A 54,216-nucleotide genomic window follows, 5' to 3' on the forward strand; every position below is an offset into this window, starting at 1 on the left:
GGCGTTGCTGCGTCAGGGTTTCCCCCATTGCGCAAAATTCCCCACTGCTGCCTCCCGTAGGAGTCTGGACCGTGTTTCAGTTCCAGTGTGTCCGTGCGCCCTCTCAGGCCGGATACAGATCATCGTCTTGGTGGGCCATTACCCCGCCAACTAACTAATCTGCCGCGAACTCCTCTTCAAGCGCATTGCTGCTTTGACCCGTAGGTGTTATGCGGTATTAGCTGAGATTTCTCCCAGTTATTCCCCACTCGAAGGTAGATGATTCACGTGTTACTCACCCGTGCGCCACTGTACTCACAGACCGAAGTCCGCTTTCTCGTGCGACTTGCATGTGTTAGGCACGCCGCCAGCGTTGATTCTGAGCCAGGATCAAACTCTCGTTTAATCTTGGTGTGTCCGCTCCCAGGACGGAGGTCCGGGAGTCAGACGCCTCCAACCGCTCGAAAGGGTTGGAGGATATAACTAGTGAGAATGACTAAACCAAATTCCAAATCATCTCACGACTGGCACGTTCAACTATGTTGTCAAAGATCCTGACTGCATCCACACTAGGCGGGCAGCTTTGGATCAAGGAACTATCCGGCTCGAAAGCCTGGATCGTGTCCTCGAACTTGATGCGCTGTTTTCGTCTTTGTTTTCGCTGCTTTAGGGCGATCATTCAGCCCTTTCCATTTACCGCTCAGCAGCGTTCGACGTTTTAGCGAACTTTTTGAGATTATCGAAGTTTCGATCTCGTGTCAACTCGTTTTTGAAGTTTTTCGAGATTTTCTTTTCTCGAAGATCTTCGTTGCAGTTGACTCTGTTCACTACGCGCAAACTATCAAAATACCGTAACGGCGCAATATGGGCCGCGAAGCCTGGGCTTCTTCTAACTAATTGCAGTGGCTTGGGTTTGGAATCGGCTGGCCCTTGGCTCATGCCGCGATCAAACGCTTGGACTGCGCTCCGACTTACCTTGACCTTAGAGTTCAGGTGCGAAGCTCTTTGCTACTCACTGAGAATATCGTGCTTTCCACTTCCGTGCAAGCCGACAACTCAATGCGACTTCCTGAGAGTAACAGCGATACCGCATGGCTGCAACCGCCGCTGCCTGTTAAAAACTGCTTTTATCTGTCGAAAAGCAGGTTCTGTCCAGTAAAGACGCTGACTTTATCCGTCCTACCAGAGTCGATTTTTAATGCGCGGCCGAGGGCAAGACGGTTCGAGCTTCGCTCGAATGCCCACATCTGGCGCGATAGAGCTGCGCCGAAGATGGGGCACCCGGTTATTACCGTCAAGATCGGTGCCTCGCAAGCAAAAGCGTACCCCAGCGGCTGAAGCCGCTCTTCGCCAGCGGATCGTTGCGGCACGGCTCAAGCCGTGCCCTTAAGCAAAAGCGGTTCGAGCTTCGCTCGAATGCCCACATCTGGCGATGAAACCGCCAGATGTGGGCACCCGTTCTCACAAGCGATCGTGGCCGGCCCGGCTACCGCACGCGGAAGCTCTGAAGCATTGAGTTGTAGAGCGGTTTCAGCGTCTGGTAGTCGGGTTCGGGGGAGACGAAGACGATGTAGCTGACCGCTCCGTCTGGCCTTGCGATGGTCACCAGCAGGTCGCGCTCGGCGACTGCGTTGTTGCCATCGGTGATGGGCGATTTGCCGCGCAGCTCGACGGCGTTGGCAGGTTGTCCGCCGACGGTAAGCGTGGTCAGCTCTCCGGCCTGCTGCATGCCTCCGTTCTGCTGGCTGAGCTGGCGCGCGATGGCGGAGGTTGCCTGGGTGAGCGCGTTCTGGTCGCGGACGGGGCTCTGGAACTTCGCTCCGTCGACGATGGCCCCGTAGGCGATGCCCGACTGCCCTGCCCCGTTTGGCGGAACGAAGGCGACGTTGCCGTTCTGGCCCTCGCCCTTCTGCCAGCTTGAGGGATAGTTCATGGAGAAGGTCGCCCCCCGATAAGCCGTCATGCGGTCGTTGAGGCCGAGCGAGGCGCGGGAGAGCCTTCCGACAGAGCCGCCCTGATCTCCGGAGGAACCGTTGCTCGGAGCTGCGGCGGGAATGATGGTGGCGGGGCCGCCGGGGAGGAGAGCGTATTTGCCGCTGCTGCGCCAGGCCCCGGCTTCGACCTCCTCGGAGTTGTAGGTCTTCTCCTTGACGGAGAGAGCTTTGGCGCGGGTGAAGGCGGCGGAGGTCACGGTGGGGTTCGAGCGCTGCGGAAGGCTGGCGATCTCGGCAGTGACGTACTGGGTACGGTTGCCGGGGTTGGGGTGGTCGGAGAAGATCTGCGCTCCGCCCTCGCCGTACTTGGCCTGGATGATCTCGAAGAACTGGACGAGGCCGCGTGGGTCGTAGCCTGCGTCGTAGAGGATGTCGGTGCCGAGGAGGTCGGCCTGCTTCTCGTCGTCGCGCGACATGCGGAGGAAGCCGAGTCCGGCGACGGCTCCGATGCCTTGCGAGGCCATGGAGCCGAGCGCACCGTTACCGAGGAGGACTCCCGCCGCGAGCTGGCCGAGTCCGGCCCACATCCTGGGCGCCTGCTGCTTGGTCAGGTTGCAGGTGGAGTGGCGGAGGACGACGTGGGAGAGCTCGTGGGCCATGACTCCGGCGAGCTGGGCCTCGGTCTCGGCGGCGTTGATGGCTCCGAGGTTGACGAACATGGCCCCGCCGGGAAGGGCGAAGGCGTTGATCTCGTCACTGGCGACGACGTGGAAGTTGAAGGGCCAGCGGTAGCCGGGGGTGACGTTGACGAGCTTTGCGCCGAGGTTGCGGACGTACTGCGAGACGGGGGAGTTGTCGGGGAGAACGGGCATCTGCTTGAAGACCTCGGCGGCAACCTTGGCGCCTTCGGTCTGCTCCTGCTCGACGGTGTAGGAGTTCTTGCAGGGCGGCGGGACCTGGAAGCGCGCCCATGCCGGGGTTGCAGCTCCGGCGATAAGCAGTGCGAGTGCAACAACCAAATGTGTAAACCGCTGCCGGTAAATCATGATCGACCGCCTTCTCGTTAGTGGTTCAAAGCCTGCACCCCTGTGTGATGCTTCGGGCTTGATCTTTTATAGCTCCATCGGAGGGGTTTTTGCATGTGGCGGGTACTTACGGAAAGGCGGTTCGCGCTTTGCGCGAATGCCCACCTTAGCCCGCCTGCGGCGGTCGAAGATGGGGCACCCGCTGGCGGTGTCAATCCACATCTCAGAACGAGATGTGGGGCACCCGTCACTCGGGGTTATACATCCCACCCTTCGCGATGAAGCTGCGAAGGATGAGGCACCCGGGATGTCGTGTATGGCGAATCTCAGGAGGGCTTTGCGATGATGCCGAGGTCGGCTATGCCGTTGACGAAGTACTGCACCGCGAGAGCCACCAGCAGCAGGCCCATGATGCGGACGAGGATGCGAATGCCGGTGTCGCCGAGCATCGTAGCTACCTTGTCGGAGTTGCCGAGCACGAAGTAGCAGATGACGGCGGTGATGAAGATGGCGCCGAGGATGGCGGCCATCTGCCACATGGTCTGCGCCTGGCCGACGAGGACCATGACGGAGGCGATGGCTCCGGGGCCTGCGAGCATGGGGATGCCGAGGGGCACGATGCCGGCGTCCTCGGCGTCTTTTTTGCTGGCGGCGGCCTCGGTGTCGCCGGTGGCCTCCTGCGTGGGGGATCGTTTGGCTTCGAGCATGTCGAGGCCGATGAGCAGAAGGATGACTCCTCCGGCGATCTCGAAGGCAGGCAGGGTGATGCCGAACATCTTGAAGATGTACTGACCGGCAACGGCGAAGGCACTCAGGAAGATCAGTGCCGTCAGCGAGGCCTTGCGGGCGATGCGTTTGCGGCGCTGTGCGTCGGAGCCGGAGGTGATGGCGAGAAAGGTGGGCAGCGCGGCGAAGGGGTCGACCAGGAAGAAGATGGAGCTGAGCGCAAGGACGGAGAAGCGCACGTAGATGGAGTGTTGCAGGCCGGAGAGCGCCGTGAGGTGGGGGTCGAAGGCCACGGCTTATTGTGACACGAGGGGAAAGTTTGCCTGGGTATGGCATGCGGTGGCCGTCAAGCCACATCTCAGAATCGAGATGTGAGCACCTGGCACCCGGACAGTCTTTACCCCAGGGGCTAAAGCCCTGTTCTATGGGAGCTTGAGAGGCGGTTCGCGCTTTGCGCGAGCACCCGGCTTGTGGGTTGAGCGTCTCTACTCTGCGTCGAGTTGGGCGTTTGCGGATGGGCGGTTGCGCAGGATCTGGGTGCTCCAGAGGGCGAAGGCCTTGGAGGCGTCGCGCAGGCGGCGGGTGAGGCGGAGCTTCCATAACATGAAGCCCCAGAAGGGTTGAATCCAGCGCTCGGGGATGCGCCTGCGTTGCCTGATGCGTTCGCAGAGATCGACGATGTGGTTGAAGGCCATGGGCGAGGAGAACCAATTCTCGTAGGCCTCGCGGGCGAGACGGCCACGTTGTTCGCTTTCGTGGGCGTGGCGGTCGAGAATGCGGGCGAGGCTTGCGAGCCTGCGCTCGGGGACGCGGAGGGCGAAGCTGTCCCAGTCGGGGCCATGGGGCAGGATGTAGCGGTCGGAGAGGATGACGGGAGCGACGCCCATCTCCATCACCTCGAAGAGGCGGTAGGAGCCTGCGCTGGCTCCCTTGGGGCAGAGGGCGAAACGACTGGCGGCGATGGTGGCGGCGTACTTCTTCTGGTGCTCGTCGCGGCCGGGCTGTATCTCCCAGTGGTCGTAGTGGGAGGTGTCGCGGATGAAGACGTCGGGGCGGCGGAAATCGATGCGGAAGAGGCGCTTGCGCAGAAGCGAGCTGGAGCGTCCGGCGAAGGAGAGCAGGTACTTCTTCCCGGCCTCGAGGGGCTGTACGTTGGGGTTGGGCCAGTCGATGAACTTCTGGCTCTCGCAGCGGTTGAGGCGGAAGAGGCGCGGCCGGGTGGCGCTGGCGTAGACGCCGGGAAGCAGCGGCGCGAGAATGTCGTCGTCGTTGTAGACGAAGGTCTTTTCGGGATAGAGGCGGGGCAGGGGGTTGTCGACGACGCCGTCGCCGTAGAAGGACCAGCGGCCTACGAAGAGAATGAGGCCGGCCTCGGCGGGGTCGTCGACGAGGACATGCCTTTGCGGCGATGCCTGGCGATGAAGCTCCAGCATGGCTTCGTAGGTGCTTGGAAGAAGACAGACAAGGTGTATTTTCATCCGTCAGTTGTCCTGCGCCGGAGTTCCCCGATGGCCGCGGGCGGGAAGTTTGATGAAGATAGCATGGGACGGGTCGCGGAGTGGATGGCTGGAAAGTGGGATGGGGCCGGGGGTGGTGGGCGGCAGGGTCCGCGCTTCGCGCGAATGGGCTCCCGGGGCGTTCCTCCATCCCGCCATCTCAGAATCGAGATGCGGTGCACCCCGCACCCGGATTGGTCGCGCTTCGGGAAGCCGCTATAATCGAGGTTTAGGCACAGGAGCGAACATGCCCGTACAAGCGACAGCGAACATCTGGCACAACGGAAACCTCATTCCCTGGGACAAGGCTCAGATCCACGTGATGAGCCACGTCGTCCACTACGGCTCCTCGGTCTTCGAGGGGATCCGCTGTTACAAGCAGCCTTCGGGCGCTGGCGTCTTTCGCCTGACCGAGCATATGCAGCGGCTGGCCGACTCGGCGAAGATCTACCGCATGCCGCTTCCCTACACAGTCGATCAGCTTTCGGCCGCCGTGGTTGACGTGATCGAGGCCAACGGGGTCGCTCCGTGCTATATCCGGCCGATCGCGTTTCGCGGCTACGGCGAGGTGGGCGTAAACCCGATCAAGTCGCCGGTCGAGGTGTATATCGCGAACTTCCCGTGGGGCAAGTACGTCCCGGGCAACGACGGCGCGGATGTGTGCGTGTCGAGCTGGTCACGGCTGGCGCCGAACACGATGCCGTCGCTGGCGAAGGCGGGCGCGAACTACATGAACTCGCAACTGATCCGCATGGAGGCCGAGGTCAACGGCTACTCCGAGGGGATTGCGCTGGACGTAAACGGCTACCTGAGCGAAGGCTCGGGCGAGAACCTGTTCCTCGTTCGCAACGGCGTTCTGTATACGACACCGCTGGCGAACTCGGTGCTGAGCGGCATTACGCGCGCCTCGGTGATTACGCTGGCCAAGCAGCTTGGTATCGAAGTGGTCGAGCAGGCGCTGCCGCGCGAGCTGCTCTACATCTGCGACGAGGCCTTCTTCACGGGCACCGCCGCCGAGGTGACGCATCTGCGCTCCGTCGATCGCATTCTGGTGGGCGATGGCTCGATGGGGCCGGTCACATCGGCGCTGCACGAGGAGTTCTTCGCGATCGTCAACGGCCTGAAGGCTGACCGTTATAACTGGCTGACACCGGTCAATGTGAAGGTCGCGGAGCCAGTCGGCGCGTAAGCGAATCGACTTGAAGCATGATGTGAAGGGAGCCGGTTGAGCCGGCTCCCTTTTCAGTCTTATCTCGGCTTTCCTATGGGGTAGCACCGAAACCGGTGCTTCGGAAGGACAGCAACCTCTTTGAAATTTCACATCTAAAGCGATTGAGCGCGCCTTCGGCCCTGTCCTCTACACCTGTGAAAGCCGCTACAGGCTATTTGATGGCGCGTTTGACGCGGCGAGCCATGCCGAGCAGCTCTCGCACAACGGGAATGCTTTCATAGCGCGACGCCGAGATATCGCTGCGCGAGCTGCGCTGCCATCCGAGAGAAGGCGAGGCGAGTAACGTCGCGATGTCTGGATTCTGTGCGCGAAACATGGAGTAGGCTCCGTCTACGTGCTGCGGGCCGCCGAGAGGGTGGCCGTCGGGACGCGACAGGACCTGCTCAAGGAAGTGGACCAGGCGCTCGAGGGTGCCGCGATCGATAGCGAGGAAGTGCGCGGTCATCAGAGGACCAGTCCAGGGAACGAGAGCGAAAGAGCTATCGGGCGTCGAAAGCTGCTGGATGTGTCCGAGGTAGAGGAAGCCCCAGGCGTCGCGCTCGAGGAGACGGAGCAGTTCCGGCGTCAGGAACGGAAGATTCGGGGAGAAGTCGAGGTCGTCTTCAAAGATGAGAACGTTGCGTGCTCCAGCGTCGAGCGCCTGCTTGAGGACGTTGTAGTGGCTGAGGAAGCATCCTCTTGCTCCGAGGCTGGGCCACTCGCCCTGCTCAGTCACTTTGACGGCCGGAAAGAACTCGGCGGAGAGGTTGAACTTCTCCAACTGCGTTTCCATCTCGCGGCGACGGTCGCGACGCTCGGGAAGATTGATAACAACAATGCGCTCAAAATAATCGTTGAGGGTAGCCATGCGAATCGGAGAAGAACCAACCTTTTATGTATGAGATATCGAACTACGGATGTGGCTGAGGAGAGGGCTTCATTCTCACATGCGACAGATAAAACAGCAAATATATTCGCGACGTTACAACAGATGAGGAGCGTTTTCTACGTCGATGAGACATCGTTCTACGGTGCAACGACATAACTCTTTTTACGTAGATGGAGGGGACACAACCGTTACGGGCCTTGAGCTACTCTTAAGCTGAAGCGCATCAACGCCTGGGAGATGGAATGGCAACGATACTGATCACGGGAATCGCAGGATTCATCGGGTCGAGCATAGCGCGTGCTCTTGTCGCGGAAGGCGCGCATGTGCGTGGGCTCGACAACCTTTCGAGCGGATCGCCGGCGAACCTTGAAGAGATTCGCAAGCAGATCGACTTTCGCCACGCCGACGTGCTGGACAATGACGAAGTACGCGCGGCGATGAAGGGCGTGGACTACGTCTTTCATGAGGCGGCGATTCCCTCGGTCCCGAAGTCGGTGAACGACCCGGTGGGCACGAACGGGCCGAACCTTACGGGGACGCTGAATGTGCTGGAGGCGGCGCGGCAGGCGGGCGTGAAGCGGCTGCTGTATGCGGCCTCCAGCGCAGCTTACGGCGACAACCCCACGCTTCCGAAGACGGAGATGATGCTGCCGGAGCCGATCTCGCCGTATGCGGTGCAGAAGGTGGCGAGCGAACATTATCTGGCGAGCTACTACAAGGTGTATGGGCTGGAGACGGTGGCGCTGCGCTACTTCAACGTCTTTGGGCCGAGGCAGGACCCTTCGTCGCAGTATTCGGGCGTGCTGGCGCGGTTCATCTCGCTGATGCTTGCGGGTGAGGCGCCGACGATCTACGGCGATGGCCTGACGAGCCGCGACTTTGTCTACATCGACAATGTGGTGAGCGCGAACCTGCTGGCGGCGAAGGCCCCGCGAGAGAAGGTTGCCGGGAAGATCTTCAACGTGGCCACGGGAAAGCGCACGACGCTGCTAGAGGCGTTTGCCGAGGTCAAGCGCATTACGGGCTTTATGGGTGAGGTGAAACATGAGGCCGAGCGCAACGGCGACATCAAGCACTCGGGCGCTTCGATCGCCGCGGCTGAAGAGGCCTTTGAGTATAAGGTGATCGCCGGGCTGGGGTATGGGCTGGAGAAGACGATCGCGTGGGCACGGGAGTCGGTGCCGGTGGCGTAGGGTACTCAGCATGTGTCCAGCCGGCCGCCTGTTACTTCTTGTCATCCTGAGCGGAGTGGTTCGCGTTGTTGCGAATCCGGAGTCGAAGGATGACAAAGCTAAGGTGGCAGTCATGGGGCTCGCTGCGGGATGACAAGAGTGCGAGAAAGCGGCTGTTCCTTGAGAGATGAGAGGAGAACGTACAACTCGCCCTACTTCCTACTCCCTACAAAACTACAGCTTATGCAGGTTTCGGGGTGGGTTGCGCATGCCTAGTACGTGGAAGTCTTTCAGGCCGCGTTTGTTGACGTAGACGAGGCGGTTGTTGCCGTTGGGGTCGGTGGGGATGAGGAAGAAGCCTTCTTCGAGGACGTAGTCGCTGGTGTTGGAGATGATGCCCTCGATCATTTCGCCGTCGGTAAAGCAGACGCGCACCCAGAGCCCGGGGACGACAGGGACATTGAGGTGGAAGTGGAGTGCCTTGTGGCGCTCATCGCCGTCGAAGGTCTTGACGAAGAAGACGGCCTTGGCGTCGTGGGTGGTGACCTCTTCGACCTCGCCGGTGTCGATCAGCTTGAGACGGATGGTGTCGAGGGGCGCGTGGGGGTCGTTCTGGAGGAGCTGCTCGATGGAGCCGAGGTCTTCGAGGCGGACGGTGCCGCGGACGATGCGATCTTCAAAGCGGACGACGACGCGGTAGACTCCCTCGGACGTAGCTGCGGCGACCGCGGCGATCTTGGCCGCTACGCGCGATCTTGCGGAGACAGATCGTATTGCTTGATCTTGTAGAGCAGAGCCTTGTAGCTGATCTGCAGATCGTTTGCCGCCGCCTTGCGGTTCCATCCAGTCCCCTCCAACACCTGTGCAATCGCAGCCGCTTCGGCTCCGCCCTTTAGATTTTTTACCAGCGCCTTGAGTCCTGCGCCATTGGCGGCTTCGATAGGAACACCCGCAGATACCTGTGCACTGGGTGCGGGAGCGAGCTCGTCGATGATGGAGCGCTCGTCGGCGAGGACGAGATAACGGTTGACGACGTTCTCCAGCTCGCGCAGATTGCCGGGCCAGTTGTGGGACTCGAGTGCGGCGATCAGCCGCTCGGAGAACGGCAGCGGCTCGCGGCCGTAGCGGCGCGCGCCCTTGCGCATGAAGTACTCGGCCAGCACGGGAATCTCTTCCTTACGGTCGCGCAGGGCGGGAATGTTCAGGGTAAAGCCGTTGAGGCGGTAGTAGAGGTCTTCGCGGAAGGTCTTGTTCGCCATCGCCTCTTTCATATTGATGTTGGTGGCGGCGATGACGCGGACGTCGACCTTCATGGTGTTGCGGCTGCCGAGGCGCGAGAAGGTCCCGTCCTGGAGGACCTGGAGAAGTTTGGCCTGGAGGAGCGCGGGCATCTCGCCGATCTCGTCGAGGAAGATGGTGCCGCCGGAGCAGACCTCGAACTTGCCGGGCTTGGTCTTGACGGCCCCGGTGAAGGCTCCCTGCTCGTAGCCGAAGAGCTCGCTTTCGAGCAGGTCGGCGGGGACGGCGGCGCAGTTGACCTTGAGGAAGGTGTTCTGGCTGCGCGAGGACATCTTGTGGGTGTAGAGCGCGAGGATCTCCTTGCCGGTTCCGCTCTCGCCGAGGATGAGCAGAGGGATGTCGGCGCGGGCGACGAGGGCGGCCTGCGACTCGAGGTCGCGCATACGCTTGCTGGAGCGGACGAAGGAGTGCGTCTCGTTGAGCGGGATCTCGCGCAGGGAGTCGGATTCGGGCATCTTGCCGTCGGCGGGAACGAGGTGCTCCTCGATGGTCTCTTCGATGTCTGCGCCGACGAACGGCTTCATGACGATGGCGCGCACGCCGAGACGGATGGTCATCTCGAGGTCGCGCAACTCAGCCGAGCAGGAGAGGACGATGACCGGAAGCTGGGGCCTGGCGCAACGGATGTCCGTCAGCAGGGGCATGGAGTCCGTGCCGGGGTGCAGGGCAATCAGCAGGATGTCGGCCCTGTCGTTCTGATTGAGTCGGTCCAGAAGCGACTGCTCCTCGGAGAAGAGGTTGAGGGCATATCGATCGCCGAGGGTGAGCCTCAGGTATTCGAGCACCGCGACATCCGGCTCCAGGATCAGAACCTGAGGACGTGACTTGGCACTGGAATTCGCAAAGTTAGACATCGGGTAAGACAACGAAGCAGACATGGGCACCCCTGTATAACCAGACAACACTGGAACCAAGCGATCGTTTTGCTCTTAAATGAACGATCTTTTACTGATTGAAACTATGCAGTTTCGAAGTGGGGAGTGCTTCGCAACTTTGTTCTGTAACGAATTCTAGTTCGGAATATGCAAAGTGTGACACAAAAATGTTAATAATTTTGCCGACAAAAGGGAAAAATATTTACCACTCACCAACCATGGTTTCCCGTTTGCTATCGATATCGGACGAAGGCTGAAAGTGGAAAACTGCCGAGGCGGCCCTCGCGGCTATTTTTTTTGAGCGAGCCACTAACTGGGGCATAGGCAAAGGATAAGAGGGATTTACCAGTCAGATTCCTGGCGCTTCACCTGTTTTTCCACTCTAAACGGCAGGGTCTTCCTCATTTTCAGCGAGAGTGGTGCCTTACGTGCTGGAGAACTAGCATTGCACCATTTTGCATCTATGCGCTGAGACAGGAAGACACCTTGGTTCAATATGCTGAGTCCGCTGTTGCGAACAACCTTCCGCCGATGGAAATTCTCTTTGGCAAGACTGCTGCCATGCAGGCCGTTCGGAACAAGATCGAACGGGTTGCTGAAACAGATGTGCCTGTCCTGATCCAGGGAGAGAGTGGAACGGGTAAGGAGCTCTGTGTCCAGTTGCTTCATGCGCTGTCCCTGCGGACGCGCGGCGCACTGGTTAAGGTGAGCTGCCCGGCGATACCGCACACATTGCTGGAGACGGAGCTTTTCGGCTATGAGAAGGGCGCGTTTACCGGCGCCATGAACACGAAGCTGGGCCGGGTGGAACAGGCCCACAACGGAACGCTGTTTCTGGATGAGGTGGGCAGCCTGGACCTGAACGTCCAGTCGAAGCTGCTGCAGGTGTTGCAGGATGGCACGTTCACGCGGGTGGGCGGGCACGATTCGCGTTCGATCACGACGCGCCTGGTGACGGCAGCCAACGGCGACCTGAGAACACAGGTGGAAGCCGGGACATTCCGGCTGGACTTTCTCTTCCGCATCAACGCGGTGACGATCAATCTTCCGCCGCTACGGGAGAGGATCGCCGACCTGCCGGTGTTGATCGACTACTTCATCGACCACTACTCCAAAACGTTCGACCACACGCCGGAGCTGCTTTCAAAGAGCGCGATCCGGCTGATGCAGAACTACCACTGGCCGGGAAACATCCGCCAGTTGGAGAACCTGGTGAGGAGCTATGTGCTGATCGGCAGCGAAGAGGCGCTGGTCTCGGAGCTGATGCCGGAGCAGAAGAACGGCGGCATCACGACGGAGATCGACCTGAGCGCGCCGGTCTCGCTCAAGAACATTACGCGGCAGGCGACGCACGACCTTGAACGCCAGATCATCCTGAAGGTGCTGCAGGCCAATAGCTGGAACCGGCAGAAGACGGCAAAGTGGCTGCAAATCAGCTATCGCTCGCTGCTGTACAAGCTGAGCGAGGCGGGGATGCCTGAGGTTCCGCCGCGGCCGATTCGCGTGAACAGCATGAGAAAGCCGGGCGAGAGCGTGAGAACCTCGATGTCGACACCGGCACCGCGAACGCGGCTTTACTAGCAGCCGGTGCGGCTCAAGCCGTATCCACCTTCACGAAGCAACCGCAGGTCGTTCGACTCCGCAAACCGCAAAAGACGCGACTTGCTGCGCTCAGGATGACACTGCTTTCCTTTTACAGAGTGATGGAGTGGGAATGTTCTGCATCCCACCCTTCGCGATAGGCCGCGAAGGATGGGGCACCCGAACGTTTTTACATCGCCCCTCCGAAAGAAGTCCCGGGTTCACTTTGGCATGGGGATGGAGAATGTTCTTCGGGCCCCGCGGTCGGCGATCCAGATCGCGTCTTCGGCGGGCTCGACTGCGGTTGGCGTCTTCAGACCTTCTTTGAGAGTGGCGACGCTTCCCTTCTCTCCTTCAATGCTAATGGCAGAGATTCTCCCGCTGCCGCTTTCAGCTACAAAGAGCCTTCCATTCGCCGCACGCATACCATCCGGTCCCTTGATTGGATGATCGAGCGCGATATCGACTGGCTGCCCTGCATGGCCGTCTGCATCGATAGCGATACGGAAGAGGTGGTCCGTGAAGACGTTGTCGACGTAGAACGTGCCATCGAGAAAGGTAATGCCGTCGACACCGATGAGGTCCCGGCGCTCCAGAAGCAGTTCGGCAGCGGAAGCAGACGGCTGCAATCTGAAGATTCTGCCGTTGACGGTGTCGGTGATGTAGAGCGACTTGCCGGGGCCGATCGCAAGATCGTTGCACATGCTGCTGTCGCCCGGCAGGTTCCAGCGGAACTTCGGCGCACCGGTGGAGAGATCGAAGCCACGAAGAGCGGAGTGCAGCCGGGCTGGAGTCGTGTCCGGTACCGGAGTGAGCTGGCAGGTCCACAAGGTCATGGTTGGGGCATCCGCCAGGACGCCGAAGAAGAACGTTCCCCTTCCCTCTGTGCGGGCATCGATGAACGTTTCGGGGGTGGATGCAGACGGGTTCATCCTGTAGACAAATGGCGAGCTTGCGCTGCCAACGAGCAGCATGCCGCCGGGAGCCATGGTCAGGCTTTCGGGCTGCGACCGTTTATGAGAGATGACGGTCTTGATAGCGAAGGCGGCCAGCGCCAGCGCAATGAGTCCAGCGATAGAGATGGGGAGACGTCGCGTATGGGGTTGTATCGGCATCGCCCAAAGGATAAGTGATTGTTTTGAGGCAGCGTGCACAATTTGTCATCCTGAGCGGAGGGTTCGCGCTTTTAGCAAACCCGGAGTTGAAGGGCCTGCATTTTCCAGTGCCCGGTAGATTCTCGTCAGGAAAAAATGCAGGTCCTTCCCATTCGGCTTCGCTCAGGGCAGGCGCTCCGCTCAGGATGACAAGGTTTGGGAAGGCAGGATGACAGGGTATTGGCACGCCCGTTTCGATCAGCGTGACATAGGCGCAGATTTTTAGACACTGCGACGTGCGATCTTACGCAGGATTGCTTCGACGTCTGCGCTGACATCGGCCCATCCTCTGTTGTGTTTTTGCGAGATCGCGTCGGCGTTCCAGCTCTGGCCCAGCACGTGGTCGAGCGCGGCTTCGAGCGCGGCGGCGTCGCGGGCGGGGACGAGCTGGCCGTCGCGTTCGTCCATCAGCTCGGGGATGCCGCCGACGTTGGTGGCGACGACGGGGCGGCCTGAGGCGAGGGCCTCGATGATGACGTTGGGGCAGCCTTCGCGATAGCTGGGCAGTGTGACGAGGTCGGCGGCGGCCATCCAGTTGGCGACGCCATCGGTGGCGCAGGAGGGCATGATCGTGATGTGCTCCGATGCGCCCTGGGCGGCGATGGCATCGGCGAGTTGCTGGCGGGCGGGGCCGTCACCCACAATGTAGCAGTGGGCGCGAGGACGCTTTGTGTGCAGAGCCGCGGCGGCGGCGACGAGTTCGCCGAGGCCTTTGGCCATGTCGAGACGGCCGACGTAGACGATGGCCTCTTCATCAGCGGCGACGTTCAACGCGATGCGGGCAGCGGCGCGGTCGCGGGGGTGAAAGATGGTGGTGTCGCAGCCGTTGAGGATGGCGCGGCTGCGTTCTTCGGGTGCGCCGAGGCGGCGGGCGGTCTTGAGAAGGTCGCCGCTGACGGTGACGGTGAAGTCGGCGTTGCGCAGGACGCGGCGCGTGAGGCCTTCGCAGAGCGGAGGGATGACGTTGAGATCGGTGCCGATGGCGGTGACGACGAACGGCACCCTGAGCGCGCGAGCGACGCGGAGCGCGGCGTCGCCATCGGGGTAGACGATGTAGTTGAGGATGATGTCGGGGGCGTAGGCGCGGACGCTGGGGAGGATGCTGCGCGCGGCGGACCATCCGTTAAGCGGACGTGAGATGGCGGGGAGCGCGGGGTAGCGGATGTATCGGACCTCGACGCCTGCGGGGCGGTAGCTGTAGTCGATGCTGCGGCCGGCGCGGCTTTTGGGCTTGAGCAGCGGAGGGTACTCGCTCTCGGGGTAGAAGACTTTGACGTCGCAGCGTGCAGCGAGGAACTTCAGCGTCTGGTAGGCGGAGTGGCCGGCCCACGGCTCGGGCGAGGTGGGAAAGTAGCGCGTGATGACGGCGACTCTCATGGCTTGCCTGCCGGTGTGCCGTTGCGGGCGGGTGCGTGGGAGAAGCGGTTCGCGCCTTCGCGCGAATGCCCATTCATGCCGCGATAAAGCCGCGTCATGAATGGGGCACCCGGCCTGGTGGCGTTGCGGAGATGTTGGTGGGGCCGGATGGACATAGGTGCAATTGTGACGGGGTTGAGGTTGTGCCGGAAAAATACAGGTCCTTCGACTTCGGCTGCGCCTTCGCTCAGGATGACAAATCTTTTTTACATTGCGATCGAGTGGTTCAATACGAACTCGATACTCACTACTATATGTTTACATTCGTCATAGCGGTGTTCGCAAAGCTATAGCGCGGGCCTTCAGCCCTCGTACCGTGGTGTTGGACTCAAACCTGGGGCTTTGCCCCAGGCTGGTATAGTGTGGGCCTTCGGCCCTTGACCGTGCTGTACTATCTCGTCGTTAAAACAGCTATCAGTCTCGTCATTAAAGCAGCTAATCAGCCTGGTCGTTAAAACGGCTATCAGTCTCGTCGTGGAAGCAGTTATAAAGTGCGAAGGAGTTGGGCGTATCGGGCCGCGAGCGGACGGCGATGGTAGGCGGCGATGCGCTCGTAGTCGGGCTCGGGCGCTTTGGATGCGGGGTCGAGGGCTTCGCGGAGCATCTGGCGGATGGCCTCGGGATCGGATGAGTCGGCCCAGCGTCCGGCGTGCGTCTCCTCGAGCAGGCGGCGGACATCGCCGTCTGAATGTACGGCTCCGAGGATGGGCTTGCCTCCGCCGAGGTAGTCGTAGAACTTTGCGGCTACGTTGATGCGGTCGTGGGTGATGAGCAGGAGGTAATCGGTGTCGCGGATGGCGGCGAGGGCCTCGGCCTGGGGAACGAATCCTTTTAGCTCGACGGTGTCGCCGAGAGAGAGAAGCTGCTCGCGGTAGGCGGGGGTTTCGATGTGGCCGATGAAGCGGACGCGGAGGCGCGCGCGGAGGTCGGGGGAAAGGCCTTTGACCGCTTCGACGAATGTGCCGGGAGCGGTGGAGCCGTAGACGGTTCCTATATAGGTGAGGACAAGTTTTTGCTGAGGCGTGCGGGTTGCGGAGGTTGCGGACTCAGCCGATGGCGGAGGTGTGTCGTAGCCGTTGGGTATGCAGAGAAATTTTTCTTTGGGCACGCCGGGGTAGCGCGACTGCAGCTCTCGGCGAGCGGCCTCGGTGACGAGGACGATGGCGGAGGCGTCGCGGACGGCTTCGGCTTCGGCTTTGTGCGCGACCATGCGCGCGCGGCTGTTGCTGTTGAAGCTGACGAGGTCGAGCGTGGTGGTGAGCCACTCGTCGCGGAAGTCGACGACAATGGGCAGCGCGGGAAATATCTTGCGGAGCCGCGTGGCGAGCCGGACGCTGGAGAACGGCGGAACCGTGATGACGACGGCGTCGATGGCGCGTTTGCGAATGATGCGCTCGGCGGCAGGGAGCGCGAAGGGGAGCCAGCCGATCTGCGGGTCGGGGAGGAGGAGGTTGGCGATCGCCTGCTTGATGGGATTGCCGGAGGGCTTTGTGGCGGGGACGCGAAATGCGGGGGTTCCTCGGCTCCCTTCGGTCGCTCGGAATGACACTTCATTGGATGGCGATGGTTTGGCCTTGCCTCCGGTGACAGCCTTCTTGACGGACTTGCGCAGCCAGAAGGGGAGGTCGAGGGTCCAGGTGCGGTGCACGGCGACCTGGCCGGGGACCTGCCGCAGCAGCGAGAGGTCTTTGCCGACGGCGGGGGCGTTGCGCGCGGTGAGCACATCGACGCGGACGCCGTCTTCGGGCAGATACTTTGCCAGCGAGAGGGCGCGGAGGACGCCGACTCCTCCGGCGGGCGGGAACGAGAAGGTGATGAGCAGCAGGTTCAAGAGCGTCCGGCTCCGATGGCCTGGGATGCGGCGTCTGGGTTGGGCGCGTTCGTCAACAGTGGCCCGGGCTGGAGAGGGCCGGTTTGGGCCTCGACGGCGCGAAACATGTCGTAGGCGCTGGCCCAGTGCAGCTCAATGTCTTCCTGCTGGGCGAGTTCGTGGAGCCAGCGGAACATCTGCTCGAGACCGCCGGCGCGGGTGGGGGTTCCGAGCAGGGCGTCGGCGTTGTCCTCGCGCGCGCCGTGGGTGTAGAGCTTGATGAAGGCATCGTCGCCGACCCGCGGGGCGCGGTCGAGCCAGAGCTTTGCGCGCTGGGCGGTGGGCACATCGTTGGCGGCGATCTCGCCCATCTCGACGCGGGGAAGGAGGCGGCCGCCGAAGCGCAGGCCAACGGGGCCGGTGATCATGAGCAGGTCACCCTGTGTGCCGCCGCCGGGGGTGGCTTCGACGCCGTAGTCGTAGGACTTGGGGCGGGGGGTCTGCGTAGCCCAGTAGATGCGGTTGATGGTGTGTCCCTGGGTGGGCGAGGGCAGCGAGGGCATGGTGAAGTCGGCGTAGCAGCCGAGGTCGCGCAGGAGGGCGAGCTCGCCGGGGACGCCGCAGTGGATGCCGTCGGGGCGCGAGTTGTCGAGCGCCCAGTTGCCGTGGATGAAGCCGAAGACCAGGCGTCCGTTGTGGGTGTGCAGAAGGCCGTGGTCGTTGCGCAGGCAGCGGCAGAAGTCGCCCATCTTCTGGACGAAGCCCTCGCGGGTCTCCTGATGATGATGGATGTGGACTTCGACGTCGCCGATTCCCTGCCGGGTCATCTCGGCCAGCGGGGCGAGCAGCTCGGCGCGATACTCCTCCTGCGGATAGAAGAAGCTGTAACAGGGGGACTTACCGGCAGCGTCGCGGGGTGCGGCATCGGCGATGCGCGGCCAGGCCTCCTGCCAGCGGGCAACGCGGTTGAGGGCCTGCTCCATGGAGACGCGGCCGCCCAGCGGCTCGTAGTGATCTGTAATGGCAACCCATAGACGCTTTGGCCGGGGCCGGCGCAGTTGACGGGCGCGCTCTTTGAGGTAGGCCGGGAGCCAGATTTCAGCGTGACGGGGAAGCTTCATAACAAGTTAAAGACACAGCCCACTTTACCGGAAGAGCCGGGGGAGACGTCTGCCACCTATGCGCCATCTTCTGTAACCCGAGGATGCACTAGTATTTGAAGAGACGCATCAACAGTATTGTATGGGACTGTTCCTCACATTGCTCTTCATTTTGACGGCGTATCTCGGACCGGAGACGCTGTGGGGACCCATCTACGAGTTTCACATCGAGATCATCCTGGCGTTTCTGGCGACGGTGGCCTCGCTGGGCGGTTTGCAGCGCTCGCAGATCTTCAGCATCCCGCAGACGTATGCCCTGGTGGGGATGTGCTCGGCGGTCTTTATCTCGATGCTGATGGCCGGCTGGCTGGGAGGAATTCCGGCGGCGATCTTCAACTTCGTTCCCAATGCGTTCACCTTTGTGCTGGTGGCGATCAACTGCAGGACGCGGAAACATCTGCAGATGGTTGCCATCGTTCTGGCGATTGCGAGCGTCTTTACGATCGCGCGCGGATATATGGCGCTGCACGCGGGCAACTACCTGAGTCCCTACCTGATCGGCCAGGGCAACGACGAAGGCCAGGCCATCTACCGTCTGCGCGGGCTGGCGTTTATCAACGATCCGAACGACTTCGCGCAGTTGATGGTGAGCCTGATACCGTGCATGTTCTTTCTGTGGCGCAAGGGCAGCACGGGGCGCAACCTGTTCGCCGTGCTCGTGCCGGTGGGGATCCTTATCTTCGGCATGTACCTGACGCACTCGCGCGGCGGGATGCTGGCGCTGCTGGCGGTGGTGCTGTTCGCGTTCCGCAAGAAGATTGGCACGATACCGGCGACGATCATCGCCGTGGGGCTGTTTGCGCTGACGAGCGTGCTGGGGTGGTCGGGCGGCCGCGACGTGTCGGTGGAGGCGGGCTCGGGACGCATGGAGGCGTGGGCCGAAGGAATCGACCTCCTCAAGGGCCATCCGCTGTTTGGAGTGGGCTTCCAACGCTTCAGCGAGTACTTCCCCATCACGGCGCACAATACGGTGGTGGTGTGCGCGGCGGAGCTTGGGATGTTCGGGCTGTTCTGGTGGGTGATGTTTATTCTGCCGACGCTTCGCGACGCCGCTGTATGCACAAAAGGCAAAGGCGAGAGGCCTGTTGAAGAGATCGAGGAGTTGCCCTACGGGGCGTATGGTCTCCAGCGGGAGCCTGTAACCGGGCTGCGCTGGCAGCCAGCGGGCTATGTGGGCGAACCGAACGCCGACGCAATGATGGCTACCGCCACGGCTGCGCGGGAAGAGATGCAGGAGCAGACGGATGTGCCGCTCTACCTGCAGACGGATCAGGAAGACGAGAAACTGCCGCCGGAGGAGGTCAAGAGGATCGCCACGCTGATGCTGGTGAGCCTGGTGGGCTACTTCGTTGCGGGGTGGTTCCTTTCGCGCGCATACGTGATGACGCTGTTCATCTACGGCGGTATGGTGCAGGCGATCTACCGCATGGCGCTGGACCAGGGCCTTGCGCCGGAGCGCATGAAGGTACCGAAGATTGTGCAGTACTCGGCGATGTGGTCGGTCGGGCTGATCGTGATCGTGTACCTGATGCTGCGCGTGCAGCATTTGCTGGGCATTCAATAAATTTTCTGAAGAGAAATGGATCGGGCCTTCAGCCCTTTCGTGTCGGCCCGCATCTTACCTGGGCCTTCGGCCCAGGCTGGTATATTTCGCGCCTTCAGCGCGCAAGGCGGCAGTTGCTCGTGCTTGCAACCGACATTGTGTTGATACCGTGTTTCCCAGCAGCAAAGAATCCTGCAGCCACGAACGAAACTACGGGGATTCTTCGCCTGCGGCTCAGAATGACGGCCTTTGGGGTCTTGAGGCGTTTTGGATCTTGAGGCGTTTTGGGGTCATCCTTGTGAAGAAAACTCCCGCTTACATTGGGCGGAATGCGCCGAAGATGATTCCGAGGCCGTGCATGGAGTTGGCGACGAGGATCAGGCCGAGCGCGAAGTAAGCCACCGTGACGGCGTTGGCGATGTGGTAGATCACGCGGTTCTCGCGGTACTTCTGAAAGCCTGCTTTGCCGAGGCGCTTTTTGAGGAAGAGCGTGTAGTAATGCACGCAGACGACTCCTACAGCGTGCCAGACGCCGTAGAGCACGAAGTTCCATCCTGCGCCGTGCCAGATTCCCATGAGGACGAAGACGATGGCGATGGCCAGCGCGATGCAGTGCGGCGCCGATGCCGGACCGAAACGGCGCACCAGCGATTTCGACAGAGGCACGAAGACCATGTCGCGCATGTAGTTGGTGAGCGTGATGTGCCAGTGCACCCAGAACTCCTGCAGGTTGCGCCTGCGGAAGGGGCGGTCGAAGTTCTCCTGCACGTGGATGCCGAGCAGGCCGGAGACGCCGATGGCGATGTCGCAGAAGCCGGAGAAGTTGAGATAGAGGTAGGCCGTGAATCCTGCAACGGCAATGGGAAAGTCGATCCACGGGTGCGGGAGGCCGTCGGCGAGCAGGCCGTCGTAGGAGAGCTGGTTGGCGAGGTTGCCGAGGAAGACGTACTTGGTGAGTCCGATGAGGATGCGTCCCCAACTGCGGCCGATGGGGGTGACGGTACGGTCGGGGTTGTGCAGCGAGTTATGGAAGGCGCTGTAGGGATTGATGGGGCCGATGGAGAGCGTGGGCACGAAGAAGGCGAACGAGAGGTACTCGCTGAACGACGGCATGGGAGCGACGCCGTTGCGGATCTCGTAGACCATGTGCGTGAGGCGGAAGGCCATGTAGGAGAGGCCGAGGAAGAAGTCGGCGAAGTACTTGTTCGAGAACTCGTGGGGCAACAGCGTGCGCGTCCATGCGCCGGGAAGATATTTGACGACGATGAGGATGACGATGGGAAACACCAGCGGAAGCCAAGTGCCCAGCTTTTTATCGAGCAGCAGATACTGCAACGCGACGATGACGATGTACACCAGGAACATGAACGCCGAGAAGAGAAAGTACTGCTTGATGTAATGCAGGCGGACGCCGTAGGTTCCGCGCGAGAGACAGACGGCGAGAGCGAAGCCGAGGTTGACCGCGGCGAAGGCCGGCATCCTGAGCTTCGCTGGCGACCAGCGCAGAACGATGTATCCGGCGATGGGATAGAAGAGGAACGGCACTGCGAGGGTGAGCAGCAGCAGGGCGTTCCACGACTGATGGTTGAGGCCGATCAAAGGCATCGTTAGAGCGTTTCCTCCGGGTTAGAACGCCTGATAGACGAGATTGACCGACAGCGAGTCGGGCGTGATGAACAGCGTGAGGACGATGGCGGCGATCGACAGCGAGACGACGATCCCCATCAGCAGAGGGTTGACCTTAACGGGCGGAGCTGGCATAGACCTCCAGGATGGCGGGAGTAATGGCGCGGGTGAACATCTCTTTGCCGTTGTCGTTGAAGTGCTGATCGTAAAAGTAGTTGTCGTACTCGGCTGCGGGGACGTTGCGAAAGAGCGTGGCCGCGGGGATGCCGATGACGGGTGCGGATGGAATGCCGACGACCTGGGGCCAGTCCATGCGCTCGGGGACGACCTTCATTCCCTGCTCGGAGTCTTCGGGGATGTGGATGATGGCGAAGGGCACGTTCTTTTCGCGTGCGAGAGCGCCGATACGGCGTGCCCACTCGGTGTGATACGGGCCGAGGGCTTCGCGGTCGAAAGTGAAGTTCGGGTCGGCGCTGCCGTGGGCAATCATGCTGTCGACGGGAATCGCAGGCGGGGTTCGCGGCTCGGGGACGAACTTGTCGCCGTAGTAGCCGACGGCGCCGTACTCGTACTGCGAGCCGAGCCTGTCGACGAGCCGCTGGTCCTGAATGCGCTTGTTGGGGCGGATGTAGTTGACGATCTGCCGCGGCGCGCCAAGCACCTCCGCGCCATAGATGGCGACGCGGCTGCTGAAGGACAGTCCCGCGGTGGAGGCGGGGAACTCTCCCCAGCGCATCCAGCGATAGGCCTGAATGTGGGGCGAGTCGCCGTTGAGCGCGAGGCTGGGCATGTTCATGACGATCAGGCGAGCCTGGCGGTGCGCGAGGAAGTCGTTCATGAGCATGTACTGCATGTCGAGCCCCTGCCACTTGAGCGCGAGGTAGCGCACGGTGGCGGGGCGGCCGAGCTGTTTGCTGAGCTGCTGCTGGACGTAGTCCATGTCGACGCCGCGCACCAGCAGCGAGCTGCCGATGAAGAGGATGTCGACGGGGCCCTTCTCCTGAAAGATGGTGCGCTCGTCGAGCGGGCCGGTGCCGGTCTCAACGCGGATGCCAGTGTAGACGCGGTCGCGCGGCGGCAGGCCAACGACGTGCATCAGCACAGGCAGCGAAAGCAGCGTGGCGATGACGAGGATCATCGCAACGGCGTAGCGGTTGGACCAGATGGCCGGAAACATCAGACCTTCGCGCCTTCAGCGATGCGGCGCTGGATGAGGTTGGCGAACTCGCCGAGATTTTTGGTTGCCTCGACTTCGCCGACGCGGAAGCGCACGCCGAAAGCCTTCTCGACGCCGAGCACGAGCGAGATCTGGAGCAGCGAGTCCCACTCTTCGACGTCGTTGGCGCTGAGCTCGGGTGTTACTTTGACGTCGTCGAGAAAGACATCGTCGAAGACAGTCTGCATCTTTGCAAGGATTTCAGTTTGGGTCATCAGTTCTCCGGGCTGTTGGTTGGATAGGCCCTGCGGTCTATCTGAATGTGTGTGGGATGCGGCGTGAAGGCGTTGACGTCGAGCTGCCAGGTTGTGCGTTCGGGCGTGTCTTCGACGAGCGTGAAGCCCATGCGCGGGAAGAGGTCGCGGACCATGCCGTTCTTCTCCGTCGGCAGGTAGTGGCCGATGAGAGAAGAGCAACCGCGCAGCTTTGCCAGACGCACCATCTCGTTGACGACCTCATCCTCCATCTGCCGCTTGAGCACGCGGCAGCTCATCAGCCAGGTGTCGACGGTCGCGGTCTCTTCTTCGACGGCGACGATGACGACCGAGATGAGTCCATTGTCGCCGAACTTGTCGGCGAGGCGGACGCTGAAGGCGTAACGACTCCGATCGGTCAACAGCGCTTCGACCTCGGCCTCGGTGCGGCGGCGCGTGGTGACGTTGAACTGGTTGCTCTTGTTGATGAGCTGCGAGATGCGCGGGACATCGACGGGCGTGAACTCGCTGATGGTGGAGTGCATGTCGAGCGAGTCGAGGTAGGACTCCATGTCGGTGCCGGAGGAGCCCATGGCCTGCGCGCGCGCGGCCTGCTGCTGGTACTGCTCGCCGCGCTGGAGGTCGTCGGCGGTGATGGAGCGCGGCTCGAAGAAGCGGCTGTTGAGCAGCTGCGAGGCGTACTCCGCGGGATCGGGGCCGAGGTGAATGGTCTCGATCTCCGGCACGAACTGGTTGACGATCTCGATCTCGGCGGGGTTGTCGTCGACGAAGACGATGGAGTCGAGGCCGAGGTTCAGCTCCTCGGCGATGCGGCGCAGGTTTTCGGACTTCGGCTCCCAGTTGGCCTTGAAGCAGGCGATGTCGGAGAGCTTGAGCACCATCTCCGGATGCTTCTCGAACGGCTCGGCGGCGTTCTTGTAGTCGTTCTTGCTGCAGACGGCGAGCACGACGCCGCGCTTTGCCAGTGAGGCGATGGCTAGCTGAAACTGCCTGAACGCCTCGCCGCGCGCGTGGGTCCCGCCTATCTCGATGCCGGCCATGCCGTCGTCGCCGATGACGCCACCCCACAGCGTGTTGTCGAGGTCGAGTGCGAGCACCTTCTTCGACGGCTTATGCAGCGAGCGGACGATGGAGGCGACCTCGCGCGCGATGTCCACGGCGAAGTCGGAGGCGTAGAGCTGCTTGGTCTCGAACCATGCGCGCGCGTCGTAGCAGTTCATCGCTCCACGGCGAGTGGCGAGGAACTCCGCATCGCAGATGTGCACGTAGGAAGGAGCGTTGAGGCCAAGCTCAAGATTGACGGACCTGCGGAAGTTCCAGTCGGAGCCCAGCGTGCGGACGCGGTAGGGGCCGGGATCGAAGTCGGGCGCGGGCATGAAGTTCGCGATGACGATCTCGGCCCCGCTGCGCTCATGCGCTGTACGGCAGAGCGCAAGCAGGTCTTCCGCCGCGGCAACGGCGGCGGCGTGCTGCTGCTCGCGGGAGTCGGTCAACGCTCCCTGATAGACACAACGCTGGCTGGACGGAATGAGGAAGATGGCCTCGGGCTTGAAGGCGTAGAGCTCGCTTTCGGGGTCGAGTATCTCGGAGATGTAGTTGTCGTAGTCGCCCTTCCACAGCTCGGTATGCCACCAGCCTGTGGACGAGGCCGCGCCGATCATCTGCTCCAGCAGCTCGTTCAACGGATAGAGACTTGACCCGCCGGCGACCGCGAGGCGAATCGTCTTGTCGATGGTAACGGGAATGCCAGCGCGCAGGGCCTTCTTGCGCATGGTGGCCAGCGAGAGCGTCTCGGAGAAGTCTTGAGCAGCGCGAGTGGCCTCGCGAAGAGCCGGCCAGAAGTTCGTATCGCGGCCGGCGAGCAGATCGCGAACGCTATCGGCTCCGAGCCTCGTTGCAGTTACAGTTTCACCAGGCAAGCCTGCCTCTCTTTCCTGTTTGGATGATCGTTGTTCGCAACTGATGTCATCAGAATATCGTCTACTACTCTGGATGAGTTTGCGGCTTGAGCGGTTTGATGTACATTCGACACGAGCCGCCTCTCCACTTCGCAGATCCTGCCGGAAAGCGTTGCCTGCATCGACCGCACATGAAGATCGTTCACGTTGTCTACAGTCTTGAGATGGGTGGGGCGGAGATCCTGGTTGCGCAGCTCTGCCGTCTGCAACGCGCGCATGGTCACGATGTCTCGGTGGTCGCCTACAGCAACCTGGGTACGCTGGGCGAGTCGCTGGTGAGCGAGGGCTTCAGAATTTCCGTGCTGGGCGAGGCCCCGCTGGCGAAGACCTTTGTGCGCTTTATCGGTGCGCTGCGGCGCCTGAGGCCCGATGTGGTTCATTGCCACAATCCTGCGCCTACCTTGCAGGCTGCGATTCCGGCGCGGCTTGCCGGGGCAAAGAGCGTTATCGCCACGCGGCACAGCCTGGTGGCGCCGCCTTACGACATGAAGGAAGAGAAGGCGTTCAACTTCGCGGCGCGCTTCTGCGACTGGGTGGTCGGCATCTGCGATGCGACGTGCGACAATCTGCGCGGCGTTCCGGGAGCGCGCAGGGAGAAGATCGTCCGCGTATACAACGGGGTCGATCCGGTCGAAGATGCGGAGGCCCATGCGAAGGACGGCTTCACGCTGCTCTTTGTGGGACGGCTGGCCCCGGTGAAGAACCTCTCCACGCTGATTCGCGCGACGGCGCTCGCGCTGCCCCGCGTTCCAGGGCTCAAGCTGTGGGTGGTCGGACATGGACATGAGCGCGAATCGCTGGAGGCGTTGGTGCACGAGCTTGGGGTCGCCGGGAGCGTGACGTTCTGGGGCGAGCGGCTCGATGTGGCAGGGTTCTTTGCCGCGGCGGATGTCTACTGCATGTCGTCGGTCTCGGAAGGCCTGCCGATGTCGCTGTTGCAGGCCATGTCGATGGGAATGCCCTCCATCGTGACCGATGTCGGCGGTATGGCCGAAGTGGTGAAGAATGCGAAGGCGGGGCTGGCGACTCCAGTTGGCGATGCCAACGCCATGGCGGATGCGATCGTGCAGATGGCCGCCGGCCCATCGCTGAGAGGTTCTTTCGCAGACAATGCGCGCGCGGCGTACCGCGAGGACTTCACGCTCGACCGCATGGACCAGGCGTATATGGATCTTTACTGTCGTCCTCGTCAGTAACATAAGCATTTTTTATCCAGGCTGCGTAGAGGGGGCATAGCTTTAGAGGGTTTTCCGTTGAGGTGTCGTTCATCTCCGAGAACGTATTGTGTCGCGCCTTCAGCGCTCTGGTTGATCGTCGACCTGTAAGCCTGGGCCTTCGGCCCAGGCTGGTATGTTGGCGGGCCTTCGGCCCTGAAGCAAGAACTACACCTATAAGGGAAATGCTCTAATGCTTCGCCCCACAGACAAAATGCAGGTCCCTTCGACAAGCTCAGGGCAGGCTCTTCGACTGCGCTCCCTTCGGTTGCTTCGCTCAGGATGACATATCTTCGAGAGCGAGATAACGGCGAACTGTACCTGACGCTGGTCGTCTCATGCGCGTCCGCGTCCCGCTTCAAGCGGGCGGATCGATTCTCCCGGACGCGGAGTTGGCGACCATATCTTCCATAGCGGGCCCGGCGTAAATAGAAACTTGTAGAGTCCCGCGACGGCGGCGGCGTTCAGCACTAACAGCGCGCCCGCGGCCGCGGCAAACCTGTGCACGACGGGAATGTGTACGCGCAGCGAGGCCAGCGAGACCAGCCACAAGGCCCATTGCGCGATGGCGACTGCCCGCCATGCGGGCGACTGGATGCCGAGCCAGGTTGCGCTGATCAGCATCAGCAGAAAGAAGTAGGGCACCGCGAGCCGCAGCAATTTATGCGAGACGAGCTGGAAGAGGACGCGATTGCGCGGGCCGAGAATCCACGGGGCCTTCGCGACGAGCTGGAAGTTGCCCGCGAGCGTGCGCACCTTGCGCTGAAACTCACCGGCGGCCTTCGCGGGCCAGGTGTCGTTGACGATGGCATCGCGGTCGAGCACGCTGCGGTATCCCTGGCGGATGATGGAGAGCGGCTGGTACATGTCGTCGAGGATGATGCCCGCGGGAAAGGGCTGCACGAGGCTACGCCGCGCGGCGTAGAAGCCGCCGTAGACGCCGACGGGAGAGTCCACGGCGGCCTCGCAGTTGCGAATCCACTGCTCGTAGCGCCAGTAGACGCCGCTGACGGCGGAGGCGGCGGCATCGTGGCCTTCGCTGTTGAGGATGAGCTCACCCGCGACGCAGCCGACGGCGGGGTCGGCGAAATTCGTGAGCAGCTGCTGCAATGCGCCGGACGCGACCTTTGGCCTGATGTCGATGAAGAGAAGAATCTCACTGGTGGCGGCGGCGATGCCGTGGTTCAAGGCGGCTGCCTTGCCCACCTGTTCTGCGAGAAGGATGGTCTTGACGCGGCCTGTGTGGGGAAGATTGCCGAGTATCTCGGCGGTACCGTCGTTCGAGCCGTCGGAGACGACGATGATCTCGCGCACACGGGCGAGGTCGAGAGAGGCGAGGTGGTCGATCTGCTCGCGGACCTTCTGCGCGCCGTTGTGGACCGCCATCACGATGCTGACCGGCGCATCGAAGGGGCCCTTCTTCCACGGCCCTGGGCGAAGACGCGCAGCGAGAGCCATGATGAGGGGATATCCGGCGTAGACGTAGGCGATGAGCGCGAACGACAGCCAGAAGGCGGCGCTCATTGCGCACCCCGGCGCCTGATGATCGTCTTGATGGTCTCGAACATGATGAGCAGGTCGAGGCCGAGGGTCATGTGCTTGATGTAGTAGAGGTCGTATTCGAGCTTTTCGCGCGCCTGCTCGATGGTGGAGCCGTAGCCGTAGCGGACCTGCGCCCAGCCGGTAAGGCCGGGGCGGATCATGTGGCGCAGCTCGAAGTACGGGATCTTGGAAGCGAGTTCCGGCACGAACTCCGGCCGCTCCGGACGCGGGCCGACGAAGCCCATGTCGCCGCGCAGCACATTCCAAAGCTGCGGCACTTCGTCGAGGCGCACCTTGCGCATGAAGCTGCCGATCTTTGTGGCGCGTGGGTCGTCCTTCATCGCCCACTTCGCGCCGGAGGCCTCGGCGTCGGTACGCATGGTGCGGAATTTATAGACGGTGAAGTTGTTGCCTCCCATGCCGACACGTGTCTGCTTGAAGAAGATCGGCCCCGGCGACGACAGCCGGACCAGCAGGACCACGAACGGGAGGAACGGAAGAAAGAGAAGCAGGCCGGCGGCAGCGGTGAGCGTGGAGACGAAGCGCCGGGCGATCTGCTGCGAGGGGCGCACGCGAAAGCCTTCGCTATAGATAAAGCTGGAGGGGCGCAGGCCGTCGAGATAGAGCTTGCCGGTGAGGCGTTCGAGCAGAGCGCCGGACTCCTCGATGAGCACTCCGTCGAAACGCATCTTGAGCAGCTCGCGCAGCGGCAGCTCTCCGCGGCGGTCTTCCATGGCGACGATGATGCGGTTGATCTTCGGCGACTTGCGACGCAGCGACTCCAACGCCTGTTCGTAGGTCTCGCGGCGCTCGTCCTTGTCTTCGGGCAGTTCGTCGAAGCCGACGACCTCCATGCCTGCGTCTTTGCGGCCGTTGAGCATCGAGACGACCATGTGGGCGCGATCTCCTCCTCCAAGCACGTAGACGCGCTCACGAAACGCCTTCTGGCCGATGATCCACTCATAGGCGCTGCGCCATACCAGCAGGCCCAGGGTGAGAAACATCAAGCCCGACAGAAGAACGTAACGGGCCATGTCGACTTCGGGGAAGAAGTAGACGATGGCGGAGAGGAAAAACGAGAGAAAGCCCAGGACCAGCAGGAGCCGGAAGTAGATCTCCCAGCGCTCGGAGATGCGCTGCGGCTCGTAGAGGTCGAAGTAGTAGGAGAACAGCAGCGTCAGGGCGGTGAGGGCGGCGATCTTCAGGCCGCCGTACTCGTAGTTGAGGCAGATGGAGGTATTGAGCGGGCCGAGAATCAGCAGCATCGCCAGCAGAAACGATCCGCTGACGATCACCGCCTCGCACAGGAGCAGAACAATAGTGCGAGTCGGATAGTAGACGTTGAATAACCGAATCATTTGCCTTTGGGGCCCTTCCTACTCCCTGCCGGCGTTGTATCCGTAATAGTTGCCGACCTGGGGCGCCTCGTGAACGGCGTTCAACACAAACCCAAGGACGTTGGCGCCGCGCAGCTCTCCGGCTGCGCGCTGAGCAACCGGGTATTTGGTCACATTGCCGCGGGCCACAAGCAGCACGCCATCGCAGGACCGCGCCAGGTTCACCGCATCCGACACAGGCAGTACTGGCGACGAGTCGATAATGATCCAATCGAAGATGGGGGCGAGGGAGCGAAGCAGCTCGGTGAAGCGCGGGCTGCCGGAGAGATCGGCCGCCCTGTCTCCTCCGTTGCCTCCCGGGATGAAGGCCAGGCCTGCAAGCGGCGAGCGGTTCAGCCCCTGCTCCGCAGGCTCATCGCTTCGCTGGAGTATGTCCTCGATGCCTGCCTTGCCCGAAAGATAGTCCGCCAGGCCCGGGCTGGGCGAGGTACCGAGCATCTCGTGGATGGTGTAGCGGCGCATGTCGCCGTCGATCAGCAGCACCTTGTTGCCTTTGTGCCGCGCGAGGCTGACGGCAAGGTTGGACGCAACGAAGCTCTTGCCCTCCTGCGGCATGCCGCTGGATACGAGCACGGACTTGATGGGGCGGATGTCGCGCGACTCGTTGAGCCGCGAGCGCAGGCTGCGGAACTGCTCGACCGAGGGGCCGCGATCCATCATCGCGGGCAATTTGTCGATCGAAGGGTTCCAGGAGTGCTTTGCGATGCTTTCAAAGCTGAGTCCTCCGGCGGTTGTGCCGGGCCGGTCGTCGGCAGGCACGGAGAACTGGGGATGCACATACTGCGCTTCGGGCTCGAACTCCGCCACGACGGCATGCGCCGGCTGTTGCTCCACGGCCTCGAAGGCGGGCGCGGGGTCTTGTTTCCGCTCTGATTCTGCCTTTTGCAGTGCTTCGTAAATGCGGCTCATCGATCCTGCCTTCCCTTGGAATCTGCCTCAAATGCCGTGATGAAGCCGTGCGAATCCGCGCCCGGCCCGCGTATCGGCTCAGCTCCCCTGCCGCCCATGGCGACCGAAGAGATCAAAAACGGCTGCGTCTCCAGCTCAAGCTCTACCGCAACACCCTCGACGATGGCTACCGTTACCTGCTGCACCTGTTCCACGTAAGCCACGATCAACGAGTGTTCGCAGAGGAGGTTGATGATGCGCGGGATGCCGCGGCTGTAGCGATGCACGAGCGCGAGGGCCTCGGGCGTAAAGATCGGCGCGGCGGCCCCGGCAAGGCGCAGTCTCTCGGTGACGTAGGCGCTGGTCTGGTTTTCGGTGAGCGCCTGGGTGCGGCACCACAGGGCGACGCGCTGGCGAAGCTGGCGCACGCTGGGGTGGCGAAGCTTCTCCTCAAGCTCGGGCTGGCCGGAGAGGACGATCTGCAACAGCTTCTCAGACGAGGTCTCGAGGTTGGTGAGCAAGCGAATCTCTTCGAGCAGCTCCCAGGAGAGGTTTTGCGCCTCGTCGACGACGACGACACAGGTCTCGTCCATGCGGTAGCGCTCGATCAGCCAGCGATTGAGCTGCAACAGCATTCCGGACTTCGTTCTTGTGGCTGGAGTGATGCCGAAGTCGGTGAGGACGAACTCGAGGAAGTCGAGCACCTCAAGCCGGGGGTTGAAGACGAACGACGTTGCAATGCGGCGTCCCCTGAAGGAGGCGAGCGCGCGCTTGAGCAGCGTGGTCTTGCCGGTGCCGACCTCGCCGGTGAGCACGGTGAATCCCTTGCGGGCGGAGATGCCGTACTCCAGGCAGGCGAGGGCCTCGCGCGTGTGCGGCATCATGTAGAGGAACCGCGGGTCGGGGCTGGTGCCGAAGGGGCTGGTATGCAGATGGAAGAAAGCGTTATACATCGTTAGCCACCTGTACTCGTCAGCGGTTTGGCCGAAGCGCCGAGGTCAGGCTTCGAGCGCCTGAAGAGTCCCCGCTTCGGCTTCAGGTCGGCGAGGTCGCCGGTAAACGAGATGACGCCGAGGGTGGGCAGCTTGGTGAAGGCCCACACATCGCGCTCGGTGCGCAGCGCCGTATCGCGATACTCGCGCCAGGCCACCAGCATCAGGCCGAGGATGAAGCCCGCGGCAAATCCAGCGCCGACGAAGACGCCGCGCTTGGGGAAGGTGGGGCTGTCGGGAAGATTGGGTTCGTCCATCACTTTGAAGTTCTCTCCCTGCTGCCTGCGCTCGAGATCGGTCGCCATCTTGGAGGCGTTCATCTTCTTCAGCAGGTCGTCGTAGAAGGCCTGCGCGGTCTGGTAGTCGCGCGTGACGTTCTTGTACTCCTCCTGCACGAGCGGGCTCGATGAGATGCGGCCCTGGTACATCCTGATCTGCGACTCGATGTTGGCCTGGTCGTGCTGCTTCTGGAGGATGCCCTGCTCGATCGCCTTCAACTGGGCGCGAAGCTGCTGCACCGCCGGAGAGTCGTTGCGGTTGGGAGCGGAGGTGACGGAGCCGGCCGCCGGCGCCGCGGGTGCGGCAGCGATCTGCGCGCGAAGCTCCTTGATCTTGCGCTTCACGGCGACGACATCGGGATAGTCGTCGGTGTAGCGCTTGGTCAGGTCGGACTCTTCGGCGAGGAGGGTTTGCAGCTCAGTCTGCTGCGTGCTCAGACTGGACGAGCCTGCGGCGCCGCCAGTCGCGGGAGTGTTGATGCTCTGCTGCGCCAGCATGGCCTCGATGTAGCTGCGGTCCTGCTGCATGCGTGCCAGTTGCTGCGTCGCGGCGTCAAGCTGCGTGTTCAGGCTGGTCATCATGTTCATGTTGGTGGCTTCCTCGCCGGGAAGCCTTCCCATGTACTTCTGCTGGAACGCGGCGAGCTTTGAATCCTGATCGTCGAGGGTGCGCTTGGCATCGGCAAGCTGGCCCTTGAGGAAGTCCGTTGTGCCTTCAGCCGACTGCGCGCGCGCGCTGAGGTTCTGGCTGACGAAGAGCGAGGTGATCTCTCCGCAGACGAGCTGCGCCGTGCGGGCGTCGTTCGCCTTGAAGGCGATGAAGAAGCCCGGCAGGCCGCCGGTGCGCGCCATCTCCGAGTGGATGGGCTTGATGTTGATGTCCTTGCGGACCTGGTCGATGCGGTCGTCCATCGTCATGCGCTTGGTGCCGTAGAGGTTGAAGCGCTCGATGATGGGCTGGAGCCGCGAACGGCTGAGGATCTGCTCCTTCATGGAGGCCAGTCGGGCGGTCAGGTCTTCTTCGATGACGGGCTTGACGTAGTCCTCGGGCACCTTCTGCTGCTCCACCAGCACGAGGGTCTGCGAGACGTACTGCGGCGGAACGACATAGGTCAGTCCCAACCCGATCAGCGTCAGCAGGACCGCCGGAAGCGCAATCATCCATCCCCTGCGCTTGAGAATCGCGAGATAGTCGTCGAGCGTAAGTGCGCGATGTCCTAACATGAATAAACTCCTAAAAATCGCCGAGGCGTGTAGACCGCGGCGTCCAAGAAACACCAAATGCAATTGAGTGCGAAAGCCCGTTGAAGATGTTCTGCCCTGCCAGGACGTTGTTCACGCCCTGGTTCTGCGCCGAATAGCTGGCGTAGCCGGAGACCGTCCTGGTAAACGCGTGCATCACCTGGAGCGTTCCATACTGTGTATTGATCGCCCCGTTCGGGGAGACTCCCGCTGGCGCAACGGCGAGCAGGCGCGAGGAACGGATGTAGTTGAAGACCGCCGAGGCCTGCCAGTCGCGCGTGAAGTTGTGGCTCACTGAGGCCGAGAAGCTGTCCGATTCCGCGCCCGCAAAGACGCCCGACCCCGCATTGACGCCATGATTGTAGTGCAGCCCCAGGCTGGTCAGCTTGCGGGAGTACGAAAGGCCTGCATCGACGAAGGCGTTGACGCGGGCCGGATCGACCTGCGCCGCCGAACTCGAGATCCACTGCGGACCGGCGGAGACGGTGGAAGCGAGCGCCCTGGTCCAGTTGTGCACGTAGGTCAGGTTGAGGCCCTTGGTCTGGTAGGTGACATTATTCACCGGATAGCCGGGAATGTTGTTGTACAGACCGCTGGTATCGTAGGCCGAGTAAACCGCACTCAGACTGACGGAGTTGCGGATGTTGATGGTGTGGTTCACCGCCACCTGGCCTGTGGTTGATGTTGTATCCAGGCCTGCGTTCTGATCGAGGAAGTGCAGGATGGAATACGAACCCATGCCGCTGATCGAGGTCTTGCCGGTAAGCAGCCGCTCGATATTGCCGCTTACCGTGTTCCCGATGCGGTTTGCCGAATAGGTCAGGATGCCTCCGGCCGGTCCGGTGGAGGGTCCCTGCAAGGGCAACGTCCCGATGGGGCCAACGCCTGCGATGCCAGCGATACCCGTGGTGGGCGACTGCGGCAGGTAGCTGAACGAGTCCGTCACTCCCAGCACCCAGCGGCGGGCGATGAGCGACTGCGAGACGGCGACGTTCTGGTAGGTGGTGACCCCCTGGCCAGCCTGGCCGAAGAGGACTCCCCCCGCATAGAGCATCGTGAACGGATGGGTCTGGCTCAGCGACTCGTAACCGGCGGTACCCGAGAGCGCGGTGGTACTCGCAACATTGCCGGCGCCGTAGTAGCCGAACTGGATCAGCTCGGTCGCGCTGAGAGCGTAGTGGACTGTGCCGTCGACCCAGGAGAGCCGGGGGCGAGCGGATACCGCCTGGTCGGGAGTTGCCAGTGTGGCCGTCGGCGTGGCCTGACCGTAGCCGAAGGTCCCGAATGCGAGCAGCATCGCCGAGATGGAAAAGAGGATCTTCATCGGTAGTCTCATGGGACGACGATCGTATCTCCCGGCTTGAGTTCGGGGCCCTGCGCTTCGCCTTTCAGCGCCTGCTTGTAGTTGAACGGAATCTTCTCCTGCTTGCCGCCTTCATTGCGCAGGATGTAGATCTTCTTGGAGTTGGCGTAGGCAGTCAGGCCTCCGCCGGCGGCGATGGCCTGGAGCGGCGTCATGCCTGCCGTCATCATCACCGGGCCGACCTTTCCGACCTCGCCGACGAGGAAGACCTTCTGGCTGTTGACCGACATCACGACGACGGAGACGTTCGGGTCCTGAATATACTTCTTGAGCTTGACGGTAATGTCGTCGGCAAGCTGCATGGGGGTTCTGCCCGCGGCGGGCAGATCGCCGACCAGCACCATCGAGATTCTGCCGTCGGGACGGACCGGAACGGTCCCCGAGAGCGTCGGCTCCTTCCAGACCGTGATCTGGAGGGTATCTTCGGCGCCGATAACATATCGGGTGGCATCGACGCCCGCTCCAGCAGAGGGAGCGGGTGGCTGCGCAGGCGTTGCGGCAGAAGGAGCTGCCGGAGGCGGAGCCTGCTGCGCCAGCGCGACGGTTGTCGAGGCGAGCAGAAGGGCCAGCAGACCGGCCCCCAGTCTCCTCTTGTGTTGAGCTTCCGGGTTGCGACCGATCATCGACAGCGTCGAACCATCCTCAATCTGCCCAGACAGCACACCTGAGCCAATCTTTCCGTGGGACATCCCGATTCTTTCTCCCTGCATTCCGCGTTAGATGCCGTCCGAACGAGAAACCGAAGTTCGCTCGCCAATGGAGGTAGCTTCAGTCTCACTCTTGTGTGCCCATCTATATCTACTGTGGAGCCTTATCGACCCTCAATAGCACATTCGTGGACACTCAATTGCATATCCAGCACATCAAGGGCCAAAACCATCCCCGGAGCGATTTTATTTGATTCCAACTCCAGGAAGCCTTGGAAGTTTAAAACCTGCCTGCTTTCCGGGACTTTTTCGCAGACTCCATCCCAGCATGGGGTGACCACTCCTCATGGTATGCAGAATGGCGGCCAATGTGGGAAAACTTTTTCATATTTACATACAACTATGGTCGGTGGTCTTCTCACCTTTTGGTTTCGACACGGGGGAATCGAGACCGAATAGAATTCCGAAGAGCGGCATCCTAATTGCTTACAGGTAACGTAGTGGATCAGAATGTTTCATCAATGATGACCGGTACCGAAACCATACAGCTTCCGCCGGAGACCTCTGGCGGGCCCACCGATTCGGTCGCAGCGATGCTGCGCCGTGTCCCTGCCAGGGCATGGGTTCCGGTTGCCATAATTGCGGGCCTGCTGGTCGCGCTCTATCTGCGGGTTGCGATCAAGCTGGTCGTCGACTGGTACAACATCGCCGACTACTCGCACGGGTTCCTTGTTCCCTTCTTCTCGCTGTTTCTGTTGTGGGACAAGCGGAAAGAGATCGCGGCGACGCCGGTCAAGCAATCGTGGGCGGGAGTTCCGCTTGTCGCCTTTGGACTCATCGTTCTGATCTTCGGCATCTACGGCGTCGATCTGTTTACATCGCGGATCTCGTTCGTCATCCTGCTGGCGGGACTGATCTGGACGTTCTTCGGCGGCGCGATGCTCAGGGTGTTGCGGTTTCCTGCGCTCGTTCTGCTGCTGGGCATTCCCTTCCCGGCGATTGTCTTCAACCAGATCACATTCCCGTTGCAGCTTCTGGCCTCGCGGTTTGCCAGCATGATTCTTCCCCTGCTCGGCGTGCCAGTCCTGCAAGAGGGCAATGTGATTCAACTGCCGGTGATGAAGCTGGAGGTGGCTGAGGCGTGCAGCGGCATCCGCTCGCTGATGAGCCTGTTCACGCTGGCGGTCTTCTACGGCTATTTTCTGGAGAAGACAACCAGCCGCCGCGTGATTCTTGCGCTGGCCAGCATCCCGATTGCGGTGGCCGCCAACGTTGCCCGCATCGTGGGCACGGGGCTTTGCGTACAGTACTGGGACCCCAACAAGGCACTGGGCTTCTTCCATGAATTTTCTGGCTGGGTGATGTTCCTCGTCTCATTGTCATGCCTCTATCTGGTGCATCGCGCGATGCAGCTTGTTGTTCCGGCCAAGACGCCTGCGAAGAAGGAGGCTGCATGAGGTCGACGCGCTTCTGGACAACGGTGGTTCTGATGGTGCTGACGCTTGGGCTGCTGGTGCATCGCGGCGACGCGGACAATGTGCCGCCGAGCGACCCGCTGAGCATGATGCCAACAAACATCGAGGGCATGACCTCGCACGACATTCCTATGGACGACGATGTCCTGGCGGTGCTGGGCAAGGGCGATTTTCTCAACCGGCTGTATACGTATCCGAACCCGCAGCTTGTGGCCTCGCAGCCTGGCGCGGGCCCGGGAGCGGCGTATCCCATTGGGGTTTTTATCGGCTACTTCGCCACGCAGCGCAGCGGACAGTCCATCCATTCGCCGCAGCACTGCCTGCCCGGAGCAGGCTGGACGTTTGAGTCTCGGGACTACACCGCCATCGAGGACATCAACGGCAAGCGCTTCAACGTTGGGGAATACATTATCAACAACGGAGAGTCGCGGCAGTTTGTCATCTACTGGTACCAGGCGCATGGGCGGAGCATCGCGAATGAATACCGCGCCAAGGCCTACATGCTGGCGGATGCGATCCGCGAGAACCGCACCGACGGCGCGCTGGTCCGCGTCATCACCCCGATTGCAAGCGGAGAGTCGGTCGACTCCGCCCGCCAGCGGACAGTTCGCTTTACAACCCACATGACACCTTATCTGTCGCAGTTCATTCCGAACTGAGCGGACGCGCCAATTGGAAAGGATTTTTTTGATGGAAGTCAGTTTGAGGAGCCGCACGATGAAGATGTTCCCCCTTCGCACAGCGTTTCGAGTTACCGCCACGACGCTTGCTGTCTCGCTTGCACTTGTCTCTGTCTCCGGCTGCTCTCGCGACCCCAATAAGCAGAAGCAGAAGTACCTGGAGAGCGGCAAGCGTTATGTTGCCGAAGACAAGCTGAAGGAGGCTGCGATCCAGTTCTCGAACGCGCTGAAGGTCGACCGCAACTTCGCGGATGCGCACTATGAGCTGGCGAAGGTGTACCTGAAGCAGGGCTCGGCCATGCCCGGTTACGCCGAGCTGATGCGGACGGTCGACCTTGCTCCGAGCAATGTCAAGGCGCGGCTCGACCTGGGCAACCTTCTGCTTGCGGGCAACGCACTGGACCGCTCGACGGCGCAGGCTGAGGCCATTCTCGCGCTGGACAATAACAATGCCGATGCGTACGCGCTTCTCTCGGCCATTGCAGCGCGCAAGGGCGACCGCGCCGAGGCGCTGACGCAGATTCAGAAGGCGCTCTCGATCGACCCGAACCGCTCGAACTTCCATACGTCGCTCGCCGTGTTGCAGGCCGGCGACCCGGCAACGGCGCCGCAGGCCGAGGGCGAGGTGAAGAAGGCCATTGCGCTCGACGGCAAGAACGTCAACTCGCGCATTGTGATGGCGTCGATTCTACAGAGCAAGGGCGACGTGAACGGAGCGCTGGAGCAGATGCAGGCGGCAGTCGCCGCCGATCCGAAGAACCTGCTGGCGCGTTCGGGCCTGGCCGACCTGTACCTGCGCCAGAACAACGCAGCCAAAGCCGAAGAGGTGCTGCGCAAGACGGCCGACGATATGCCTGAGGACACGGCGGGAGCGGAGATGCTGTCGGCGTACTACCTGCGCACGAACCAGCTTGATCGCGGCGTCGCCGCCTATGCCGAGCTTGCAGCGGCGCACCCGAAGAGCACGCCGATCAAGGTTGGCTACTCGCGGCTGCTGCTGGCCAAGAAGGACCTGCCGAAGGCGCGCGAGGTGGTGAAGCAGTTAGTCGATACGGATGCGATGCTGCCCGACGTTGCGGTGCTCAACGGCAGCCTGATGATGAACGACGGCAAGACGAACGATGCCTTCGAGATGTTTCAGAAGGCGGCGAAGGCGAATCCTGACAACGCGCAACTGAAGATATGGCTGGGCCGCGCGGCCCGCGCCAAGGGAGACATTCCGGCAGCGCAGCAGGCGTTCCGCGACGCGACCCGGCTGAACCCGCGCAGCCCCGAGGCGCAGGAGGGTCTGGCGCAGATCTCGATCGACCGCCGCGACAGCACGACGCTGGCGCAGGTGGGAGAGGCGACGATCGCCGCAGACCCGAAGTCGGCCAATGGCTATATCTGGCGCGGCATGGCCGAGGCGAGCCAGAAGTCGTATGACAAGGCAGAGGCGGACTTCAAGCAGGCGATCAAGATCGCTCCCGAGAACGGGAACGGCTATCTGGAACTGGCGCAGTTGCGCCTGATCCAGAAGAACAATACAGAGGCGCGCTCGCTGCTGGAGCAGACGCTGGCGCGCAATCCGAACTCCGCGCCGGCGCTTGGCCTGCTGGCCTCTACGTATCTGGCGGACAAGCAGCCCGCCAAGGCGATCGGCCGCGTGCAGGAGCAGATCGCGAAGTCGCCGCAGAACGCGGCGATGTACACGCTGCTCTCCGACATCCAGGGCCGCAACGGCGACAACGCCGGGGCGCTGGCCTCCGCGGAGAAGGCGATGGAGATTAATTCCAGCGACTCGAATGCGGTCGTCGCCTACACCCATGCTCTGGTGGCGAGCGGCGACACGAGCAAGGCGATGGCGAAGTGGCAGCAGTGGACCGGCTCGCACCCGAACGATTCTGGCGCGTTTACGATCCTTGGCAGCCTTCAGGAGGCGCAGGGAGACCAGAGCGCTGCGATGGCCTCATACAAGAAGGCGCTACAGATTCAGCCGGAGCAGGCCGTGGCCGCAAACAATCTCGCTTACCTGATGATTGAGACCGGCCAGAACATGGATGTGGCGCTTTCGCTGGCGCAGACGGCGCGGCGTAATCTGCCGAACTCGTCGAGCACGGCGGACACGCTGGCCTGGGCTTACTACCACAAGGGCAACTACTCGTCGGCCCGCGACCTGCTTGAGGATGCGCTCAAGGTCGAACCGAACAATGCTTCGATTCACTACCACCTTGGCCTGACGTACTCCAAGCTGTCGGACAACGCCAATGCCGCTCTTCACCTGAAGAAGGCGGCGGCACTGGCTCCCAACACGCAGACGGCGAAGGACGCCGAAAAGGCGCTGGGCCAGCTTGGGTAGGGCAATTTTCCGTCAGGCGTGGTTCTTTCGACGTGGATTTATATCGCGCTTTCAGCGCTCAGAGCCTTGATTGTCATCGCTTACCTGGGCCTGCGGCCCAGGCTGGTATATGTTGGGCCTTTGGCCCTTGGACGACACATGAGTGAAAAATGCTCTAAAACAATCCGCTCTCTGCCGGACTGTGAGATCGCAGCCCGGCCGAACCAGTTTTCAGGGACCTTGTGAACAGTAAAACCATCGCCCGCAACACGGCCTGGTATGGCCTTGAGAACCTGATCGGCTTTGGCACATCGCTGATCACGTCGATCGCTATCGCCCGCACGCTGGGGCCGGCGAAGATGGGGTACATCATCTACGTCAGCTGGCTGGCGAGCATCGTCAGCAGACTGGGCTCGGTCGGCATCCCGGAGACGACGCGCAAGTATATGGCGGAGTTTATCGGCGGCGGCAACTACTCTTCCGCCCGCTTTATCTACTTCCGCACCTTCTTCATTCAGACGGCGCTCGCCGCTGTGGCCACGCTGGGCGCAACCATATGGGTGCTGCACGATTCTCCGGCGGAGTACCGCGTGGCTTCGCTGCTGCTGGTCTTCGGCATCCTGCCGGCGATGTCGAACTTCGTCTCGGCGCAGGCCAACGTCGCGGCGGAGAACCTCTCAGCAAATCTGCCCGCGTCGCTGGCATCGACGGCAACCTACTTCATCCTGACTCTTGCAGCGGTCGTGCTGAACTGGGGAGTGAACGGCATCGCCTTTGCGATGTTTGCGATGCGCCTGGTGGATTTTCTGGTGCGCATCTTCCCCACGATGCGCCGCATCCACGGCTGGGACAGCGGACACGACCATCCTCCGGCCGATCTGCGCGCGCGCATGACGAGCTTCGCTATACAGAGCGTGATGGGGATGTTGCTCGCGCTTGTGGTCTGGGACCGCTCGGAGTTGTTCCTGCTGAAACACCTCTCGACCGATATCCGGCAGGTGTCCTTCTACTCGGTCGCGTTCGGCCTGGCAGAGCGGCTGCTGCTCTTCCCGACGATCTTTGCGGCGGCGACCGGGGCCAGCATTCTTGCGCAGTACGGGCGCGACAGCTCGAGGCTGCCGGGGATGGTTGCTTCTTCGGCGCGTTACCTCGCCCTCATCTCCATTCCGGTGCACGTCATCGCCGTGCCGCTGGCGGCGCCGGTACTGCTGGTGCTCTACGGCAAGCAGTATGTCGGCGCGCTGGTGGTAGCGACGGTGGCGCCGCTGCTCTGCCTGCCGAAGGCTTTCCTGGGCCCGATACAAAGTCTTTTTGAGAGCGTCGACCAGCAGAAGTACTTCATCGTCGCCACCATTATCGCTTCGTTCGTCGATATTGGCGTTGCGTGGCTGCTCATCCCGGCACACGGAGCACTGGGCGCCTGCATCGGCAGCGGAGCAGCGCAGATCACGGCCGTGGGACTGATGTGGGCCGCGGGAATCAGGAAGTACAAGATTCGGCTCCCGTGGGCCTTCCTGTTCAAGCTCACAGCAATCAGCACTGCCGCCTCGCTTGCGGCTTATGGCCTTGCCGCACACCTGAATGCGCTTGAGGGTCTGATTGCAGGCAGCATCGCGTCGATCATTGTGTTCTTTACGCTCGCCTACATCTTCAAGATGCTGGAGCCGGAGGATTGCAGCCGGTTCAAGGTGATATCGAACGCGCTTCCCCGCCGCCTGGCTTCGCCGATCAACTCGATGATCGACCTGTTTGCCCGGCGCATGGAGCCGAGTTCCACAACTGTCTAGTGTGGTGCGTCTGAAGTTCTCAACATAACTTGAGGTCTGAACCGCAGGTCCTTCGACTCCGCAAGCCGCAAAACGCGCGGCAAAAAAATAGTGCGGAGAAGACCTCCGCACTACGATTGGGATCCAGTAAAGGACCAAGTTCCTACTGAAGGGCTCCCGGCACCTCCAGCAGGCACATCGAAAAAATCGGTTCGTTCTGGTGCAGTCGCCATACCAAACAGAAAGCTATGTTTTTCAATAAGATGGATGAGCCAGCGAATCTCCTACATGCAAACTATTGCCTATTTCGGAGATAATCTGCGACTCATTCCGGTTCAAGCAGGTCTCCTTTTGCTGCCCCAGAACCTTTCCTGGGGCGGTAGAGAGGCATCTGCCGAAGGATGACGCCCGTCTGAGAGGACAGAGATAGAAAGGTGATATGTTCAGTTGCCAGGTATGACCAAAGGATTGGGCCAACTCCCCTCGATACAGCGCGGCATTTATCTTCTGCCCCTGTTTTTAGTACTGATTGCGACATCGGTGGCGAATGCCGCCGTTCCCCTGTCGGGAACGCCGCTCGACGAGGGCTACCGCGACATGTACAACCTGCGCTTCAACGATGCTCATGCGAAGTTCCAGCAGTGGATGACGGAGCACCCCGAAGACCCGATGGGGCCAGTCTCCGATGCCGCGGCCTTCTTATTCAGTGAGTTCGAGCGGCTGCACATCATTGACGTGCAGTTATTCGCGAACCAGTCGCGCTTTGACAGCCGGAGCCGCCTCAATCCCGATCCCAATATACGGAAGTCGTTCGACGACCGGCTGAACCAGGCCTCGAACCTGGCGGACACCGCGCTTAAGCGGAACGCGAAGGACGCGCGCGCTCTCTATGTAAAGACCCTGGTGAGCGGCATGCGCTCCGACTATGCGCTGATGATCGACAAAAAGGACCTGACGGCGCTCAATTACAGCAAGGAGGCGAGCGCCTTCTCCAAGCAGGCGCTTGCAATCAGCCCGCACATGTATGACGCCTACCTCGCCTCGGGAGTTGAGAATTACATGCTCAGCCTCAAGTTTGCGCCGCTGCGCTGGCTGCTGAGCATGACCGGCGCGCAGACCAGCCGCGAGGAGGGCATCCGCCTGCTGAAGCTGACAGCGGGCCAGGGCCACTATCTTGCGCCCTTTGCGCGCATGATGCTCGCCGTTGCCGCCCTGCGCGAGAACAAACCCCAGGAGGCGCGCGCCATTTTGATCGACCTGAAGAAGGAGTTTCCGCTCAACTCGATGTACGACCGCCAACTCGCCCTTATCCACTAATAACGTTTCTTGCCAGCCTGTGAACTTTTCGGAACGCTTTTTCGTCCGAAGCATGTAGGCTGGTGGCGTCTCTCCACTTGCGTTCATCTCAACTTTAGCGTTACCTCAACAAACGATAAGGGTCTCTCATAAGCATGCGCATCGCTTCAGTCGGAACTGCCTACCCGTCCCACCGCTATCCACAGTCCGTTATCGCCGAAGCGCTTCGCGGCCGCTGGGAGCACAAGATGGAAGAGCCTCGCCTGTTGACACGGCTCTTTGCGAACTGTGGGGTCGACTTTCGTCATACCGTCTTTCCACTGGAGAGCTACCCCTCACTCGACACCTTTGAGAAGACCAACAATGCCTGGATCAAGGCCGCAGTCGACCTGGGCCAGCAGGCGATCTGCCGCGCGCTCGACCACGCGGGGATCTCGCCCGAGGACATCGGCGCTATCTTCTTCGCCTCGGTCACGGGAATCTCCAGCCCTACCGTGGACGCCCGGCTGATCAACCGGCTTCCCTTCTCCGTCAACGTGAAGCGGACGCCGATCTTCGGGCTGGGTTGCGTGGCTGGGGCGGCGGGAATCTCCCGCGCCTCGGACTACGTGCGCGCCTTCCCGGACCAGTATGCGCTGTTGCTCTCGGTCGAGCTGTGCTCGCTAACGTGGCAGGACGACGACCAGTCCATCGCCAACCTCATCTCGTGCGGCCTGTTTGGCGACGGGGCGGCCGCTGTCGTCATCGCAGGGGCCGATACACCTGTAGCCAAGCGCGGCAGCGGTCCCCGCGTGCTCGCTACGCGCTCCACCTTCTATCGCAACACGGAGCGCGTGATGGGTTGGGACATCGTCAACACCGGCTTCCGGATCGTGCTCTCGCCCGACGTCCCGAAGGTGGTTGAAGAGAACCTGCTCGGCAACGTCGAGGGCTTTCTCGCGGACAATAGCCTGACGCGCGACGACATCTCCACCTACATCTTCCACTCCGGCGGCCCCAAGGTGCTGGAGGCGATGCAGAAGTCGCTTGGGTTGCCTGCGGATGCGCTCGCTCCCTCGTGGAAGAGCCTGCGCGAGGTCGGCAACCTCTCGGCCGCCTCTGTCCTTACAGTGCTGGAGGACTATCTCAAGGTGCATCCGGGCAAGCCGGGGACGTACTCGATCCTGGCGGCGATGGGGCCGGCATTTTGCTCGGAGCTAGTGCTCCTTCAGTGGTAGCTGCGTCAAAAGCTAAGATCGCCTTAAGGTTCGATCAAGGTAACGCTTCTAAGCCGAGGTTGAGCAAGTGGCTTCGAGAACGATCAACCTCCCGGGCAATAGCCAATCGAGCGGCCCCGATCTGCTTGTAGCAGGTGCGGGGCCGGCAGGTCTGGCCTGCGCCATCGCGGCAGCCTCTCAAGGGCTTCGCGTCGAGGTGGTCGACGGCCGCACACCCCCTATCGACAAGGCATGCGGCGAGGGCCTCATGCCCGACACCCTCGCGGCCCTGACTCAACTTGGCATCGATAGCCGTCAGTTGCAGCAGATGGGGTTTCCCCTGCGCGGAATCAGCTTTATCAAGTACGGCACAGCGATCGAGGGCTACTTTCCGGAAGGCCTCGGCCTCGGTATTCGCCGCACCGCCCTTCATCAGCTACTGCTTGAACGCGCTCTGGCTCTAGGAGTCACTTTTCATTGGAGCACGACGGTTACCGCCATCGCAGGAGATGCGGTCCGCACGAGCCGGGGAACGATGCAGGCCCGCTGGATTGCAGGCGCCGACGGCCCACAGTCCCGCGTTCGATCGATGGCTGGGTTGAATCGCGGCTCCAGCAGCCGCCGTCGCCTCGCCCTGCGGCAACACTTCGCCATCGCTCCCTGGACCGATCTTGTCGAAGTTCACTGGGCCAAACGCGCACAGGCCTATGTCACGCCGGTCTCCGAAGCCAGCGTCTGCTGTGTCTTCATCGGCTCGCAGCGCTTCGGCAGCAGTGAGCAGGCGCTTGCGCTCTTCTCCGCGCTCAAAGATCGCCTCGGTCCCGCCTCAGCCAGCGGGACGCCAATGGGCGCCGTCACCTTGAGCCGGAAGCTGCGCCGCGTCACATCGGGAAACATCGCGCTTGCAGGAGACGCCTCAGGCTCCGTCGACGCCATCACCGGCGAAGGGCTCGCGCTCTGCTTCCGTCAGGCCCTGGCTCTCGCCGATGCGCTCAAGGCCGGCGACCTCGCTCTCTACGAAAATGCACATGCACACCTGCTACGTCTGCCACGATTCATGTCTCGCGCCATGCTCCTGATGGATCGCCATCCCCTGGCGCTTGCGCGAACCTTCAAGAGCTTCGAGCGCCGCCCCAATCTCTTCCCCCATCTTCTTAAAATCCATACAGGCTACGAACCGTTCCGGCTGCTCGGCTCCGGCGGCCTCGTCGCCTCGCTCCTCTGCATGCTCACACCCTGACAATAGGAGAATTGCTCAAGCTGCCTTTACACTGACGAAGGCATCCTGTAACTTTGGGCATCCTGCATAGAAAGGGGGAACGACCATGGACGACATTGCAAAGCGCTCGATCGAAATCATCGCCAAGGCCAAGAACATCCCCACCGATACCATCCACCTCGACACCACCTTTGAAGAGCTGAACATCGACTCGCTCGACAAGATCAACATCTCGTTTGAGGTCGAAGAAGCGTTCAATATCGAAATTCCCGACGAAGCGCTGGGTTCGCTGAAGACTGTCGGCGACGTGGTCAACGGCGTGAAGCAGCTGATCGAAGCCAAGGCCGCGGGCACGCTGCCGGCCGCAACGTCGTAACTGACAGGAGCCCGTCCCGGAACGTGAATCGCGTCGTCATCACAGGCCTCGGCTGCGTTACTCCTATCGGCTCGACTGTGCCGGAGTTCCGCGATTCGCTCTTCGCCGGCAGGACGGGAATCTCTCCCATCAGAGACGTTCCCGATACTCCTGACGGAGATCCCGGCGTCCGCTACAAGCAGGCAGCGCAGATCTTCGACTTCGACCCCGCCGAGCACCTCGACTCGGGCATTATCTCCGCCACCAATCGCAACACGCACTTTGGCATCGTCGCCGCGCGGCAGGCCGCGGCGCAGGCGGAGCTTCTGAAGCACCATGCCCCCGGCGACATCGCCATCATCATGGGCTGCGCCTGCGGGGGCCGCTCGTCTGAAGAGCACGAGGTCAAGGGACTTTATACGCGCAATGCGCGCGCGCATCCGCTGACCATCGTGCGCACGATGTCGTCTGCGGGTGCGAGCAACATCTCGATCGACCTGCGCATTACCGGGCCGACGCTCGATATCTCGACTGCGTGCGCGTCGTCGACGCACGCCATCGGACTCGCCTTTCACATGGTGCGCTCGGGCATGTCGACGGCTGCGATCTGCGGCGGTCATGAAGCTCCGCTGAGCTGGGGTTTCTATCGCGCGTGGGACTCGATGCGCGTCGTCTCGCCCACGCAGTGCCGCCCTTATGCAGCCGACCGCGACGGCATGACGCTGGGCGAGGGTGCAGCCATGCTGGTGATTGAGACGCTTGAGTCCGCGCAGGCGCGCAACGCCACGATCTTCGGCGAGATCGTCGGCTTCGGCATGTCCGCCGACGCCAACCACATCACACAGCCGCAGGCAGAGGGCGCGGCCGCCGCCATGCGCAAGGCGCTCGCGGACGCGAACGTGTCGCCGGAAGATGTTGGCTACATCAACGCCCATGGCACCGGGACGCAGGCCAACGATGCCACGGAAGCCGCAGCCATCCACCAGGTCTTCGGTATGCGCGCATCGCAGATTCCGCTCAGCTCCACCAAGTCGCTGCACGGCCACGCGATCGGGGCCAGCGGCGCGCTGGAGGCGCTCGCCACGGTGCTGGGACTGCAAGAAAGACGGCTGCCGCATACTGCGGGCGTCACCAATCCGGACACGTCGCTCAACATCGACATCATCGTCAATGGGCCGCGTGCTACAGGGCCCACGGTTGCGCTGTCGAACTCGCTCGCCTTCGGCGGATTGAATGCCGTGATCGCGCTGCGTACCTGGCAATAATTAAGTGGGGTTCGAGCTTCGCTCGAATGACCCAATCATGCCGCGATAAGGCTGCGTCATGAATGGAGCACCCGGCAAGTAATTCACGCCAAATCCGTCGTCAGCAGCTTCTCCAGGCGCGCATAGCTCGCCTCGACTCCCGTATCCATCGGTGAGCGCAGAACGGCCTCGCGCGCTTCTTTGGTGTCGTAGGTCACCGTCGTCTCAAGCGTGGTGATACCGCCCTTTTCGCTGAGCGCCGTTGTTACGACTGCGCCGCCTGGATACCACGACATGTCGAACTTCTCCGTTGCCACAATGCGCTCGTTGGGGACGATCTCCTTGTAGACGCCGCCCATGCCCAACTCTTCGCCAGTCTCGTCTTTCTTCCACTCATAGCGATAGGAGCCGCCAGTTTGCAGGTCGATGTCGCAGACCGTCATCGTCCAACCTTCAGGGCCGGCGAGCCAGCGCTTGACCAGATCGGGCGTGGTGAACGCCTTGTAAACCAGCGTGCGTGGAGCGTGGAACTCTCGCGTCATCACGACGCCGCGATCTCCAGCGGCTGCTACCTTCAATTTTCCTGTGACTCTCGTCTCCATCTGTATCTCCTTTTGCATGAAATATCCCCGGTGCTCAATACTTCTTGTGATTTCTTCTCTTCTGCCGTGTCTTCACGGTCTTTGGCCTGCTGTCTTCCGCCTTCAACTCTTCCAGCAAAAGGTCGAGCCGCGCAAAGTTCTGCTCCCACGCTTTGCGATAACGTTCGAGCCACTGATTCGCCTGGGCCAGCGGCTGGGCCTCGAGCCTGCATGGACGGCGCTGCGCATCGCGGCCGCGCGAGACCAGGCCCGCGCGCTCCAGCACCTTCAGGTGCTTCGAGACAGCGGGCTGGCTCATGGCAAACGGCTCGACAAGCTCCGCAACGGTCGCTTCTCCTTCAGCCAGGCGCGCTACGATTGCGCGCCGGGTGGGATCGGCAAGCGCGGCAAAGATGGCGTCGAGGTCCGGTTTTGCATGTGTTCTGGTCGAGTGCGTATAACCCATAAGTTTTATAACCTTTTGGTTATATACATGCGATATCAACGACCTGTCAAGGGATGCCTCTTCTTTTTCATTTTTTCGCAAGACCCCGCTTTGATGCAGAGCATCACAACAGTTAGGGTTGAAGTATGAAGGGTTTGCGCAGACTCACTATCGTTGTACCGGCCATCGTCCTTATCGCAAGCCTCATCGGCGCTTACCTAACACGCGGCGCTATGGCGAACCTTCCCTTTCTGAAGGGCAAAGGGAGAGCGTCGGGATCGAGAAGCGGCAGCGACCTTGTCGACCAGAGCCCCTGGCAGACGATCGAGGCGCTGGCGCCGCTGGCTGTCTCTGCCGAGGAGAAGCGACTGGCGCGCGAGGCGCAGCGGCTGGCCGACCACGAGGTGGACCAGGCGTTCGCGCAGGCGCTGCGTCAGGCCTCGCTCGATACCAGAACACTTACCGGCGATGCGCTGGCGCTGCAGCAGAAGATGACTGCGCTGCAGGCAGTCATCAAGGAAGACCAGGCGAAGGTAGACAGCCTTACGGCGGCGGCGAAAGGGGTGAATCCGCCTGGCACCGACGATCTTGATATCGCGAAGGCGCAGCTTCAGCTCGACAACGACCAGCTTGCCGACGCCACGCAGGACCTCGCAGCGCTTACCGGAGACAAGCGCGGACAGATACAGCAGGAGCTGGCCACCCGCGAGGCGGCGATGAAAAAGTTCGACGAGCAGGGAGACGTCGTCGCACCATCGACGTCGCAGTCGGCGCGGCGTTACTTCACCCTTTGTGGGCGGCTCTCCGCGTGGTTCGATCAGCTTACGCGCATGGACTCGATCACGCAGGCCCAGGGGCAGGCCAGCTCGGACGCGGTGAAGCTCTCTGCGGAGCACGCCGATGTGGAGAAGAAGTTGAGCAATGCCGGCTCAGCCGATGCGCAGAATACCGGGACCACGGGCCGCGTTACTCGTCTTAAGCAGATGCACACGCTCGCCCAGGTGCACTCGATTCTCGATGATCGCATTCAGACGCAGAGGCAGCTTGCAGTTGTCTACGGACGATGGCTCGACCAGGTGAAGCGTCAGCATCAGATTGTGCTGCACCTCATACTTCAGTCGATCGCGGTGATTGCGTTTCTGTTTCTGGGAGCGGCCCTCACCGCAGCGGCGATCCGGCGTCTGCTGGAGCGCCTGCACCTTGGCCAACGCAACCTGCAAACGATGCGCACGATCATAAGCCTTGCCATACAGGTTGTGACCGTGCTGCTGGTGCTACTTGTTGTCTTCGGCGCACCCAGCCAGATGCCGACGATCATCGGCCTGGCGACGGCAGGACTCACGGTTGTGTTCCAGGACTTCATCCTCGCCTTCTTCGGCTGGTTCGTGCTGATGGGAAAGAATGGAATCCGCGTAGGCGACTGGGTGGAGATCAACGGAGTCGGCGGCGAGGTCGTCGAGATCGGTATCTTCCGCACCGCGTTGCTAGAGACCGGCAACTGGACCGACAAGGGACATCCCACCGGACGCCGCGTGAGCTTTACCAACAGCTTCGCCATCCGGGGCCAGTACTTTAATTTCTCCACCTCGGGACAGTGGCTGTGGGATGAGATTCGCGTCAACATTCCATCCGGGCCGCACAGCTACGAGGTCATCGACGCGATTCACAGCGCAGTGCAGAAGGAGACCTCCACCGATGCCAAGCTGGCCGAGTCTGAATGGCGGCGCACGAGTGGACCCTACGGACTGAGTCATTTCACGGTCGAGCCTGCGGTGGACATGCGGCCTGCGTCGTCCGGCATCGACGTCATCGTCCGCTACATGACTCGCGCCAGCGATCGCTTCAGCATGCGCAACCGTCTCTATCAGGCGGTGATCGATCTGTTGCGTAAGAATGAGGAGACCACAACGCTCGAAGCAGCGGGCAAACAAAGCTGAGAATGCTCAAGGAGCCGTATTGCACTTGCTTGTCATCAACAGCGGATCGTCTTCCATCAAGTTCTCGATCTTTGACGCACATGCGGGAACGCCCCGATCGTTGTACGAGGGCGAGGTCACCGGCATCGGCTCCGGCCGCGCCACATTTGTGTTCCATCCGGCCAACGGGAAAGACAAGCAACCGCCGGCAAACATCAAAGCAGACAACCCCATAGAGGCCATCGGCCGAATCATCGAAGCCGTCTCCCGACCGAATCTCCCAAAGATCGAGGCTGTCGGTTACCGCGTCGTCCACCCTGGCAAAAAACTGCACAGCCACGTGCGTATCACCGCCGAAGTGATGCGCGATCTCGACGTGGCCGTCGTCTTCGCTCCGCTGCACGATCCTTCTGCCATCACTATCATCCGCGAGATGATGGCTCGCTTTTCAGGTATCCCGCACTTCGCCTGCTTTGACACGGTCTTTCACCAGACCATGCCCGAAGTCGCTTCTACGTATGCCATTCCTATGGATTACCGCGAACAGGGCGTGCGACGCTACGGCTTTCACGGCCTCAGCTGCGAATCCATCGTCGAACAGATGCGCACGGCTAACTACAACATCCCGCATCGTATGGCCATCGCGCATCTCGGCAGCGGATGCAGCGTGACGGCATGTGTCGACGGGCGCTCCATCGAAAACACCATGGGGCTTACGCCAACTGGAGGCGTCGTGATGGGAACGCGTCCCGGCGACCTCGACCCCGGGCTGGTTCTGTATCTGCTGCGCGACATGAAAGGCGACCGCACAGAGTCCTTTGCCGCAGTGGAAAGGCTGCTCAATCACTCCTCCGGCATCTCCGCACTCTCCGGTCTTGCCAACGACATGCGATCCACGCGCGAGGCCGCGGCAAAGGGCAACCAACGGGCAAGGCTAGCTATTGATGTATTTACTCGCAGCGTGCGCAAGGCGATCGGCAGTTGCTGCTGGCTGATGGGCGGACTCGACGCCATCGTCTTCACCGGAGGCATCGGCGAGCATGATGCCCGCACGCGCGAAGAGATCGTCAGCGGCCTCGAAGAACTTGGGGTCGCCATAGACGCCGAGTTCAATGTGGCCCAAAATCACAACGGCAACGGTGACATCCGTCACATCGCGGCATCACAATCCAAGACGAAGATACTTCTTATCCCGGCCAAAGAAGACTGGATGATCGCCAGGCATGTTCAACACATGCTCAACTAGAGCCGGGGCACTGATTCCAGAGTTTGCGAATAAGAAGAGTGTTATCGATCGACTTTCGAGCGCGAAACGAAAACAGACACGGCAAAGACAAATACAGGGATTCTTCGCTACGCTCAGAATGACGACGTATGAGAACTCTGCACAGATTGGCGATGTATAAGAACGGTGTTCCGAATAGCGAAGCACCGTGTCCGAATAACGATGTAAGACAGTGTCCGACGGCGCAAGAACAGTAACCCTAACTGCTTTCCGAAGGAGAGATCGTCATGCCGGAACCAAATCGCGCAAAAGCCCCCTCAAAGGCGAAGACCGCCGCCACACTCACGCCTGACGAACTGCGCAAGGTGGATGCCTACTGGCGAGCCTGCAACTATCTTTCGGTCGGTATGCTCTACCTGCAGGAGAACCCTCTCCTTCGCACTCCGCTAAAACCCGAGCACATCAAGAACCGCCTGCTGGGCCACTGGGGCTCCGATCCCGGGCAGTCGTTTACGTGGGTGCATCTCAACCGGCTGATCAAGAAGTACGACCTCAACCTGATCTACCTGTCGGGCCCAGGTCATGGCGCGCCTGCGACGCTGTCGAACTGCTATCTCGAAGGCGTGTACTCGGAGGTGTATCCCGACAAGAGTGAGGACGAGGCCGGGATGGAGAAGTTCTTCAAGCAGTTCTCGTTCCCCGGCGGGATTGGAAGCCACTGCACGCCGGAGACACCGGGCTCGATCCACGAGGGCGGCGAACTCGGCTACTCGCTCTCGCACGGCTTCGGCGCGGCCTTCGACAATCCCGACCTGATCGTCACAGTCGTCGTCGGAGATGGCGAAGCCGAGACTGGTCCGCTTGCCACAAGCTGGCACTCGAACAAGTTCCTCGATCCAGTCCGCGATGGCGCGGTGCTGCCTGTGCTTCATCTCAATGGATACAAGATCGCAAACCCCACGATCCTCGCGCGCATTCCGCACGATGAGCTAGAGGCGCTCTTCTTCGGCTACGGCTGGAAGCCTTACTTCGTCGAAGGCGACGACCCAAAGGCGATGCACCAGACGATGGCTGAAGTCGCCGAGCGCTGCATCATCGAGATTCGCGATATTCAAACAAAGGCGCGCAAAACTTCGTTGAAGAAAGTAGAGCGTCCGCGCTGGCCCATGATTGTCCTGCGCACACCCAAGGGCTGGACCGGCCCCAAAGAAGTCGACGGCCACAAGGTGGAAGGCTTCTGGCGCGCACACCAGATTCCAATCCTCGATCCCAAGACCAGCCCCAAACACCTGAAGCAGGTGGAACAGTGGTTGAAGAGCTACAAGGCCGAAGAGCTCTTCGACAAAGATGGCCGCCTGATCGAAGAGTTGCGCGAGATGGCTCCCAAGGGAACACGCCGCATTACTGGAAACCCGCACGCCAACGGCGGACTGTTGCGCAAGCCCCTCGACCTTCCCGACTTCCGCGACTACGCCATCAAGGTGAAGAAGCCCGGACAGATCGAGGTGTCGCCCACCTACACGCTCGGCGGCTTTCTGCGCGATGTGATCAAGCGCAACATGACGAACTTCCGCGTCTTCGGCCCCGACGAGACGGCTTCCAACAAGCTGCAACTCATGTACGAGGCCACCAGCAAAACATGGCTTGCTGAGATCTTCCCCGAAGACGCCGACGGCACCGACATTGCACCCGACGGCCGCGTGATGGAGATGCTCTCCGAACATACGCTCGAAGGCTGGTTCGAAGGCTACGTTCTCACCGGGCGCCATGGCTTCCTGTCGAGTTACGAGGCCTTCGTTCACATCATCGATTCGATGTTCAACCAGCACGCCAAGTGGCTGGAGAAGAGCAAGCTCGAGCTTCGCTGGCGCGCTCCCATATCGTCGCTCAACCTGCTTATCAGTTCGCTCGTCTGGCGGCAGGACCACAACGGCTTCACCCACCAGGACCCCGGCTTTCTCGACGTGGTCGCCAACAAGAGCCCGCACGTTACGCGCATCTATCTTCCGCCCGACGCGAACTGCCTGCTCTCTGTCGCCGACCACTGCCTGCGCAGCACCAATTACGTCAACGTCATCGTCGCCGACAAGGCCCCGCACCTGCAGTATCTCGATATGGATGAGGCCATCAAGCACTGCACCAAAGGCATCGGCATCTGGGACTTCGCCTCGACCGATGCAGGCTCTGAACCCGACGCCGTGATCGCCTGCGCGGGCGATATTCCCACTGCGGAGGCACTCGCTGCAACCGCCATACTGCGCGAGCACTGCCCCGGCCTGAAGATCCGCTTCGTCAACGTGGTCGATCTCTTCCGGCTGATGCCGGAGAGCGAGCACCCGCACGGCCTCTCCGACCGCGAGTTCGACTCGCTCTTCACCATCGACAAGCCGGTCATCTTCAACTTCCATGCCTACGCGGCCCTCATCCACAAGTTCACCTACCGCCGCAGGAACCACGACAACATCCATGTGCGCGGCTACAAGGAACGTGGCAATATCAATACGCCGCTCGAACTGGCGATCCTCAACCAGATCGACCGCTTCGACATCGCCATCGACGTCATCGACCGCGTCCCCAAACTTCAGGTCACGGCCGCGCATACGAAGGAACTGCTGAAGAACAAGATCATCGAAAGCGTTAACTACGCCCATAAACACGGCATCGACCACAAGAACATCACCGACTGGAAGTGGCCGCTGTAGCGCATCACCCGAAAGTCACACACTGTTCAATACACAAAAAGCCAGAGCTGCATCTACACTCTCAACATGTGTGGAATCGTTGGCTATGTTGGGCCCAAGCCCGTTGTCCAGGTCATCATCGAGGGCCTGCGCCGTCTTGAGTATCGCGGTTATGATTCGGCGGGAATCGCGGTTGCGGGCAACTCGACCGGGCTTGAACTGCGGCGGGCGCCCGGCAAGCTGCGGAACCTTGAGGCCGTCATCGCCGAGTCGCCGATCAGCGGCACGTTCGGTATCGGCCACACGCGCTGGGCCACCCACGGCCGCCCGACGGAAGAGAACGCGCACCCGCACCGCGACTGCACCGGGTCGCTCGTCGTGGTGCACAACGGCATCGTCGAAAACTATCTCGCGCTCAAGAAAGAGCTGACCGCAAAGGGCCACAGGTTCGTCACCGAGACCGACACCGAGATTATCGCGCACCTGATCGAGCAGGAGCTAAAGGACGAGCCGGAGTTGCCGCTTGAAGAAGCAGTGCGCGAGGCTGTGCAGCGGCTGACCGGAGCGTTCGCCATCGGCGTGATGTCCGCCAACGAGCCGAACAAGCTCGTCGCCGCGCGCATGGGTCCGCCTGCGGTGATCGGCATCGGCGAAGGGGAATACTTTCTCGCCTCCGATGTTCCGGGCATCCTGCATCACACGCGCGACATTCACTTCCTCAACGACGGCGAGCTCGCGGTCATCACGCCGGAGGGCGTCTCGCTCTCGGGCTTCGATAGCCGACCGCTCCCGCTCAAGATCCAGCGCATCGCCTGGGACCCGATCCAGGCGGAGAAGGCCGGCTTCAAGCACTTTATGCTTAAGGAGATCAACGAGCAGCCGCGCGCGGTTCGCGATACCACGCTGGGGCGCGTTTCGCTCGACACCGGGAAGGTCTTCCTGGACAACCTCGACATCTCGGCCGACGAGATTCGCCGCGCATCGCAGATCACCATCGCCGCCTGCGGAACCTCGTGGCACGCCGGGCTGGCGGGCAAGTTCATGATCGAGCGGCTAGCGCGGCTGCCCGTCGACGTCGACTACGCCAGCGAGTTTCGCTACCGCGACCCCATCGCCGACCCGAACGCCATCGGCCTGCTCATCACGCAGTCGGGCGAAACGGCTGACACGATCGCCGCGCAGACGGAGCTGATCGACAAGGGATCGAAGACGCTCGCGATCTGTAACGTCGTCGGCTCAGCAGTCACGCGCCGCGCCAACGGCGTCATCACCACCAACGCCGGGCCGGAGATCGGCGTGGCCTCGACGAAGGCCTTCACGGCGCAGCTTACGGCGCTCTGCGTGCTTGCGTTGCACCTTGCGCAGGTTCGCGGGACGATCACCGATGCCGAATCGCTCGCGCTCTCCACGGAGCTGACGCGCCTGCCGGGCAAGCTCGAAAAGCTGCTCACGCGAAACGGGGCAACGGCCGGCGGCACCTCGGAAGGCGTCGCAGCGCCGTCGCCGTGGACGGGTGCGGAGCGCCGCCGCCGGCCGAGGCTCACACTCGACGAGCAGTGCCAGCACCTGGCCAAGCTCTTCCACGCGGCCCACGATTTTCTTTTTCTCGGCCGCGGCATCCACTACCCCATCGCGCTCGAAGGCGCGCTCAAGCTGAAGGAGATCTCCTACATCCACGCTGAGGGCTACCCCGCCGGCGAGATGAAGCACGGCCCCAACGCCCTGATCGACGAGTCGCTGCCGGTCGTCTGCATCGCGACCAAGGACCCCAACGATCCGGCCAGCGTCCTCAAATACGAGAAGACCCTCAGCAATATTCAGGAGGTCACCGCACGCGGAGGCCGCGTCATCGCCATCGCCACTGAAGGCGACGACGAGATATGCAGTCTCGTAGAACACACCATCCACATCCCCAAAGCTCCTGAGATGCTGCTGCCGATACTTGAAGTTGTGCCGTTGCAGCTACTCGCTTA

General features: G+C 61.6%; 42 protein-coding genes and 1 rRNA gene. 18 read left to right on the plus strand and 25 right to left on the minus strand.

Going from position 1 to position 54,216, the window contains the following annotated elements; translation table 11 throughout:
• From JSS95_13340 to JSS95_13355, 4 genes are all read right to left on the minus strand, one after another.
• Positions 1-385 (minus strand): 16S ribosomal RNA (locus tag JSS95_13340); the annotation flags it as partial.
• A 1,080-nt stretch (positions 386-1,465) separates the two neighbouring features.
• On the minus strand, positions 1,466-2,959 hold the full coding sequence (locus tag JSS95_13345) for a M48 family metalloprotease (protein MBS1800794.1): 1,494 nt from the start codon (positions 2,957-2,959) through the stop codon (positions 1,466-1,468).
• Between the two features lie 305 nt (positions 2,960-3,264).
• Complete coding sequence (locus JSS95_13350; GenBank protein MBS1800795.1) at positions 3,265-3,957, minus strand: NAAT family transporter; 693 nt, start codon at positions 3,955-3,957, stop codon at positions 3,265-3,267.
• Between the two features lie 192 nt (positions 3,958-4,149).
• Positions 4,150-5,142: an exostosin family protein gene (locus tag JSS95_13355; GenBank protein ID MBS1800796.1), complete on the minus strand. Its 993-nt coding sequence runs from the start codon at positions 5,140-5,142 to the stop codon at positions 4,150-4,152.
• A 265-nt stretch (positions 5,143-5,407) separates the two neighbouring features.
• Here JSS95_13355 and JSS95_13360 point away from each other — a divergent pair, with 265 nt between their 5' ends.
• Complete coding sequence (locus JSS95_13360) at positions 5,408-6,349, plus strand: branched-chain amino acid transaminase (GenBank protein ID MBS1800797.1); 942 nt, start codon at positions 5,408-5,410, stop codon at positions 6,347-6,349.
• Positions 6,350-6,542: 193 nt separating this feature from the next.
• On the opposite strand, the gene JSS95_13365 is transcribed toward JSS95_13360, so the two are convergent.
• Entirely contained in the window at positions 6,543-7,238 is a 696-nt protein-coding gene (locus JSS95_13365) for a glycosyltransferase family 25 protein (GenBank protein MBS1800798.1), read from the minus strand.
• A gap of 263 nt (positions 7,239-7,501) precedes the next feature.
• Here JSS95_13365 and JSS95_13370 point away from each other — a divergent pair, with 263 nt between their 5' ends.
• On the plus strand, positions 7,502-8,452 hold the full coding sequence (locus tag JSS95_13370; GenBank protein MBS1800799.1) for an SDR family NAD(P)-dependent oxidoreductase: 951 nt from the start codon (positions 7,502-7,504) through the stop codon (positions 8,450-8,452).
• Positions 8,453-8,665: 213 nt separating this feature from the next.
• Here the strand turns inward: JSS95_13370 and JSS95_13375 are convergent, their stop codons facing one another.
• Complete coding sequence (locus JSS95_13375) at positions 8,666-9,274, minus strand: hypothetical protein (GenBank protein MBS1800800.1); 609 nt, start codon at positions 9,272-9,274, stop codon at positions 8,666-8,668.
• Complete coding sequence (locus JSS95_13380; protein MBS1800801.1) at positions 9,175-10,608, minus strand: sigma-54-dependent Fis family transcriptional regulator; 1,434 nt, start codon at positions 10,606-10,608, stop codon at positions 9,175-9,177. Before JSS95_13380 ends, JSS95_13375 begins: the two co-directional genes overlap by 100 nt.
• A gap of 528 nt (positions 10,609-11,136) precedes the next feature.
• Here JSS95_13380 and JSS95_13385 point away from each other — a divergent pair.
• Positions 11,137-12,186, plus strand: a complete 1,050-nt coding sequence (locus JSS95_13385) for a sigma-54-dependent Fis family transcriptional regulator (GenBank protein MBS1800802.1) — start codon at positions 11,137-11,139, stop codon at positions 12,184-12,186.
• Positions 12,187-12,407: 221 nt separating this feature from the next.
• On the opposite strand, the gene JSS95_13390 is transcribed toward JSS95_13385, so the two are convergent.
• From JSS95_13390 to JSS95_13410, 5 genes are all read right to left on the minus strand, one after another.
• A complete protein-coding gene (locus JSS95_13390) occupies positions 12,408-13,301 on the minus strand; it encodes a hypothetical protein (GenBank protein ID MBS1800803.1) in 894 nt (297 codons plus the stop codon).
• A 261-nt stretch (positions 13,302-13,562) separates the two neighbouring features.
• Entirely contained in the window at positions 13,563-14,717 is a 1,155-nt protein-coding gene (locus JSS95_13395; protein ID MBS1800804.1) for a glycosyltransferase, read from the minus strand.
• On the minus strand, positions 14,714-14,872 hold the full coding sequence (locus JSS95_13400; GenBank protein ID MBS1800805.1) for a hypothetical protein: 159 nt from the start codon (positions 14,870-14,872) through the stop codon (positions 14,714-14,716). Before JSS95_13400 ends, JSS95_13395 begins: the two co-directional genes overlap by 4 nt.
• Positions 14,873-15,240: 368 nt before the next feature.
• Positions 15,241-16,587, minus strand: a complete 1,347-nt coding sequence (locus JSS95_13405; protein ID MBS1800806.1) for a glycosyltransferase — start codon at positions 16,585-16,587, stop codon at positions 15,241-15,243.
• A complete protein-coding gene (locus JSS95_13410) occupies positions 16,584-17,687 on the minus strand; it encodes a hypothetical protein (protein ID MBS1800807.1) in 1,104 nt (367 codons plus the stop codon). The genes JSS95_13405 and JSS95_13410 overlap by 4 nt, the downstream gene beginning before the upstream one ends.
• Before the next feature lie 121 nt (positions 17,688-17,808).
• On the opposite strand from JSS95_13410, the gene JSS95_13415 reads away from it, so the two are divergent.
• Entirely contained in the window at positions 17,809-19,290 is a 1,482-nt protein-coding gene (locus tag JSS95_13415) for an O-antigen ligase family protein (GenBank protein MBS1800808.1), read from the plus strand.
• A gap of 294 nt (positions 19,291-19,584) precedes the next feature.
• Here JSS95_13415 and JSS95_13420 read toward each other — a convergent pair whose 3' ends face one another.
• From JSS95_13420 to JSS95_13435, 4 genes are all read right to left on the minus strand, one after another.
• Positions 19,585-20,874 carry an MBOAT family protein gene (locus tag JSS95_13420; GenBank protein ID MBS1800809.1) on the minus strand — a complete coding sequence of 430 codons (1,290 nt, stop codon included), beginning with the start codon at positions 20,872-20,874 and terminating at the stop codon, positions 19,585-19,587.
• Positions 20,875-21,010: 136 nt separating this feature from the next.
• On the minus strand, positions 21,011-22,072 hold the full coding sequence (locus tag JSS95_13425; GenBank protein ID MBS1800810.1) for a hypothetical protein: 1,062 nt from the start codon (positions 22,070-22,072) through the stop codon (positions 21,011-21,013).
• Positions 22,072-22,326, minus strand: coding sequence for an acyl carrier protein (locus JSS95_13430; GenBank protein MBS1800811.1), 255 nt, complete (start codon positions 22,324-22,326; stop codon positions 22,072-22,074). The genes JSS95_13425 and JSS95_13430 overlap by 1 nt, the downstream gene beginning before the upstream one ends.
• A complete protein-coding gene (locus tag JSS95_13435) occupies positions 22,326-24,245 on the minus strand; it encodes an HAD family hydrolase (protein ID MBS1800812.1) in 1,920 nt (639 codons plus the stop codon). Before JSS95_13435 ends, JSS95_13430 begins: the two co-directional genes overlap by 1 nt.
• Before the next feature lie 170 nt (positions 24,246-24,415).
• On the opposite strand from JSS95_13435, the gene JSS95_13440 reads away from it, so the two are divergent.
• On the plus strand, positions 24,416-25,480 hold the full coding sequence (locus JSS95_13440; protein MBS1800813.1) for a glycosyltransferase: 1,065 nt from the start codon (positions 24,416-24,418) through the stop codon (positions 25,478-25,480).
• A gap of 354 nt (positions 25,481-25,834) precedes the next feature.
• Here the strand turns inward: JSS95_13440 and JSS95_13445 are convergent, their stop codons facing one another.
• Genes JSS95_13445 through JSS95_13475 form a run of 7 tightly spaced genes read right to left on the minus strand, consistent with a single transcriptional unit; the run spans position 25,835 to position 33,823 of the window.
• On the minus strand, positions 25,835-27,022 hold the full coding sequence (locus JSS95_13445) for a glycosyltransferase (GenBank protein ID MBS1800814.1): 1,188 nt from the start codon (positions 27,020-27,022) through the stop codon (positions 25,835-25,837).
• Positions 27,019-28,398 carry a TIGR03013 family PEP-CTERM/XrtA system glycosyltransferase gene (locus JSS95_13450; GenBank protein ID MBS1800815.1) on the minus strand — a complete coding sequence of 460 codons (1,380 nt, stop codon included), beginning with the start codon at positions 28,396-28,398 and terminating at the stop codon, positions 27,019-27,021. Before JSS95_13450 ends, JSS95_13445 begins: the two co-directional genes overlap by 4 nt.
• 18 nt (positions 28,399-28,416) lie before the next feature.
• Positions 28,417-29,346, minus strand: coding sequence for a CpsD/CapB family tyrosine-protein kinase (locus tag JSS95_13455; protein ID MBS1800816.1), 930 nt, complete (start codon positions 29,344-29,346; stop codon positions 28,417-28,419).
• The gene (locus JSS95_13460) at positions 29,343-30,278 is read right to left on the minus strand and encodes an AAA family ATPase (GenBank protein MBS1800817.1); all 936 of its coding nucleotides are present in this window, start codon (positions 30,276-30,278) and stop codon (positions 29,343-29,345) included. The genes JSS95_13455 and JSS95_13460 overlap by 4 nt, the downstream gene beginning before the upstream one ends.
• Positions 30,279-30,280: 2 nt before the next feature.
• On the minus strand, positions 30,281-31,819 hold the full coding sequence (locus JSS95_13465) for a lipopolysaccharide biosynthesis protein (GenBank protein ID MBS1800818.1): 1,539 nt from the start codon (positions 31,817-31,819) through the stop codon (positions 30,281-30,283).
• 10 nt (positions 31,820-31,829) lie between these two features.
• Positions 31,830-33,161 carry a hypothetical protein gene (locus JSS95_13470; protein MBS1800819.1) on the minus strand — a complete coding sequence of 444 codons (1,332 nt, stop codon included), beginning with the start codon at positions 33,159-33,161 and terminating at the stop codon, positions 31,830-31,832.
• An 8-nt stretch (positions 33,162-33,169) separates the two neighbouring features.
• Positions 33,170-33,823 carry a polysaccharide biosynthesis/export family protein gene (locus JSS95_13475; protein ID MBS1800820.1) on the minus strand — a complete coding sequence of 218 codons (654 nt, stop codon included), beginning with the start codon at positions 33,821-33,823 and terminating at the stop codon, positions 33,170-33,172.
• Between the two features lie 548 nt (positions 33,824-34,371).
• On the opposite strand from JSS95_13475, the gene xrt reads away from it, so the two are divergent.
• The 9 genes from xrt to JSS95_13520 all read left to right on the plus strand — a co-directional run bounded on the left by xrt (position 34,372) and on the right by JSS95_13520 (position 45,416).
• Positions 34,372-35,304 (plus strand): exosortase, encoded by a 933-nt coding sequence (gene xrt, locus JSS95_13480; GenBank protein ID MBS1800821.1) that lies wholly within the window; start codon positions 34,372-34,374, stop codon positions 35,302-35,304.
• Complete coding sequence (locus JSS95_13485; GenBank protein ID MBS1800822.1) at positions 35,301-35,981, plus strand: EpsI family protein; 681 nt, start codon at positions 35,301-35,303, stop codon at positions 35,979-35,981. The genes xrt and JSS95_13485 overlap by 4 nt, the downstream gene beginning before the upstream one ends.
• A gap of 58 nt (positions 35,982-36,039) precedes the next feature.
• The gene (locus tag JSS95_13490) at positions 36,040-38,340 is read left to right on the plus strand and encodes a tetratricopeptide repeat protein (protein MBS1800823.1); all 2,301 of its coding nucleotides are present in this window, start codon (positions 36,040-36,042) and stop codon (positions 38,338-38,340) included.
• A 221-nt stretch (positions 38,341-38,561) separates the two neighbouring features.
• Positions 38,562-40,106, plus strand: coding sequence for a polysaccharide biosynthesis C-terminal domain-containing protein (locus JSS95_13495; protein ID MBS1800824.1), 1,545 nt, complete (start codon positions 38,562-38,564; stop codon positions 40,104-40,106).
• A 435-nt stretch (positions 40,107-40,541) separates the two neighbouring features.
• Positions 40,542-41,402: a hypothetical protein gene (locus JSS95_13500; protein ID MBS1800825.1), complete on the plus strand. Its 861-nt coding sequence runs from the start codon at positions 40,542-40,544 to the stop codon at positions 41,400-41,402.
• A gap of 134 nt (positions 41,403-41,536) precedes the next feature.
• Entirely contained in the window at positions 41,537-42,598 is a 1,062-nt protein-coding gene (locus tag JSS95_13505) for a type III polyketide synthase (protein MBS1800826.1), read from the plus strand.
• 67 nt (positions 42,599-42,665) lie between these two features.
• The gene (locus JSS95_13510) at positions 42,666-43,817 is read left to right on the plus strand and encodes an FAD-dependent monooxygenase (GenBank protein ID MBS1800827.1); all 1,152 of its coding nucleotides are present in this window, start codon (positions 42,666-42,668) and stop codon (positions 43,815-43,817) included.
• 85 nt (positions 43,818-43,902) lie between these two features.
• Positions 43,903-44,172: an acyl carrier protein gene (locus JSS95_13515; protein ID MBS1800828.1), complete on the plus strand. Its 270-nt coding sequence runs from the start codon at positions 43,903-43,905 to the stop codon at positions 44,170-44,172.
• 23 nt (positions 44,173-44,195) lie between these two features.
• Positions 44,196-45,416: a beta-ketoacyl-[acyl-carrier-protein] synthase family protein gene (locus tag JSS95_13520; GenBank protein MBS1800829.1), complete on the plus strand. Its 1,221-nt coding sequence runs from the start codon at positions 44,196-44,198 to the stop codon at positions 45,414-45,416.
• 83 nt (positions 45,417-45,499) lie between these two features.
• Here JSS95_13520 and JSS95_13525 read toward each other — a convergent pair whose 3' ends face one another.
• Both JSS95_13525 and JSS95_13530 read right to left on the minus strand, forming a co-directional pair.
• Positions 45,500-45,997, minus strand: a complete 498-nt coding sequence (locus tag JSS95_13525; protein ID MBS1800830.1) for an SRPBCC family protein — start codon at positions 45,995-45,997, stop codon at positions 45,500-45,502.
• A gap of 34 nt (positions 45,998-46,031) precedes the next feature.
• On the minus strand, positions 46,032-46,442 hold the full coding sequence (locus tag JSS95_13530; GenBank protein ID MBS1800831.1) for a winged helix-turn-helix transcriptional regulator: 411 nt from the start codon (positions 46,440-46,442) through the stop codon (positions 46,032-46,034).
• Positions 46,443-46,567: 125 nt separating this feature from the next.
• On the opposite strand from JSS95_13530, the gene JSS95_13535 reads away from it, so the two are divergent.
• From JSS95_13535 to glmS, 4 genes are all read left to right on the plus strand, one after another.
• Positions 46,568-48,358, plus strand: coding sequence for a mechanosensitive ion channel (locus JSS95_13535; GenBank protein ID MBS1800832.1), 1,791 nt, complete (start codon positions 46,568-46,570; stop codon positions 48,356-48,358).
• Positions 48,315-49,583 carry an acetate/propionate family kinase gene (locus JSS95_13540; GenBank protein MBS1800833.1) on the plus strand — a complete coding sequence of 423 codons (1,269 nt, stop codon included), beginning with the start codon at positions 48,315-48,317 and terminating at the stop codon, positions 49,581-49,583. Before JSS95_13535 ends, JSS95_13540 begins: the two co-directional genes overlap by 44 nt.
• Positions 49,584-49,849: 266 nt before the next feature.
• Positions 49,850-52,264: a phosphoketolase family protein gene (locus tag JSS95_13545; GenBank protein ID MBS1800834.1), complete on the plus strand. Its 2,415-nt coding sequence runs from the start codon at positions 49,850-49,852 to the stop codon at positions 52,262-52,264.
• Between the two features lie 66 nt (positions 52,265-52,330).
• Positions 52,331-54,216: glutamine--fructose-6-phosphate transaminase (isomerizing) (gene glmS, locus JSS95_13550; protein MBS1800835.1), on the plus strand; the 1,886-nt coding region annotated here is incomplete at its 3' end.

It is taken from the genome of Acidobacteriota bacterium, from assembly GCA_018268895.1.
In the GTDB taxonomy this organism is placed as follows: Bacteria; Acidobacteriota; Terriglobia; order Terriglobales; family Acidobacteriaceae; genus Edaphobacter.

What these genes read in the sequence shown, in the direction of transcription:
- JSS95_13465 (MBS1800818.1), bottom strand. Translation starts at nt 31,819, where the DNA reads ATGTTAGGACATCGCGCACTTACGCTCGACGACTATCTCGCGATTCTC.
- JSS95_13410 (MBS1800807.1), bottom strand. Translation starts at nt 17,687, where the DNA reads ATGAAGCTTCCCCGTCACGCTGAAATCTGGCTCCCGGCCTACCTCAAA.
- JSS95_13360 (MBS1800797.1), top strand. Translation starts at nt 5,408, where the DNA reads ATGCCCGTACAAGCGACAGCGAACATCTGGCACAACGGAAACCTCATT.
- JSS95_13460 (MBS1800817.1), bottom strand. Translation starts at nt 30,278, where the DNA reads ATGTATAACGCTTTCTTCCATCTGCATACCAGCCCCTTCGGCACCAGC.
- JSS95_13390 (MBS1800803.1), bottom strand. Translation starts at nt 13,301, where the DNA reads ATGCCGATACAACCCCATACGCGACGTCTCCCCATCTCTATCGCTGGA.
- JSS95_13370 (MBS1800799.1), top strand. Translation starts at nt 7,502, where the DNA reads ATGGCAACGATACTGATCACGGGAATCGCAGGATTCATCGGGTCGAGC.
- JSS95_13415 (MBS1800808.1), top strand. Translation starts at nt 17,809, where the DNA reads ATGGGACTGTTCCTCACATTGCTCTTCATTTTGACGGCGTATCTCGGA.
- JSS95_13470 (MBS1800819.1), bottom strand. Translation starts at nt 33,161, where the DNA reads ATGAAGATCCTCTTTTCCATCTCGGCGATGCTGCTCGCATTCGGGACC.
- JSS95_13535 (MBS1800832.1), top strand. Translation starts at nt 46,568, where the DNA reads ATGAAGGGTTTGCGCAGACTCACTATCGTTGTACCGGCCATCGTCCTT.
- JSS95_13455 (MBS1800816.1), bottom strand. Translation starts at nt 29,346, where the DNA reads ATGAGCCGCATTTACGAAGCACTGCAAAAGGCAGAATCAGAGCGGAAA.
- JSS95_13475 (MBS1800820.1), bottom strand. Translation starts at nt 33,823, where the DNA reads ATGATCGGTCGCAACCCGGAAGCTCAACACAAGAGGAGACTGGGGGCC.
- JSS95_13545 (MBS1800834.1), top strand. Translation starts at nt 49,850, where the DNA reads ATGCCGGAACCAAATCGCGCAAAAGCCCCCTCAAAGGCGAAGACCGCC.
- JSS95_13375 (MBS1800800.1), bottom strand. Translation starts at nt 9,274, where the DNA reads ATGGAACCGCAAGGCGGCGGCAAACGATCTGCAGATCAGCTACAAGGC.
- JSS95_13500 (MBS1800825.1), top strand. Translation starts at nt 40,542, where the DNA reads ATGACCAAAGGATTGGGCCAACTCCCCTCGATACAGCGCGGCATTTAT.
- JSS95_13445 (MBS1800814.1), bottom strand. Translation starts at nt 27,022, where the DNA reads ATGAGCGCCGCCTTCTGGCTGTCGTTCGCGCTCATCGCCTACGTCTAC.
- JSS95_13385 (MBS1800802.1), top strand. Translation starts at nt 11,137, where the DNA reads ATGGAAATTCTCTTTGGCAAGACTGCTGCCATGCAGGCCGTTCGGAAC.
- JSS95_13365 (MBS1800798.1), bottom strand. Translation starts at nt 7,238, where the DNA reads ATGGCTACCCTCAACGATTATTTTGAGCGCATTGTTGTTATCAATCTT.
- JSS95_13400 (MBS1800805.1), bottom strand. Translation starts at nt 14,872, where the DNA reads ATGTCCATCCGGCCCCACCAACATCTCCGCAACGCCACCAGGCCGGGT.
- JSS95_13530 (MBS1800831.1), bottom strand. Translation starts at nt 46,442, where the DNA reads ATGGGTTATACGCACTCGACCAGAACACATGCAAAACCGGACCTCGAC.
- JSS95_13395 (MBS1800804.1), bottom strand. Translation starts at nt 14,717, where the DNA reads ATGAGAGTCGCCGTCATCACGCGCTACTTTCCCACCTCGCCCGAGCCG.
- JSS95_13430 (MBS1800811.1), bottom strand. Translation starts at nt 22,326, where the DNA reads ATGACCCAAACTGAAATCCTTGCAAAGATGCAGACTGTCTTCGACGAT.
- JSS95_13450 (MBS1800815.1), bottom strand. Translation starts at nt 28,398, where the DNA reads ATGATTCGGTTATTCAACGTCTACTATCCGACTCGCACTATTGTTCTG.
- JSS95_13380 (MBS1800801.1), bottom strand. Translation starts at nt 10,608, where the DNA reads ATGTCTGCTTCGTTGTCTTACCCGATGTCTAACTTTGCGAATTCCAGT.
- JSS95_13490 (MBS1800823.1), top strand. Translation starts at nt 36,040, where the DNA reads ATGAAGATGTTCCCCCTTCGCACAGCGTTTCGAGTTACCGCCACGACG.
- JSS95_13440 (MBS1800813.1), top strand. Translation starts at nt 24,416, where the DNA reads ATGAAGATCGTTCACGTTGTCTACAGTCTTGAGATGGGTGGGGCGGAG.
- JSS95_13505 (MBS1800826.1), top strand. Translation starts at nt 41,537, where the DNA reads ATGCGCATCGCTTCAGTCGGAACTGCCTACCCGTCCCACCGCTATCCA.
- JSS95_13540 (MBS1800833.1), top strand. Translation starts at nt 48,315, where the DNA reads ATGAGGAGACCACAACGCTCGAAGCAGCGGGCAAACAAAGCTGAGAAT.
- JSS95_13345 (MBS1800794.1), bottom strand. Translation starts at nt 2,959, where the DNA reads ATGATTTACCGGCAGCGGTTTACACATTTGGTTGTTGCACTCGCACTG.
- JSS95_13425 (MBS1800810.1), bottom strand. Translation starts at nt 22,072, where the DNA reads ATGTTTCCGGCCATCTGGTCCAACCGCTACGCCGTTGCGATGATCCTC.
- JSS95_13355 (MBS1800796.1), bottom strand. Translation starts at nt 5,142, where the DNA reads ATGAAAATACACCTTGTCTGTCTTCTTCCAAGCACCTACGAAGCCATG.
- JSS95_13420 (MBS1800809.1), bottom strand. Translation starts at nt 20,874, where the DNA reads ATGCCTTTGATCGGCCTCAACCATCAGTCGTGGAACGCCCTGCTGCTG.
- JSS95_13485 (MBS1800822.1), top strand. Translation starts at nt 35,301, where the DNA reads ATGAGGTCGACGCGCTTCTGGACAACGGTGGTTCTGATGGTGCTGACG.
- JSS95_13525 (MBS1800830.1), bottom strand. Translation starts at nt 45,997, where the DNA reads ATGGAGACGAGAGTCACAGGAAAATTGAAGGTAGCAGCCGCTGGAGAT.
- JSS95_13515 (MBS1800828.1), top strand. Translation starts at nt 43,903, where the DNA reads ATGGACGACATTGCAAAGCGCTCGATCGAAATCATCGCCAAGGCCAAG.
- xrt (MBS1800821.1), top strand. Translation starts at nt 34,372, where the DNA reads ATGACCGGTACCGAAACCATACAGCTTCCGCCGGAGACCTCTGGCGGG.